This window comes from Gordonia hirsuta DSM 44140 = NBRC 16056, from assembly GCF_000333015.1.
GTDB lineage: Bacteria > Actinomycetota > Actinomycetes > Mycobacteriales > Mycobacteriaceae > Gordonia > Gordonia hirsuta.
In genome coordinates, this window is the sequence record NZ_BANT01000029.1 from 1 (window position 1) to 57,671 (window position 57,671).

Below are 57,671 nucleotides of genomic sequence, written 5' to 3' on the forward strand. Positions count from 1 at the left end.
CGGGGTCCGCGCGAGCCGGCGGCGGTTCCACGAGCAGCGCTTCCGCTGCCCGAACGCGAGCCGCGGCCGCCCGAAGCGCCACCGCGACCACCCTGCCCGCCGCGACCGGAGCGGGCCTGCCCACCGCCGGAACGCTTACGCGGGGCCTGCTGCTGCGGGGCCGGAGCCGGGGCCGGCTCACGGTACGGGGCACGCTCGCCGACCAGGGCGTCAACGGCCGGCGAACCGGCGGTCACCTGCTGCGGGGTCACCTTGATGGCGGCCTTCTGCAGCATCTTGCGCAGATCGGCGCGCTGCTCGGGCAGGCAGACGGTCACCACGTCACCGTCGCTGCCGGCGCGGGCGGTACGGCCCGAACGATGCAGGAAGGCTTTGTGCTCGGCCGGCGGATCGACGTGGACCACCAGCTCGACATCGTCGACGTGCACACCGCGCGCGGCCACATCGGTGGCCACCAGCACGCGCGCGCCGTCGTCGGCGGCGAAGGAGGCCAGGTTGCGGTCACGTTGGTTCTGCGACAGGTTGCCGTGCAGATCCACCGCGGGGATCCCGGCGGCGGTCAGCTTCTTGGCCAGCTTCTTGGCCTGATGCTTGGTCCGCATAAAGAGGATGCGCCGCCCCGACCCGGAAGCCAGTTCCTGCACCAGATCGTTCTTCTCGGCCGCCGAACGAACCTCGAAAACGTGGTGGGTCATCTTCTCCACCGGGCTGGTGGCCTCTTCCAGCGAGTGGGTCACCGGGTCGGTGAGGAACCGCTTGACCAGCTTGTCGACGCCGTTGTCCAGGGTCGCCGAGAACAGCATGCGCTGCCCTCCCTTGGGAGTGGCGTTCAGAATGCGGGTGACGCCGGGGAGGAACCCCAGATCTGCCATATGGTCGGCCTCGTCGAGCACGGTGATCTTCACCTCGTCGAGGGAGACGATGCGCTGGGACATCAGATCTTCCAGGCGGCCCGGGCAGGCGACGACGATGTCGACGCCACCGCGCAGGGCCCGCTCCTGACCGGTCTGCTTCACCCCACCGAAGATGGTGGTGACGCGCAGGCCCATCGCGCGGGCCATCGGTTCCATCGCCGTGGCGATCTGGGTGGCCAGTTCGCGGGTCGGCGCCAGCACCAGCCCGGTGGGACGGCCCGGCTTGCGGGTCACCCCGAGTGCGGCGAGCCGGGTCACCATCGGGATGGAGAAGGCCAGGGTCTTGCCCGAGCCGGTCTTACCGCGGCCGAGGACGTCTCGGCCGGTCAAGCTGTCGGGCAGGGTGTGCTGCTGAATCGGGAAGGGCGCCGTCTTTCCGTCGGCGGCCAGGGCCTCGACGATCGGTGCGGGAACACCGAGGGAGGCGAAGGTGGGGGTATCGGTCATTGCTCAAGCCTTTTCGGCTAAGGACGTCCCGGCACGAAGCGCGCATGCCGCAATCGGCATGCACCTTTCGGCACCGTAAGGAGTCAGGTGGCGAACACGCAGGTGTGCGTATTCGTTCGCCGCAGGAAGGTCTTCGAATCGGCGGCGAGATGATCTGCGGCCGGCTTCGGGGGCGTTCTACGACGCGCGGTGTGGAACACCGATGTCCCGACCCTACGCGGTCACCGCGGGCTTCGGCGATTTAGGAGACGAGCGTCACCAGATGCCGCACGGCGAATTCGTAGCCGCGGATCCCGAATCCCGCGATCACCCCGGCCGCCAGCGGGGAGACGTATGAGTGGTGCCGGAAACTCTCCCGCGCATGCACATTGCTGATGTGCACCTCCACGATCGGCACCTCCGGCAGCACCAGCGCATCGATCAGCGCGACCGAGGTGTGCGTCCACGCAGCCGGATTGATGACGATGCCGCTGATCCCTCCGCGCGCGGCGGCCAGGGCGTCGAGCATCTCACCCTCGTGGTTGGTCTGCAGCGCCTCGACCGGGTAGCCGAACTCACCGGCCGTGGTGCGCACCAGCTCGACCACATCGTCGAGGGTGGCCGAACCGTACACCTGCGGCTGCCGCACGCCGAGCATGTTCAGATTCGGCCCGTTGAGCAGCAGAATCGGCAGCGGTTGTCCCGCTTCGCGGGCTGGGATCGACATGCGGTGAAGTCTACGCGGCGAACCGGTCACAGAAACCCCAACAGTCTCGTATGTCCCTTTGTTCGGCACCTGTGCATGGTAAGCAGCAGATATGACTACCAACCCGAACGATCCCGGCATCGTCTCCACCGACCCCAACCGCAACAATCCATGGGCCGTGGGCACCGCTTGGGCGGCCGCCGCCCTGCTGCTGGTGGCCTCGGTCCTGGCCTTCTTCCAGGGCATCGCCGCCGTCGCCAACGACGAGACCCTCGTGCTGGTCGACACCGAATACATCTACGCCTTCAACCTGACCACGTGGGGCTGGATCCACATCGTGCTGGGCATCATCGGTGCCGCCATCGCGATCGGTGTCTTCGGTGGCGCCCTGTGGGCCCGGGCCTGCGCGATCGTGATCGCCGCCCTGTCGATCGTCGCCAACTTCCTGTGGCTGCCCTACACCCCGTGGTGGTCGATCCTGATCATCGCGATCGACATCCTGGTGATCTGGGCTATGGCCAACTGGACCGGCGACAACTGATCCCACGCAGGGGTGGCGCCGCACCGGCGCCTCACCTGCAACCCCGGCACAGGGGCATCGCTACGATGCCCCTGTGCCTTTCACTTCTGTCCGGCGGGCCCAACTCACCGCCATCATCGCGGGCCTGACCGGTTTCCTTCTGGCACTGCTGACTCCGCTGCTCCCGGTGGAGCAGACCACGGCCGAAATCTCCTGGCCGCAGCACGACACCGTCGAATCGGTGACCGCGCCGCTGATCTCGTATGCACCGATCGATCTGCAGGCCACCATCCCGTGCATCGCCGCCGACCGGCTGCCGGCCGACCAGACGATCCTGCTCTCGACCACCTCGCCGTCGTCGCCCAAGGCCGCCGAACGCGGGCTGTCGGTGCGGGTCTCCCCGGCCGCGGCGTCGGTCGACGGTACGGCCGGACGCACCGTCGAGGTGATCAACCGGAACATTCCGATCCTGGCTGCACCGCTGGACCGGGTGCTGTCGACCGACTGCACCCGGCTCGAGATCTCCGCCGACGCCGATCAGGTGACGGCCACCTTCGTCGGTCTGCGCGGCGACGACGGCGAACCGCTGAGCGGCTCGAGCCCCTACTCGGGCGATCAGCGCCCACAACTGACGGGGCTGTTCACCGGCCTGTCCGGTCCGGCGCAGGATCTGCCCGGTCTGTCCGCGCAGGTGGAGATCGACTCGCGCTACAGCACCGTCCCGACGGTGCTCAAGTGGCTGGCCATCATCCTCGGCGTCCTCATGACGATCGTGTCGCTGGCGGCGCTGGCCAGGCTCGACGCCACCGACGGACGCCGGCACCGACGCTTCTTCCCCGCCCGCTGGTGGCGGCTGAACTCGCGCGATTACACCGTGATCGGCCTGCTGCTGCTGTGGCACTTCGTCGGACCCAACACCTCCGACGACGGCTATCTGATGACGATGTCGCGGGTGGCCCAGGAGAGCGATTACACGGCGAACTACTTCCGCTGGTTCGGCGCCCCCGAGTCGCCCTTCGGCTGGTATTACCAGGTCTTCGGCCTACTCAGCCAGGTCACCGTCGCCAGTCCGTGGATGCGGATCCCGGCGCTGGCCTGCGGAATCGCGAGCTGGCTGATCATCAGCCACGAGGTGCTGCCCCGGCTGGGCCGGACCGCTTCGGTGGGGCGGGCCCCGGCCTGGACCGCGGCCGTGATCTTCCTGGCCTACTGGTTCCCGTTCAACAACGGTCTGCGGCCCGAGCCGATCATCTGCCTGGGTGCACTGCTGACCTGGGTCTCGGTGGAACGCTCGATCGCCACCGGCCGACTCCTGCCGGCCGCGGTCGCCTGTCTGATCGCCGCCTTCTCCATCGCCGCCGGACCCACGGGGGTCCTGGCCGTCGCCGCCCTGGTCGCCGGGGCCCGGCCGATGCTGCTGGCCCTGGTGCGACGGGCCGGCGCCGTGGCCGAGGCGACCGGGAGTTCGCGCACCCGCGCCTACCTGAGTCTGATCGCCCCGATCCTGGCCGCGGCCACCTTCGTGTTGTTCGTCGTCTTCACCAACCTGACACTGGCCGCCTTCACCCAGAGCTCGGCGATGAAGACCGATGTCGGCCCGTCGGCCAACTGGTACAACGAGATCAGCCGTTACTCGTCGCTGTTCGCTTTCTCCGCCGACGGCTCGGTGATGCGCCGCTTCGCCGTGCTGGCGATGGTGCTGTCGCTGGTGGTGGCCGGCGCAGTCCTGATCCGCAAGGGCCGGATCCCCGGTACCGCAGCCGGACCGGCCCAACGCATCGTCGGCATCATCTTCGCCTCGCTGCTGTTCCTGATCTTCACCCCGACCAAGTGGACGCATCACTTCGGCGTCTTCGCCGGACTGGCCGCGGCCCTGGCGGCGCTGGCCACGATCGCCGCCAGCGCAGAAGCCACCCATTCCCGACGCAACCGCACCCTGTTCGCGGCCCTGGTCGTCTTCATCACCGGCCTGGCCCTGACCGGCCCGAACTCCTACTACTATTCCTCGGCGTGGGGCATGCCGTGGGGCGTGTGGCAGGTGACCATCGCCGGTGCGATGGTCGGGCAGGTCCTGCTGTACCTGACGCTGCTGCTGCTGGCCGTGGCCCTGTGGTTCCACCTGCGGGAGCCGTTCGCCGGAACCGACCCCGGCCACGACGACCCCGCCCACACCCGGCCGAGCCGGACACGCCGCATCCTGACCCTCCCCGCCCGCGCACCGATGGGCTTCGCCGGCGGCGCCCTGGTGGCCTTCGCGGTGATCACCGCGATCGTCGCCGGTATCAACCAGAGCAACTCGTACTCGGTGCCGCGCAGCAACTTCGAGGCGCTGCTGGGCCGGCCGTGCAGCATGGCCGACAAGATCTGGGTGGAAGAAGATCCCAGCGACTACCTGCTGACCCCGGTCGACGGCACCCTGCGCGATCCGCTCGCCGGGCCGTCGTCCCAACCGGCCGGCAGCGACCGCCCGGCTACCATCTCCTTCACCGCCAACGGCGTGCCCGAGGACGTGAAGGTGCAGGCCTCGTCCGGAAGCCTGGGTGTACTGGCCGGAGCGGCGCACGCCGACCCGGATCTGCTGATCGCCAACAGCGGCGGCACCGGCGGCGGCACCCTGGCCTCCCCGGGCGTCAACGGCAGCCTGGCCGCGCTGCCCTTCGGTCTGGATCCGGCACGCACCGCCGTCCTGGGCAGCTACTCCGACGGCGCCCAGACCCTGGCGGACCTGACCTCCGGCTGGTATCGGCTGCCCGCCGACTACGCCGACTACCCGCTGATCACCTTCTCGGTGGCCGGCAACTTCTCGCGTGGCGAACTGCAGCTGGAGTACACCGACCAGCCGGTCGGCGCCGACACCCTTGACGGGCAGCTGTCCCCCACCGGTGCGATCGATATGATCGATCCGGGTCCCACCACCGCCTGGCGTAACGTCCGGATCGACACCGCGGGCCTGCCCAACGACCTGACGGCGATCCGCATCGTCGCCGACGACCACAGCCTGGCGCCGGACCATTACATGGTGGTCACGCCACCGCGGCTACCGCAGATGAGCACCATGCAAGACACGGTCGGCTCCACCGATCCGGTGCACGTGGACTGGACTTCCGGTCTGGTGGTGCCCTGCCAGCGTCCGTTCAACTTCCACGCCGGTGTCGCCGAGATGCCCCAGTGGCGGATCAAGCCCGGCGCCGATCTGGCGGCCGCGGTCGGCGCCTGGCAGAGCGCCCAGGGCGGCGGCCCCCTCGGCTGGCTGGAGGTGACGCAGCGGCCGGACACCGTCGCGACCTACTTGCAGGGCGACATCGGCCGGGATTGGGGCGCGCTGGAACGCTATACCCCGTACGACGATGCCCGCCCCGCGGTGATCGACTACGCCACCCGCGTGCGCAGCGGTCTGTGGAGTCCGGCACCGATCCGGCACTGAGCCCACCCGGGAGTCCCGGGTCGACCCATGAGCCTGGGCCCACACTGTGAGTCTGGGACAACCCGGTCCTGGTGTGGGATGCATCGGCCGGGTTCGACTAACCTGAGTGATCGTGCCTGCCCCGACGACTGAGCCCGCCGAACCCGAGCGTCCCACGCCCTCGGCGCCCCTGTCCGCCCCGCAGGCCCGGCTGCTGGCCGCGGTCGCCGGACTGGTCGGCGTCCTCGCCGCGATTCTGGTGCCGTTCCTGCCGGTGTCGACCACCGCGGCCGCCATCACCTGGCCGCAGGGACAAGAACTCAACGCCGACGATCCGTCGATCGTGGCGCCACTGATCGCGCAGACCCCGCAGGCACTGGACATCGTGATCCCGTGCGCACCGCTGGCCCGGGCCGCCGCCGATCAGGACGGCACCTTGCTGGCCACCATGCCGCCGGGCGCCAACCGTCTGGCCAACAGCGCCCTGCAGGTCACCAGCCGCGGCGATCAGGTGACCGTGCTGTTCCGCGCCAATGCGGCCGCCGGCGCCTCGATCGAGCAGCTGAACTCCCCCGACTGCCGGCATCTGCACATCTTCTCCACCCCGACCGGCACCGGCGCCCAGTTCGTCGGCGTCGGACCCCAGAAGCTGCTTCCCCCGCAGACCCGGCCGCAGGTCGACGGCCTGTTCACCTCGCTGACCACCCAGCAGGTGAAGGCGATGGCCGACGCCGGGCTGCGGGCCGACATCACCGTCGACAATCGCTACGAGTCGACTCCGTCGATCCTGAAGATCATCGTCATGGTGATCGCCGTGGTCGCCACCGCGCTGGCCCTGTTCGCGCTGTTCTGCCTCGACGGTCTGGGCGGCTACCGGGTTCGCCGCGCCTCGGCGCGGCTGACGACCTGGGTCCGCTCGTTCCGGCCGCGCGCCAGCGACCTCATCGTCACCGCGATCCTGCTGGTGTGGCTGTTCCTGGGCGCCGGCGCCCAAGACGACGGCTACATCCTCAACATGGGCCGGGTCTCCCACGACGCCGGCTATCTGCCGAACTACTACCGGTACTTCGGTATCACCGAGGCCCCGTTCGACTGGTACTACAGCTTCCTGGCGGTGTGGTCGTCGATCTCCACGGCGCTGGTGTGGCTGCACCTGCCTGCCCTGATCGCCGGGCTGGCGTCCTGGTTCCTGGTCAGCCGCGTGGTGCTGCCCCGGCTCGGCGAGACCGTCGTGCGCAGCCGGTGGGCCACCGGCACCGCGGCCGCGGTCTTCCTCACCTTCTGGATGCCGTTCTGCTCGGGCATGCGCACCGAAGGCATCATCGTTCTGGGTTCCCTGCTGACCTGGTGGGCCGCCGAGAAGGCGATCACCACCCGGCAGCTGTTCCCGGCGGCCCTGGCGGCCCTGCTGGCGGCGCTGACCCTGACCCTGGCGCCGCAGGGCGTGATCGGGCTGGCCGTGCTGCTGGTCTGCGCCCGCGCGCTGGTGCAGGTCCTGGCGGCGCGCCGCAGCAGCGACGGCCTGGTGGCACTGGTGGCCCCCATCGTCGCCTCCGGTGCGGTGGTGCTGGTCGTCGTCTTCCGCGATCAGACGCTGATGACGGTGCTCGAAGCCATCAAGGTCCGCTACACGGTCGGGCCGACGATCCCCTGGTTCCAGGAGTTCGTCCGGTACTACTTCCTGTCGGTCACCACCCCCGACGGCGCGGTGGCCCGCCGGATCCCGGTGTTCCTGCTGCTTCTGGCACTGCTGGCCACCGCCGCGATTCTGCTGCGCCGCGGCAAGATCGACGGCGTCGTATCCGGTCCGGCCTGGCGCCTGGTCGGCACCATCGGACTGACCCTGCTCCTGTGGTTCTTCATCCCGGTCAAGTGGACCGTCCACTTCGGGATCTTCGCCGGCGTCGGCGCAGCCGTGGCGGCACTGGCCGTCTTGGCGGTGGCCCAGAGCGCGGCCCGCTCGACACGCAATCTGACCGTCTTCGTCACCGCCCTGCTGTTCGCGATGGCGGTGGTCTCGGTCGGCTACAACTCCTGGCCGTACGTCTACGACTACGGCATCGCCTGGTTCGACCGTCCGCCGTCACTGGCAGGCATCGAGGTCGCCACCATCCTGCTGGTGCTGTCGGCGATCGCCGCCGCTCTGGCCATGTGGCAGACGCTGCGACTGGACTACGTGACCAACAAGGGCATGGCCCACCACCGCCAGGGACAGCCCGACAGTGCCGGCGACCGGCGCCGCCTGGCGGTGTCCAGCGCGCCGATCGCGGTGATCGCGGTGGGCACGGTACTGGTGACGCTGGCGTTCTTCGCCAAGGCCGTCGTCGACCGCTCCCCGGCGATGACCGCGCTGACCACCAATGTGAAGTCGCTGAGCGGGTCCTCCTGCGCGATGGCCGACCAGGTGCTCGCCGAACCCGATCCCAATGCGAATCTGCTGACCCCGGTCGGCGGGGCGACGGCGACGCAGGCCCTGACCGGCACCGGCAGCGTCGGCTTCAGTCCCGAGGGCGTGCCGGACAGTCTGCTCACCGACAAGGTGACCTCGCGTCCGGGCCGGATGCACATCGGCGCCAAACCGTGGACCAACTTCGCCACCGAAGGCACCCTCGGCGCCGGCACCGCCGGCGGGACCGGACCGCAGACCGTCAACGGCTCCCGCGCAGCCCTGCCGTTCGGGCTGGATCCGGCGACCACCCCGGTGCTGGGCAGCTACCGGTATCCGGCCAACGCCCACCTGCGCACCGGCTGGTATCAGCTGCCCGAACGCGACGCCTCACCGCTGTTGGTCTTCGCCACCGCCGGCGCCGTCGCCTCCATCGACGCCCAGGGCGTCCGCGTGCCCGGCCAGTCCATCGTCGTGCAGTTCGGCCGCCAGGGCGGCGACGGGCGCTTCGAACAGCTCGGCGCCGATGTGCTGCCCATCGATCCGGGGCCGGTGGTCGCCAACCGGCCGTGGCGCAATCTGCGCGTCCCGATGTCGGCGGCACCGGAGCAGGCCACCGCGATGCGCCTGGTGCTCGACGACACCAACCTGGGTCCGATGCAGTTCCTGGCGATCACCCCGCCGCGGGCACCGAAGCTGCAGACCCTGCAGGACCTGGTCGGTTCGGACGATCCGACCCTGATCGACGTCGGCGTGGGCGCCTTCTTCCCGTGCCAGCAGCCGATGACGATCCGGCACGGTATCGCCGATGTTCCCCGCTGGCGGATCCTGCCCGACTTCGTCGGCATGAACCTGTACTCGAAGAACTGGATGGCCGCCAGCAGCGGCGGACTGCTCTCGATCAGCGAGGCGACCACCCGCGCGGAGACCGTCCCGACCTATCTACGCGATGACTGGCACCGCGATTGGGGTTCGTTGGAACGACTGACCCCGCTGGCACCCGACGCCGTCGTCGCACGCCCGACGATCGGTGAGGACACCCGCTGGGGCCTGTCACGCACCGGCAGCATCCGACTGGAGGGCAAATGACCGATAGGCCCGACCACTCCCCCGGCGGATCGGCTCCGGCCGACGCCCCGGCGACAGCGCCAGCGACGCCGGTATCGTCGTCCCGCTGGGCGTTTGCCACCCGGGACGGCTACCGCGTCACCAAACTGGCCGCGACCGTCTTCGGTCTGCTGGGTCTGCTCCTGGCCCTGGCGACCCCGCTGTTGCCGGTCGAACAGCGCAGCGCCACCCTGAACTGGCCGCAGAACGACGTCATCTCCGATGTGACCGCGCCGCTGGTCGCCTTCGTGCCGACCTCGATGGAGATGACCGTCCCCTGCAGCCTGGCCGCCGAGCTGCCGGCCACCGGCGGCGTGCTCGTCTCGACGATCCCGCAGACCGGTAAACAAGCCGGTGCCCGCGGCATGTTCGTGCGCGCCACCGAGTCCGACCTGGCGGTGACCGTTCGCGATGTGGTGCTGCTGAGCGTCCCGCGCGCCGCCGCCCAGTCCGATCCGGACTGCATGATCGAGTTGCGCGGCGACGGCGAGGGTGTCTCGGCTGCTGTCGTCGGGGCCGGTGCGGACGGGACCGGCCCGAACCCGACGAACGGGGACGAAACCCGCTACAGCAGCGACGACCCCGATATGCGGCCCCAGATCGTCGGTGTCTTCTCCGATCTGCCCGCCCAGACCGATCGCGCCGGCCTGTACCTGACCGCCGACATCGATACGCGCTTCGTCAACCGGCCCAGCCCCCTCAAGCGCGCCCTGATCATCATCGGCATCGTCTCCACCCTGCTGTCGCTGATCGCCCTGGCCGTCCTGGACAGTCGCGACGGTCGTGTCCACAAACGATTCCTGCCGCGCGGCTGGTTCACCATCCGCGGCCCCGACGTCGTCGTCTTCGCCGTGCTGGCCCTGTGGTGGCTGATCGGCGGTAACACCTCCGACGACGGCTACAACATCACCGTCGCACGCATCACCGAGGAAGCCGGCTACGCCGACAACTACTTCCGCTACTTCGGGGTGCCGCAGGATCCGTTCGGCTGGCCCTATCAGGTGCTGTCGTGGATGACGAGCATCAGCGTGGCCACGCCGTGGCTGCGGCTGCCGGCATTCCTGCTCGGCCTGCTCGGCTGGTGGATCCTCTCCCGCGAAGTGATCCCGCGGCTGGGGCGCAGCGTCCGCAACAGTTCGGCAGCCGTCTGGTCCGGCGCCCTGGTCTTCCTGGCCATCTGGCTGCCGTACAACAACGGCATCCGCTTCGAGCCGGTCGAGGCGATCGGCGCCCTGCTGACCTGGTGTGCGGTGGAACGAGCGATCGCCACCCGACGGCTGTTGCCGTATGCGGTCGCCGCGGTCTTCGGCGCCTTCACCTTCGCGGTGGCGCCCGGCGGACTGATGGCTGTGGCTGCGCTGCTGGCCGGTCTGCGGCCGGTGGTCCGCGGAATCGTCTCCCGCCGGAGCCGTGACGGCCTGCTGCCGATGATCGCGCCGGTCCTGGCGGCCGGCACCTCGGTGCTGTTCCTGATCTTCTACTCCCATCCGCTGCGCCCGCTGATCGAGGGCAGCGGAGTGGCCAGCGATGTGGGCCCCACCAACGAATGGTGGCAGGAGCCGCAGCGCTACTACTTCCTGATCCTGCAGACCGGCGACGGGACCTTCTCGCGCCGCTTCGGGATCCTGATCATGTTCACCGCCCTGGTGATCGCGATCTTCCGGCTGCTGGCCAAGCACAGTCCGGCCGGGGTCGCGCGGGCACCGCTGTGGCGCCTGATCGCGGTGATGCTGGGCACGATGTTCTTCATCTCCTTCACTCCCACCAAATGGACCCATCACCTGGGCATCTACGCCGGGATCGGGGCCGCGATCGTCGCGGCGACGGCCGCGATGATGTCCCCGGCGCTGCTGCGCGCCCGCAGCAACCGTGCCTTCTTCGCCGCGATCATCCTGATGGTGACCGCCGCGGCGGCCTCGGGAACCAACATGTGGTGGTACGTCGGCAGCTACGGCGTGCCGTGGTGGGACGCCCCGGTCTCCCTCGGCGGCATCAAACTGGCGTGGGTGCTGCTGGCCCTGGCGGTGATCACCGCCCTGTACGGCTTCTGGTGCTATCTGCGCAGCGACGACGTCGACCCGCCGCCGGGCACCGGCTACACCCGGACCGGCCTGGCCCGGTTCACCTTCTCCCCGCTGCCGGTGATCTCGGCGTTCGTGGTGGCGTTCATGCTGTTCTCGTTCGTGTTCGGCGCCTACAAGCAGCGCGACAGCTGGTCGTGGGCCAAATCGAACCTGCGCGCCTTGACCGGCAACGAGTGTGCGCTGGCCAACGATGTCCTCGTCGAAGACGATATCGCGGCATCGTTCCTGGATCCGGCCGCCGTCGACGGACGGCCGGCACCGACCCCGCGCGCGGCGCTGGGAGCCCAGAACGACGGCTTCGTCGCCGACGGCATCCCCTCGACGACGCTGATCGACCCGGTGGACCGTCGTACCGGGAACACCACCGACGAGGACAGCGTGCAGACCTCGGTCCCCAGCGGCGAACTCCCCGTGGAAGACACCGAGTCCGAAGACGAGACCACGGTCGACGAGACCGCCGAGGACCAGACCGCACCGGCCGCCGATGCGGGCAGCGTGCGACTGCCCTACGGCCTCGACCCGGCCACCACCCCGGTGCTGGGCAGTTACGGCACCGCGGGCAACACCTCGGTGACCACCGCCTGGTACGACCTGGGCTTCCCGGCCGGCCAGGCACCCGAGGACGCGCCACTGCTCACGGTCGCCGCCGCCGGATCGATCGCCGCGGTCGACCGCAACAACCTGGTGACCGACGGACGACGGCTGGTCGCCCAGTTCGCCCGTCTCGACGGCGACACCGTGGTCCCGGTCGGTGAGCCGATGCTCGGCATCGACGCCATGGACAGCAAGTCCGAGTGGCGTACGCTGCGGTTCCCGCTCAGCCAGGCCCCACCGCGCGCCACCCTGGTGCGGCTGCACGCGGTCGACGACGCCGCCGCCACCGCCGAATGGCTGGCCTTCACCGCACCGCGGGTACCGCACCTGCGGACGCTCGAAGAGGTCGTCGGACGCACCGATCCGGTGCTCATCGACTGGCTGCCCGGCCTGGTGTTCCCGTGCCAGCGTCCGGTCGCGGTGCGCAACGGCGTGCTCGAGCTGCCGGACTGGCGGATCATGCCCGACGCCGAGGCCGTCCGGGTCAACAGTCAGACCTGGCAGGCCGGCATCCACGGCGGTCCGCTGGGTATCACCGATGCCCTGCTGGTCAGCACTCTGGTGCCCAGTTACCTGCGCAACAACTGGTCGCGCGATTGGGGCTCCCTGCAGCGGTACACCCCGCTGGTTCCGCAGGCCAAGCCCGCGGAGCTGGAGCTGGGCTACCGGACGGTCAGCGGGCTGCAGAGCCGGGCACCGATGCGCTCGGCCGGCTACTGAGCCCTGGACCGGTAGCCGCTTGACCGCTGCCGGGCCGGCGTACTCGCCTCGCCAGGCCCCGTGCGGGGGTCTGCGAGGCAGGTGATCCGGTAACCCTCACGCGCCTCGGAGGTCGCCGTCATCCCGGCAACGACCTCCGAGGCGCGTGACCGTCCGGTGGTCACAGGGCGCGGACAACGGGTCGCGCCTGCGCGCACGGCGAATACGCTCGCGCGCAGGGACACATCCCGAGCCCAGTCAGATGGGCATCAGGAAGTGCTTGCGCGGTGCGCGCAGAACCTTCTTGTCCCGCAGCTGAGCCAGGGCCTTGCGCAGCTGGAGCCGCGTCTGTGCCGGCTCGATCACCGCATCGATGTAGCCCTTCTCCGCAGCGAGATAGGGGTTGGCCATCATCACGTTGTAGAAGTCGATGAAGTCCCGGCGCACCTTGTCGGCCGCGGCGGCCGACAAGCCCTCGGTCTGCTTACGGGTCAGCAGCACCGCCGCCGACTCGGCACCCATCACCGCGATCTTGGCCGTCGGCCAGGCGAAGTTGATATCGGCACCGAGCTGCTTGCAGCCCATCACCGCATAGGCGCCGCCGTAAGCCTTGCGCAGCACCACGGTGATCTTCGGGACATCGGCTTCCACGTAGGCGTACAGGAACTTGCCGGACCGCCGGATCGTGCCCTTCTCCTCCTCGACGAGCCCCGGGAGGATACCGGGGGTGTCGACCAGGAAGATCAGCGGAATGTTGAACGCATTGCAGATGCGGACGAAACGCGTCGCCTTCTCCGAGGCGTCGGTGTCCAGGGTGCCGGCCATGACGCTGGGCTGGTTGGCCACCACACCCACGCTGTGGCCGTCCACGCGGGCGAAACCGGTCAGGATGTTCGGCGCGAACAGCTCGCCGATCTCGTGGAAGGCGCCGTCGTCGAACAGCTTGACCAGGATGTCGCGCATATCGTAGCCGGCGTTGTCGCTGTCGGGCATGAAGGTATTGAGCTCGCGGTCACTGTCGGTGACCTCGGGTTCCAGACCCGGATTGATCACCGGCGGCGTCTCCCAGCAGCTCGACGGCATGTACTGCAGGTATTCTCGCACCCACTCGAAGGCGGCCTTCTCGTCGGCGGCGACATGGTGGATGTTGCCCCAGCGGGCCTGGTTGTGGGCACTGCCCAGATCCTCGGCCGAGATGTCCTCGCCGTTGACGGCTTTGAGGATCTCCGGGCCGGTGACGAACATGTAGCTCTTGTCCTCGACGCCGACCAGGATGTCGGTGTTGGCCGGGGTGTACACGGCACCGCCGGCGCACTTACCCAGGATGATCGAGACCTGCGGCGCCAGCCCCGACAGCAGATCGTTGCGCCGGCCCATCTCGGCGTACCAGGCCAGGGAGGTGACCGCGTCCTGGATGCGCGCACCGGCGGAGTCATTGATGCCCACCATCGGGCAGCCGAGTTTGCCGGCCCACTCCATCAGCGTCGAGACCTTGCGGCCGAACATCTCGCCGACGCTGCCGCCCATCACGGTCTGGTCGTGGCTGAAGGCGGCCACCGGGCGGCCGAAGACCAGGCCGTGACCGGTCACGACACCGTCGCCGTAGCCGGCTTCGGAAGCCCCCGGCGCCTTGACCAGCCCGCCGACCTCGACGAAGGTCCCCGGGTCGAACAGCATCTCCAGCCGTGCGCGCGGCGAGCAGATACCCTTAGCGGCACGCTTGGCGATCGCCTGCTCCCCACCGGGCTCCTTGGCCATCTCCAGCTTGGCCCGCAGATCGGCGAGTTTGCCTGCGGTCGTGTGCTCAGGGGCGATGTCGGCAGTCACGCGGGGGCCTCTTTCTTTCGTTGACTCGGGCTGGTTCACTCGGGCTGGTTCACTCGGGCTGGTTCAGTTCGGCTGATTCAGATCAGCGATGCGCCGGGTCAGGTCGGCACCGACCTTGGCGACATACGGTTCGTCGACGATGGACAGGTGGTCGCCGCCGATCTGAATGATCTCCAGATCGTCGACCACCTCACCCCAGCGCCCATCGGGGTCGATGTTCGCCCACTGCGGCTCCAGTTCGATGGCTCCGTCGTGCATCTTGTCGGCCCGGTACAGGACCACCTTGCCGTCGTACGGGGTCGGCGAGATGTTGCTCAGCGCCCGGTTGTCCAGGAACGACGTCCGCTGGTGTTCGATGATGCCGCCGGGAATCTTGGTGCCCGACATCGAGATCATCTCCATGATGATCGCGAACTGCTCGTCGTCGTCGGCTTCGACCAAACGGTCCATCGGGATCGGGATGTCCGCGTCCAAGTCGTAGGTCTTGACCGCGAAGTCGCGCCAGCGTTCCAGCCGGGCACGTTTGGTTTCCGGGGTCTCGACCAGATCCTCGCTGGGCCGGACGACGTCGATCAGCCCGACGAAGGCCACCTGCTCGCCCTGCTCGGTGAGCAACTGAGCGGCGCCGTAGGCCAGTGCACCGCCGAGCGACCAGCCCACCAGCACATATGGGCCGTGCGGCTGCACCTCGCGCAGCTTCGGCAGATACTGGCGCACCCGCTCCTCGATGGTGCCCTCGACACGGTCGAATCCGATCACCGGCTGATCCTCGGGCAGCCGCTTGAGCAGCGCCTCGTACGCCGAGGTGTTACCGCCTGCCGGATGGAAGACGAGCATCGGCACCGGATCGCCGGCGGTGGTATCGAAGACGTGCTGGCGGGCGCCGTTCTTCTCCGGAACCCGCAGGAAGCGGACGAAACCGTCGACGTCGGCCGCGGCCTCCATGTGCTTGCGCACGTGGTCGCTGAGCTCCTCGATGGTCTCGGCCGCCAGCACGTCCTCGAGGTCGATGTCACCGCCGGTGCGGTCGTTGAGCCGATCGGTCAGCTTGCGGGCCGACTCCTCGTCCAGCACCTCCAGCTTGTTGAAGACGCCGCCGGCAGATTTGCCGGTCACCACCGCGTAGGCACCGAAGGTGAGGCGCTCGGCCGCATCGCGCGGCGGCACATCGGCACCGGCCGCGGCCGCGACCTGCGACTGATCGGTCAGATCGGCCTTCTCCGCCGGGGGCGCGTCGGCGGCGGGCTGAGCTACAGGCGTCTGGGCAGCGGGTGCCGCGGTCTCGGCGGGAACAGCCGGTTCGGCGGGAGCGGCCGGTTCGGCGCTCTTGCGCGCATTGGCCTGGTCGATCAGCGCCGACAGGGCGGCGGTATCGAGTTCCTGGCCGTCGGCGGCGCCCTGGGCGAGCAGGTCCACCTGGTCCCGGTTCTCCACGGCGAAGGTGACGAACTTGGTGACGTCGTTGAGGTTGGCCTGGCGCATGGCCTGCAACTGCAGCTGCGGGATGTCGAACTCGTACTCGACACGGTTCTTGATCCGGACGGCCATCAGCGAGTCCAGCCCCAGCTCGATCAGCGCGATCTCGCGGGGCAGATCGTCGGGATCGTACCCCATGGACTCGCCGACGATCGTGGCCAGTCGCTGTTCGACGGTCTCCCCCGATCCGGCCTCCCACTTGCTGCCGATATCGTCGACCACCTCGTCCTCGACGACGACGGGGCCGCCGGCGAACGATTCGGCCGCCGAGGGTTCCGGTGCGGCCGCCGGGGCCGCCGCGATGGTCGGGGCGGGCCGGTCGGGGGCGACGCCGGTGACGGCGGCCTCGAGCACCAGGGCGTGACCGTGGGCCGCATCGGCGAACACCGAGATCGCCCCGCCGCCGGGATGGCGGGTGTAGACGGTGGTCAGCGTGCCCGCTGCGGGCAGCCGGTTCACCGCTTCGGCGGCGACCACGACGGCGTCGTCGAGCACCTGCCGCGCCGCAGCCAGCGCCAGCTCACGCGGATCGGTGACCGCCGAGATGGCCACCTCCCAGGCGTGCCGGCCGTCGGGCAGGGCCACGTGCGCACCCGGCGCGCTGGCCGGACCGGTGCCGCTGCCGACGGCGGCGGTGAGCCAGTACGGTTTGCGGTCGAAGGCGGTCCGCGGGACGTCGGCGTACGGCAGATCCTGCCCGGTACCGAACAGGGCCCCCACATTCAGGGGATGGCCGTGCACCCAGAGCTTCATCATCGCGGTCAGCAGACCGGTGGGCTCGTCCTCCTTGCGGCGCAGCGTCTCGATCAGTTCGGCGTTGTGCACACCGGCGCCGAAGGTCGTTGCGGCCACCGAGATCAGCACGGCCGGATTCGGTGCCAGCTCCAGGAAGGTGCGGTGGCCGGTCTCGACCGCCTTGGCGATCGCCTGGGCGAACCAGACGCTGTGCCGCAGTCCCTTGGTGAAGTACTCGATGGTGTGCACCGGCTCGGCACCCGGCCGGTAGAACACCTCGCGGTCGACCGAGCTGTAGAAGCCGACGGTCGGGCGCAGCGGCGCGATACCGGTGAGCTCGTAGGCCAGCTCGCCCAGCAGCGGATCCATCTGGGAGGTGTGGCTGGCGCCCTTGGTCTGCAGTTTGCGGGCCAGCTTCCCTTCGGCCTCGGCGTGCGCGACGATCGCGTCGACCTGCGGTTCGGGACCGCCGATGACGGTGTGCGTGGGCGCGGCGTAGACGCAGATCTCCAGGTCGGGGTAGTCGACCAGGACGTCGTTGATGTCCTCGGCGCTGTATTCGACCAGGGCCATCAGCCGGATGTCGTCGCCGACGAGCATCGATTCGCCCTCGCCCATCAGGCGTGAGCGCTGGCAGATCACCCGGGTCGCGTCCGCCAGGGACAGACCGCCGCTGATGTAGGCGGCCGAGGCCTCACCCATCGAATGCGGCACCAGCACCCCCGGCTGGGCCCCGAAGTGGCGCAGGGTGTCGGCCAGGGCGACCTGGATCGTGTAGATCCCGACCTGGCTGGTCTCGATGCCGTAGGTCTGCGCATCGTCGAGGAACATCTCGGTGATCGAGTAGCCCAGCTCGTTCTGGACGTACTCGTCGACGCGGTCGACGTTCGCGGCGAAGACCGGATTCTCCAGATACAGCTGCTTGGCCATCTTGCGGTGCTGCGAGCCGAAGCCCGACAGCAGCCAGACCGCCGAGGCCGCATCGGGGGCGTCGGCGGTGAAGACGAACGGCAGCGCCTTCCCCTCGGCCACGGCCCGGGCGCCCTTGAGCGCCTCCTCGTGGTTGCGGGCCATGATCACCGACCGGGTGCGGCCGTGGTTGCGGCGGGCCAGGGTGCGGCCGATCTCGACCAGGTCGGTGGCCCGGCCCTGCTCGGTGTCGAGCCAATCGGCCAGGTCGGCGGCGGCACGACGACGTCGCGACGGCAGGAACCCGGACAGCACCAGCGGCACCACCGAACCCGGTGCGGCCGCCGGGGCGAAACCCTCGGTGGGATCGGTTTCGACCGCCGCGGTCACGGCCTCCACCGGGGCGGACTGAGCCGCCAGGACGGCGCGCTCGGCTTCGGTGAGGTAGTCGTCCTCGTCGTGGTAGTCGTCGACGGCCGCGGCGGTCACGGCCGCGGCGGCCTGGGCCGGCTGGTCGACGGTCTCGACCAGATCGGTGGGCAGCACCTCACGCACGACGATGTGCGCATTGGTGCCGCCGAAACCGAATCCGGACAGCCCGGCGACCGCGTGCCCGGAGTAGCGCGGCCAGGCTGTGTTCTCGGCGGCCACGCGCAGATTGGTCGCGTCGAACTGGATGTAGGGGTTGGGGCCGACGTAGTTGAGCGAGGCCGGGATCTGGTCGTGCTGCAGGGACAGCACCACCTTGGCCAGCGCACCGGCGCCGGCGGCGGCCTCCATGTGCCCGTAGTTGGTCTTGGCGGAACCGAGCAGCGCCGGGGCCTCAGGGTTCCGGCCGCGGCCGACCACGCGGCCGAGGGCGTCGGCCTCGATCGGGTCGCCGAGCACCGTGCCGGTGCCGTGGGCCTCGATGTAGTCGACCGTGCGCGGATCGATCGCCGCATCGGTGTAGGCATCGCGCAGGACATCGACCTGGGCGTCGGGATTGGGCGCGAAGATGCCGTTGGAGCGGCCGTCGGAGTTGACCGCGCTGCCGGCGATCACCGCGAGCACCTGGTCGCCGTCGGCCCGCGCATCGGCGAGCCGCTTGAGGACGAAGACGCCGCCGCCTTCGGCGCGGATCATGCCGTCGGCATCGGAAGAGAAGGCCTTGATCTTCCCGTCGGGGGCCTGGGCGCCGATGCTGTCGAAGCCCAGGGTCACCGCGGGGGTGACGATCATGTTGACGCCGCCGGCCAGGGCCACATCGCTCTCGCCCGAACGCAGGCTGCGGACCGCCTGGTGCACGGCCACCAGCGACGACGAACACGCGGTGTCCACGGCGATCGAGGGGCCGCGGAAGTCGAAGAAGTAGGAGACCCGGTTGGCCACGATCGAGGTCGCGGTGCCGGTGAGCGCGTAGGCCGCGGTCTCGCTGGCGCCCTCGCCCAGACCCAGAGTGGCCAGCATCTGATAGTCGTTGGTCGAGGTGCCCATGAACACACCGACGGCCTCGCCGCGCAGATCACTGGCCGGCAGATGCGCGTTCTCCAGCGCCTCCCACGACAGTTCCAGCGCCAGCCGCTGCTGCGGATCGACCATCTCGACCTCGCGCGGGCTCATCTGGAAGAAGTCGGCGTCGAAGCCGCGCACATCGTCGAGGTAGCCGCCGTGCACATTGGCCTGCGCGATCACCTCGGCCAGGCGCGGATCGGAGGTGAACTCGGTCCAGCGGTCCTCCGGCAGATCGGTGATCCCGTCGACGCCGGTGATCAGCGCCTCCCAGGTGGATTCGGGTGTCGCCCCGGCCTTGGGGAAGCGGGTGGCCAGGCCGATGATCGCGATATCGTCGTCGGCGCTGCGCTCGCGTTCCCAGAAGCGGTCGGCATCGGGGTCCAGATCCTCGTCCGGGTCGCCCTCGATGATGCGCTTGGCCAGCATCGCGATGGTCGGATGGTTGTAGGCCGCGGTCGCGGTCAGGATCACACCGGTACGGTCCTCGACGTCGGCGGCCAGGGCCACCGCATCGCGCGAGGACAACCCGAACTCCTCCATCGGACGGTCGTCGGAGATCTGGTCGACCGGCAGCCCGGTGGTGGCCGAGACCCATGCGCGAAGCCAGTCGCGCAGCTCCTCGACCGTCAGGCCGCCCGCGGTCTCGCCGTCGGTCTCGATCGGGTTACCGGTGTTCTCAATGTCAGACATCGCCTACAGCCTACTGAGTTCGAAGTGTCGGTATGTACACGTCAGGCCCGGTATGTCGGTGACATACCGGGCCGTACGCATGGGATTTCACGAGCGGCTCAGTCGCCGGCGTCCGGGAAGGCCGTCTGCTGGTAGCCGCCGCGCAGCGTGCCGTCGACATAGGCGGACTTGGTCGCCAGGCGGGCGATCTTGCCGCTGGAGGTGCGCGGGATGGATCCGGCGGGCACCAGCAGCAGGTCGCGGACCATGACGCCGTGCCGGCCGGCCACGGCGGCGCGCACCGCATCGGCGATCTCCTGCGGATCGGCCTTGCGTCCCGGTCCACGCTCGGCGACGATCACCAGCTGCTCGGAGGCATCCTGCGGATCGAAGGTGAGCCCGGAGAAGCCGCCGTCGAAGACCTCCTTGGGCAGCTGGTTGGCCGGCACCGCGAAGGCGGCGACGAAGCCCGGGCGCAGATTGGGGCTGGCCTCCTGGGCACTGAACTCCAGGTCCTGCGGATAGTGGTTCCGGCCGTCCACGATCACCAGGTCCTTGACCCGGCCGGTGATGTAGAGCTCACCGTCGTAGATGACCCCGTAGTCACCGGTGCGCATCCAGTCGGCGTCTTCGGAGACGCCCGCGGAGTGGCTGCCCTCGGGCAGCGGGTGGACGAGCTTGTTGTGGAAGGTCTCGCGGGTCTCGTCCTCCTTGTTCCAGTAGCCCTTGCCGATGTTGAGGCCGTGCAGCCAGATCTCGCCGACACGGCCGTCGGGCACCTCGGTGGCGGTCTCCGAATCGACGATGCAGGCCCACTGGCTCAGGGCGACCTGTCCACAGGAGACCTGCGCGATCGCGTTCTCGTGGTCCTCCGGCACCGGTACGAACTCGCCGGCGTTCAGCTTCTCTCTGTCGACATAGCTGATCAGCGCTTCATTATCACGCTGAGTCGCCGAGACGAACAGGGTCGCCTCGGCCATGCCGTAGCAGGGCTTGATCGCCTTGGGCGACAGGCCGTACGGCTCGAAGGCCTCGTTGAACTTGCGCATGGAGGAGACGGTGACCGGCTCGGAGCCGTTGATCAGACCGATCACATTCGACAGGTCCAGTTCTTCGCCTTCGGCGGGCAGTCCGCGGGCGGCGGCGTGCTCGTAGGCGAAGTTCGGCGCGGCGGCGTAGGTGGGCGCACGGTCCTCGGCGGCGGCCAGTTCGCGGATCCACCGGCCGGGACGGCGCACGAAGGCCGCCGGACTCATGATGGTGATGTACTTGCCGCCCAGCGCGGGCAGAATCACCGTCAGCAGGCCCATATCGTGGAACATCGGCAGCCACGTGACACCGCGAGAGTTGCGGTCCAACTCGATGGTGTCGTAGATCTGCAGGCAGTTCGCCGCGACGGCCTCGTAGGTGATCTCGACGCCGGCCGGTACGCGGGTCGAACCGGAGGTGTACTGCAGGTAGGCGACGGTGTCGCGGTTGTGGTCCTTGCCGGCCACCGGGGCCACCCAGGACGAGCCCACCGAATCGGGGACGGCGTCGACGGCGATCACGCGGGGGCGTTCTTTGGCCGGACGGTCGGCGAAGAAGTCGCGGACGGCTTCGGCGGATTTGGTGGAGGTCAGGATCGCGGTCGGCCGGCAGTCGGCGAGTACCGCGGTGAGACGGTCGGTGTGGCCGGGTTCGTCCGGACTGAACAGCGGGACGGCGATGTTGCTGGCGTAGAGCGCGGCGAAGAAGCCGATCACGTACTCCAGGGACTGGGGGGCGAGGATCGCCACGCGGTCGCCGGGCTGGGTCACCTGCTGCAGGCGCGCGGCCACGGCGCGCAGGCGCTTACCGAACTGAGCCCAGGTCAGATCCTGCGCTTCGCCGTCGCGCTCCCGGCTGTAGTCGATGAACCGGTAGGCCAGCGTGTCGGCTTCCTCCCGGACATTGCGCTCGACGTAATCGACGAGGGTGGCTTCCTCGGTGAACCGGAGGTTGCCGCTCTCGTCGAGAAACTGCTCGAACTCGGTATTCAGCATTTCCAAACTCCTGTGCCGCGGTCGCGGCGTCTTCTCGTCTCGCACTCTCGGCGCCGTGCGGCCCGCCCCCCACGGATCCGGCGCCCCTGCCTGTGCCTGGCGCGCGACGGGTCTCGCCGGTCCGTGGCACACAAAACCTAATTGATTCTACTCCTCCTGCAATAGCGGGATCACCGGTGCAAAGGTATCGGTCTGTCCCGGGAAGATTCCGACGTAACTCATGGTGGTTCTGCGGCGGATCTCGCGGATCTGTTCGGCGATCTGCGCAGCGCTCCCGAAAGCCAGGTACGGCGACTCCAGCAGGTCGTCGACAGTCAAGTCCACATCGCGGGCGATCGTCGGCGGATAGCCGCTGTCGAGCGCCTGCAATGCGGTTTCAGCGGCCCGGACCCGGTCGTCGGTGAGAACCACCGCCGCGATCGTCCAGTTCAGCTCGATGTGGTCGAACCGGTCACCGGCGGCCTGGCGGATCCGGTCGATCCGCTCGAGCGTCTTGTCCATCGTCATATCCGAGAGCCGCATCCGCCCGTCGGGGGTCGAACCGGTGGCCACCGAGATGATGTCGGCGTGTTTGGCCGCCAGGGCCAGCATGCGCGGGCCACCGGCACCCACCGCGATCGGCGGGCGGGGACCCTGCCGCGGACGCGGACTGCCCTCCAGGCCCCGAACGTGGTAGAACTCACCCTCGAAATCTACGGTCTCCCCGCGCAGGAGCCCGTCGAGGATGGTCAGCGTCTCGTCCAGGCGCCGCACCCGCTGGCCGGGGGTGCCGAAGTCGATGCCGGCGGCGTCGAACTCGGACTTGAGCCAGCCGGCACCGACGCCCAGTTCCAGCCGGCCCTTGGACAGCACATCGATGGTGGTCGCCTCTTTGGCCAGGACCGCCGGGTGCCGGAAGCCGTTGGCCAGCACCGACGTGGCCAGGCGGATGGACGACGTCGCCTGGGACAGCGCACCCAGTGCGGCCAGCGGTCCGACCTGGTCGCCGAGATGGTCCGGGACGGCGAAGGTGTCGTAGCCGTACTCCTCGGCGGTCTGCGCGAGCCGGACGAAGCGCCGCGCACCGCCTTCAGCCTTGTTGCCCTCACCACCGGCTCCGAAACGGAACCGGCGCAGGCCCGCGGGGGTCCGGAGAGCCCGATTCGTGGTCACCGGCCGCTGCCCTCCTCCGTCGTCGATTCTTCCAAGCCCAGCAGATCCTGTAGGCCCGTCGGGTCCCACGACTTCCCGTCAGGTCACGAAAAGGTTAACGCAGCAGGTGAACCGACCCCAAAGCGTCAGTCGTGTTTCGGGTGCGGCGCCTCGGTGATCAGCCGTTTCGCCCAGGCGAACATCCACTGCGTGGCGGTGGCCCCGTTCTGCGCCCAGTAGCGGCTGGTGGCGTATTTGGCGTGCACCGGATTGTTGGCCGCATTGGCCAGTTTGCCGATCGCCGAGAACGGATCGCTCACCCGGGGAGAGTCACAGATCAGGTCCCCGGCGGCGCAGATGGAGTAGGTGCGCTCGGTCAGCGTGCCGAAGCCGCCGCGGCGGGCCCCGGTCATCTCGATGCCCGGCACCAGTCCGCCGAAGCTGCCCAGCGCCACCTCAGCGCCGACACCGTCGGGGCTCGGGCCCACATCGTTCTGCTGCCCGGCCTGCCGCCGCCCGTCGGCGATCAGCCCGACGCCCAGCACCAGATCCTGGTCCTGCACGGGGATCGGACCGTGGCCGTTGCCGATGTCACCGGCGATGTCCCCGGCGATCACCGCTCCCTGGGAGAAGCCCATCAGGAGATACCCGGTCAGCGGGCAGTGGTCATAGGTCCGGGTGATCTTGTCGACCGCCCGGCGCTTACCTTGCGCACGCGAGACGTTGTAGTCCTGCTGCTTATCGGTCAGTACCGTCGGATTGCGGAACTGCGCCACGTACGGAACGGTGTACACCTCGGCGCGCGAGGACGGGAAGTTCGCCTGCAGGGCCTTGGTGACGCGCAGCATCAGGGAATGGCGGTTGGCGGTGGGTCGGTAAGGGTCGTCGTTGGCCTTGGATTCCCACGTGCCCGGGATCGACACCACCAGGACGTCCGGGCAGTCGGCGGGCTGGCTGTCGGCACGCGGCGGTGCCGAGGGCGTAGGCGGAACACCCGGCGGGGGAGGCGTGGGCCGCAGAAACTGGAAGATCAGGACGATCACCAGGATGATGGCGACGAGCGCCAGGAATCCGAAGCCGAACGCCACCTTACGGAAGCGGCGTTTCACGGGTCAGCAGAGATTCTTCTCGGCGGCGGCGATCAGTTTGTCGGCCTGGACGCCGGCTTCCTGCTCGCTCTTGGTCATCGGGCCGACGCCGGCACGGACGTAGACCCGAATCACCGTCGGATCGGTCTTCTTCTTCCGTTCCTGACACACGTAGTGACCCCAGGTGAGTGCGACGTTCTTATCGTCGTCGCCCATGAAGGAGACCTTGTCGCGCTCCAGCGCGGCCAGATACTTCTTCTCCTTATCGGTCAGGTCACTGCGCCCGCCCTCGGGATTGCCCGGTGCCGACGAGGACGCTTCGGGTTTGGTGGCCGGCAGTTCGGTCGAGGCCCTGGACGCTGCGGCGTGGGCGCTGCTGGAGGCTGCAGCCGCAGAGGAGGCGGCCGACTGCTCTGCCGAACCGGCCGAGGCCGCGGGCGAGTGGCCAGGCATCGTGGCGATGGTCGCATCCTGAGTGAGCGGTGCCGTTGCGGTCGAGGAGTCGCCGCAGGCGCTGATGCCGACTGCTGTCGCAACGAGTGCGGCGCACAACACGAGGCCGCGAGAGAACTTGCCAGTCATGCCGTCGAGGCTACCTTCCGTTCGACCCGAGTCTGTCCCTGGCAGGGTATTCACCTGCATAAACATGGTGAATACTCAGACGATTATCAACCTGGGAGCCGCAGTCACCTCACGGCTTGGCTTCCACACGGGCGCCCCGGCTCGGCGTCCAGGTGATCTTCCCGCGCTCAAAGGTGTTGAACTTGACCTTGCCGTCCCGGCTGGTCTGTTCATCGCTGGTGGGCAGGCCCAACCGGTCGAAGGCCGGGACGTAGGCACCGCCGATGGCACCGGTGACCACCTTGGGCCCCTTGGGCCCGGTGAACAGCCGTCCGTTGCGGAAGTCCTGCGCCTTGCCGCCGGGCACCGCGTACTCGGGAGTGAGGCAACCGCCCAGGCTGCGCAGCTGCTTGGCCTTCTTGAAGGCGTCGCCGACCTTGCAGGCCACCCGGTCGCCGGACAGTCCCAGCGCGCTGGCCGCCTGCGGCCAGGCCTGCTTCATCTCGAACTCCCAGTACGGCCAGGTGTGCGTGCCCGAGGGCCGGTAGACGGCCTGCGCCGGGATACCCAGGGAATTGAGTTTGCTGGCGAACTGCTGGCTGGTGGTACGGGAGAGCACTTCCAGGCCGACACCGGAGTAGTTGGTCGCCAGTAGCGGAATATCGCTGGGCTTATCGTGTTCGCCCACCATGCCGTTGCCCGAGGACACATAGAGGCTGGTCCCGCGCAGCTGGTCGGCCAGCAGATACGGGTCATGCTCGGCCCAGGCCGGATCGCTCGGCGGACCGAACATCTTCATCGAGTCGTAGCCGCCGCCGTCGCGCAGGGCGAACTGAATGGCCTGCGGCATGCCGTAGGAGGTCAACTGCAGGATGCCCGAGTACGACGCGGCGTATTTGAAGAAGCCCGGGTTGCGCGCGGCCAGCATCATCGCCGCCGAGCCGCCCATCGACAGACCCTGCACGCCACGCACATCGGTCGAGCGCCACTGGTCCTGCAGGATCGGCGGCAGCTCGTGGATCAGGAAGGTCTCCCACTGGTAGTTCTTGCCGCGATCGGGCTGCTTCCAGTCGGTGTAGAAACTGGACTCACCGCCCACCGGCAGCACGACGTTGACGTTCTTGTCCTGATAGAAGCGGGCGATGTCGGTGTTGATGATCCAGCCGTTCTGGTCATCCTGCGCACGCAGACCGTCCAGGGTGTACATCTGCGGGAACTTCGCATCGAGCTTGTACCACCAGTCGCGGGCCAGCAGCAGCTGCACCTGGATCTCCTGCTTCATCGCCGGGGAGAAGATCCACAGGGCGACCCGGTTGGCGTCATACCAGACGGTCCGGGTGACGCGTGCGGCCGGCGCGGCCGGCGGCGGCGCCGGAGCGGCCGACGGGGCGGGGCGCTCGGGGGCCGGTGCCGGATCTGCGGCAGCCTGGCCGGCGAGGGGGAACACCAGCGCCACCGTCGCGGCAGCGACGGCAGCCGCTCGCGCCCTCTTGAGATTCCACACCGTCACGTCCGTGCTCCTTCACTACTGCCCTGGACTCGGCTTCCCCGACCGAGTTATTCACTCTCACCGGCGGCCCCGCATCCGGAGATGCGAGACGCCTCACGTGTGTTTCTACACGTGAGGCGTCTCGATGTCCCCGCGCCACGCTGTGGCGCATGTGAATTTTGTGACTAATGTTTCGTAGTCACGGAGCTAGGTCAGCGGAAGAAGCCGCGTCGCTGTGCGTCCCAGACCATGTCCTGCCAGTAGCCCCAGGCGTGGGTGCCGTTGGCGTAGTAGGTCAGCGGGTTCAGGCCCTGGGCCCGGGCAGCCGCGTCGAAGGCGACGGTCTGCGTCAGTGCCAGCATCTCCAGCGGGGTGCCCTTGAACAGGTCGTCGCCGATGTTCTGCGGGTAGTTGTACTTGCCGAAGAAGCCGTTACCCGAGCCGATGTACAGCTTCAGGCCGTGCATCCGGTTGATCAGCATGAACGGATCGTTCTGCGGCCAGCGCGGGCTCCACGGCGGGCCCCACATGGAATCGATGTTCCACGGCTGCGGGTCGACGTCGAGCATCGCCAGGCGCAGCAGGGTGCGCATACCGGGGGCGGTCAGGTAGTTGTAGCCCGACAGCGAACCGGCGGCGTGGTACAGATCGCGACGCTGCGCGGCATGGGTCAGCGCGGCGTTACCGCCGGACGACAGGCCCATGATGGCGTACTTGCCGCCCTTGCCCTTGAAGCCGCGCTGCTTGAGCGCAGGCACCAGGCGCTTGTCGATGACGCAGCCCCACTTGTAGGCGCGCTTCTGGTTGTTGAAGTTCGACGGTGCATCCCAGTCGGTGTAGAAGCTGGCCGGGCCGCCGATCGGCTCGACCACGTTGACGCCGTGGTTCACCAGTTTCTGAACGTTGGTGTTGATCTCCCAGCCGCTGAAGTCGTACTGGGCGCGCATCCCGTCGAGCAGGATGACCGTGCGCTGGTTGCCCGGCTTGAACCAGGAGCGGACCTTGACCTTGCCCGGCTTCATGGACTTATTGCCGAAGGCGCCGTTGGTCGGCATCCCGCAGGCGTCGATCCAGAACTCCTTGACACCCGGGTGCGGCACCCGAGCAGAGGCCTGGCCGGCGCCGATCGCGGTGCCGAGAAGGCCCATCGCGGTCAGCAGGGCGACCAGAACCGCCGTCAGCCGGCGACCGGCCTGCGGCTTATTCTTCGCTACGCGCATTACTGCTCTCTTCCTAACTTTCACCGGCTGTCAGCGCCTTCTCAGGTTCTGCACAGCTCTCGTCTCTTGCGTCGGGTCTCGCGACTAGACACACGCCACATCCGTAACTGGATTGACGGAAGCCTATCGGCCTGGCCCACCACGCCCCAATACTGTGACGTTCCTCACAGTGTCGGTTCTGGTTTTCGCGCGGATCCCGTCCAGTGCCTGGAAGAGGCCCGGTCGGTCACCACCCATACCATCGTTGGGTCATCGCAGGACGTTACCGTTTCGAGATAAAGATTGCTACTTCCGAGTCGGGACCGACTCTGTTCCCGGCCCGGTTCACCGCGGATGCTCCGCCGGAGGCGTCAGACCGCAGCGCAGAATCTCGTACTCGGGCTGGCGCACGATCCGGTAACTGTTGAATTCAAAGGCCTGTCTCAGGTTGTGCCGGAAGCGCGTGAACGACCAGGTGTCCTTGTAGGAGGCGAACCGTGCCTGCGTCTGCGGGCAGGTCAGTGCCACGTTGGCACGCCGCACCTCCAACGCCGGAATGTACCCGGGCAGACCCGGTCCACCGGCCACGCCGCCGCTCTCGGCCACCACCCACGGCGTCGGCAGATTCTTGTCGTGCCCGATCCGCCCGTCGGTGAGCCTCTCGGTGTGCGCGGCCAACGGATAGGCCAGACCCATCTGATCGACCACCCGCACGTCCAGCGGAGCGTTCATCCCGGTCATTCCCAGATTCAGGAAATACAGCGTGGTGCGCTGCTGCTGGTGCGGCAGCAGATCATCGCGCAACGGCACCACGTACCACTCGTCGTAATTGCCTGACGGCAGGATCAGCCCGCCGGTGTCTTTGAGCTCGTCGATGCGTTCCATCATCGCGCGCATGCGCGGGTAGTCCAGATAGTCCTCGGCGGTGACCGGGTTCTCATTGGCCATATTGGCTACGTAGAAGCGCCGTTCGTCGACGATCCCGTCCCGGCTGATGTCCATACCGGCGGCGGAGATCACCTCCTGGGAGACCGCCGCCCCCCACCAGATGGTCCCGCCCACGGCCAGGATGATGAACGACGCTGCGGCCAGGCGCCAGCGGGCGATGGCGGTGCGGGCCGTCGCCGGGATGGTGGCCGGGACCACCATCACCGGCAACAGGATGATGAAGAACGGTGCCAGCAGCACCCGTCCGTGCATGAAGTCGCCACCCTGGCGGGTCCAGTAGAGGGTCAGCAGCACCCCGGCCAGCACCACCGTCACAACGACCGTCGACGGCCGTTGCAGCCGGCGCTGAAAATCGGTCCAGCCCCGCGCCAGGCGTTCACTGGCGGTCACCGGCGCCGCAGCACCGGCGTCTTCGTCCGTTTCGTCGGCCGCGGTGCTCGCGGCCGACGCACCCGCGCGCACCCGGGTCGCCACGACGACGCCGGCGACCAGCAACGCCATGATCACCGGCAGCAGCAGAATGTACGGGCCGAACAGGTTCTCCAGGTAGAGCCAGCCCTGGCCCCACTTGGCGCCGCTGGCGTCCTTGGCGATGGCCGGATTCGGCACGAGCACCGCGTAGTAGCCCATCCGGAAGATCTGATAGGCCACCGGTACGGCGGCGGCCATAACGATTACGCCGAGGCGCAGTCGCCAGCCGAGCGGTGCGGCGACCAGCACCAGCAGCACCAGTCCGCCCAGAACCGCCATCTCCGGACGGATCAGCGGTGCCAGTCCGGCCACGAACGCCAGGAACAGCAGGGCCGCATTCGAGCCTCGAGTGCGCGGCGCCGCGCCGTCGCGGCGTGCCCACGCTAGGAACAGGCACCACAGGCAGGCGATCCAGAAGATCACCAGACCGTTCTCCAGACCGCTGGTGGCGAAGTCCCGGGCCGGGGGCAGCGCGATGTAGATCACCGAACCCAGCGGCAGCAGCAGCGTGACACCACGGGCGGCACCCGGGGCGCTCAGGTAACGGCGTCCGTACAGGCGTGCGGTGCCGTACATCGCGATAGGAATGGCCGCCACCGACAGGATCAGGGCGGTCCACAGGACGACGTACTCCAGCTGAGCGCCGGTGACCCAGGCCCAGAAGGTCAGCAGATAGGTCCAGGCCGTGGAGGTGTTGGCCTCCACGCGTTCACCGGCGTTGAACACCGGTCCGTTACCGGCCAGCAGGTTCCGCAGGGTCCGCAGCACGATGAGGCCGTCGTCGGCGATCCAGCGCCGCTGCCAGGCGCCGATCGCGAAGAACACGGTCACCCCGACGGTGGCGATCAACCAGCTGAGCCCGGGAACCAGCAGACGGCGGTCGGTCAGCACCGCCTTCAACCGGTTCGGTGCGGCAGCGGAGTTCGAGTCAGCCGAGTTCGAGTCAGCGGCATTCGAGGCAGCGGGGGTGTCGGCGGCGGCGGGCGAGCGGTCCGCCGTCGGCTCCGGGTCAGGACGGGACATAGACGGCAACCGCCACGAGCACCACCCAGGCCACCGCCAGCAACTGCAGGATGCGGTCGCCCAGCGCAATCTCTTCGGGTTCGCCGGCCACACCGCCGTCGACGTCGACCGCATATCGCAGGATCGCCACGGTGAACGGCACCATCGACAGCGCGTACCAGACGTTGTCCTCGTGGATGTTGTCGAACGCCCACAGGCCGTAGCAGAGGACGACGGCGGTGGCCGACAGCGTCCACACGAAACGCAGGTAGGTGCTGGTGTAGTACTCCAGCGACTTGCGGATCTTGGCGCCGGTCCGCTCGGCCAGCTGCAACTCGGCGTAGCGCTTGCCGGCCGCCATGAACAGCGAGCCGAAGGCCATCACCAGCAGGAACCACTTGGACAGGTCGATGCCGGCGGCCACACCACCGGCGATCGCCCGCAGCAGGAAGCCCGAGGAGACGATGCAGATGTCGATGACGGCCTGGTGCTTGAGACCGAAGCAGTAGCCCAGCTGGACCACCAGGTACACCGCGATGGTGACGGTGGTCTGCCAGTTCGCCAGGAAGGCGATGCCCAACGCGGCGGCCATGAAGACCACCGCCAGCGCATAGGCCAGATTCCGCGGCACCACCCCGGCAGCGATCGGCCGGAATCGCTTGGTCGGATGTGCCCGGTCGGCTTCGACGTCGAGGGCGTCGTTCACCAGGTAGATCGCCGACGCCGCCAGACAGAAGGCGATGAAGGCGATGCCGACCTTGCCCATCCGGGAGGCGTCGGTCAGCGCATCGGTGCCCGCGGCCATCGGTGCCGCCAGCACCAGGACGTTCTTGACCCACTGGCGCGGACGGATCGCCTTGACCAGACCGGTCGCCAGGTTCTTCGGCGGTCCGGCGACCTTACCCTCGGTCTCGCTCATCGGTTGTTCCTCACTTGTCGAGCATGTCGGCCGCGATGACCGCACCGGCACTGGCGGCGCCGAGCAATGCTCCAGCTGCCACATCGGAAGGGTAATGGACGCCGAGCACCAAGCGGGACGCCAGCATCGGCGGAACGATGAGGGCGGGCACCGCGACCGGGGCCAGCCGGCGAAGGCGGGAGCGCTCGGCGCCGGTGCCGGCGGCCGCCGCGCGGCCGAGAAGAATCGCCGCGGCGGTGGTGGAGGTGGCGTGACTAGACGGGAAGCTCAGCTTGCTGGGGGTGCCCACGCCGATCGCGATGTCCGGGTGGTGCGGTCGCTTGCGGCGGACGATGCGCTTGAGCACCACCGAGGCCGCGTGCGCCCCGAAGGCGCCCACACCCGCTTCGAGGTAGCGTCGGCAGCGTTCGGGTTCACCGGTGGCGGTGGCCACCAGGGCGCCGGCCGCAGCCAGGCCCATCCAGCCCAGCGCGTGCTCGCCCAGGTGACTCAGCCCGCGGGCGGCCGGAAGCACACCCGGCCGGCCGGCCAGCGCCGACTGCACCCCGATCAGGATCTTCTCTTCCCCGCGCGGAGCCTGCCGCGCCGTCGCATCAGTCGATTCCGTAGACATGCGCCCAGCTCTCCTTGCTCGCCAGTTCCTTGTGTGCCGCACGGTATTCGATGCGCATCTCGTCGAAGCGCTCGCGCAGCTCCTTCTGCAGGCGGGCCGATTCGCGGGCCAGCTCGAGCATCTTGTCCCGGTCGCGCTGCCGGTACACCACTCCCCGGCCGTCGGCCGTGGTCACCGTGACCCCGTCGACGCGGCCCAGGGAGAACCAGCGGGCCTCGATCGGCGGATAGTTGGCCTGCGGCACCTGGTGGTGACGCGGATCGGCCGGGCGCGCATTGTTCACCACGGCCCCCAGCAGCGCCTTGGCCTTGGCGATCGGCCCGGCGGGCTCGTTGACCCCCAGATGGGTGGCCTCCCCGGAGGTGCGCGGCAACTCCTCAGCTGAGTCCAGCACCACCGCATCGGGGTAGCCCTTGCGGATCTGTGCGACCTTGCCCAGCGCGGTCGGCAGGATCTCCCGGATGTGCATCGGGCCCGCTAGGAAGTCGCGCATCGCCTCGTTCTGGATCGCCACGGTCGAATACTCCAGGCACAGCAGATGTTTCGCGGTCGCCTTGGCGTGCGAGGTCAGAATGCCCTTGATCGGCCCGTCGGTGTAGAGGGAAGCCACCACCAGCCGGTTGCGCAGATGGAAGTAGGCTTGCCAGTCGATGGCGTCGTCCTTATCGCTCCAGGCCATGTGCCAGATCGCGATGCCCGGCACGGTCGCCGTGGGGTAGCCCGCCCGGCCGGCGCGCAGCGCATACTCCCAGTCGTCCCACTTGATGAACAGCGGCAGGGGCAGACCGATCTCCTCAGCCGCCACCCGCGGGATCATGCACATCCACCAGCCGTTGCCTTCGACGTCGATACGCCGATGCAGGTTCTTGGAATTGTCGCGATCGCTGAGCGGGTACTTGGCGAAATCGTGGTCGTATTCGACGAACGGCGCGGCGGTCCACATGAACTTGTGATGGTCGATCACCTCGCCCATGCAGTGCAGATGGCTGCGGTCCTGCAGGTTGAGCATCTGACCGCCGACCAGCATCGGCTTCTTGGCGTACCGGGACATGGCCAGGGCGCGCAGAATCGAGTCCGGCTCGATCATGATGTCGTCGTCCATGTACAGCACGTACGGGCTGTCGGTCAGCCGCAGCGCCTCGAACATGATGCGCGAATAGCCGCCGGAGCCGCCCAGGTTGCCCTGGTCGAAGATGTGCAGGCGCTCGCCCAGTGCGGCGGCGGCCTCGGTGTAGCCGGGCTCGTCGACCACCTTCCGGGTGCCCTGATCGGGCATCATCACCGCGTCGATCACCGAGTCGACCAGCGGGTCGGAGGTCAGCGCGGCCAGTGCCGCGACCGCATCGGTGGGCCGGTTGAAGGTCGGGATGCCCACGGTGATCCGCTTGTCGGGGGTCCCGGCGGGCACCTCCTGCGGGGCGTACCAGCCGGCGGCGACGATCTCGGTGGCCGTATCGGTGGTGACGTCGAACCAGATCCAGCCGCCGTCCTCGAACGGCCCCAGATCGGTCTGGAACTCGAAGACCCCGCGGCCGGTCTCGTCGACCTCGACCAGGGCGCCGCCGATGGCGATGCGCGAGCCGTCGATCTTGGAGCGGTACAGGTCCACCCGGGCGCTGCCGACGATCTCCACCCGCAGCACGACGGACTTCAGGATGGTCCAGCGCCGCCAGTAGGACGCGGCGAAGGCGTTGAAGTAGGTCGCGAAGCTCACTTCCGATTCGGCGCCCAGGCGCACGCTGGTGCGGTCAGGAGCGTGGGCGCGCGCCTCGTTGCGGTCGGATTCGACCAGGTACAGCGAGCGCACATCGAGCGGCTCACCCGGCCGCGGAAGAATCACCCGCTGCAGCAGCGAGACCGCCGTGGTGTCAGTAGAAGTCATCTCGTCGATTCGATTCGTCGGTTACGCCTGGGCCCGCTCGGCCAGCGGTACGCCGTCGGCCAGGTGCGGTCCCAGCGTGTTGTCGAACATGGTCAGGGCACTGGCGATGGCCATGTGCATGTCCAGGTACTGGTAGGTGCCCAGCCGGCCGCCGAAGAGCACGCCGCGCTCGGCGGTCTCGGCCTTGGCCAATTCGCGGTAGGCGGCCAGGCGCTCGCGGTCCTGGGGGGTGTTGATCGGATAGTAGGGTTCGTCGTCCGCCCCGGCGAAACGGCTGAACTCGCGCATGATGACCGTCTTGTCGGATGGGTACTCGGTGCGCTCGGGGTGGAAGTGCCGGAACTCGTGGATACGGGTGAACGGCACGTCGGCGTCGTTGTAGTTCATCACCGAGGTGCCCTGGAAGTCACCGACCGGGAGCACCTCCAGTTCGAAGTCCAGAGTGCGCCATCCCAGCTCACCGGCCGCATAGTCGAAGTAGCGGTCCAGCGGCCCGGTGTAGACCACCGGCGCCTCGGGGCTGGCCACCCGCAGCTCGTCGCGCACATCGAACCAGTCCGTGTTCAGACGCACCTCGATGCGCTCGTGCGCGGCCATGTTCTCCAGCCACGCGGTGTAACCGTCGACCGGCAGACCCTCGTAGGTGTCACTGAAGTAGCGGTTGTCGAAGTTGTAGCGCACCGGCAACCGGGTGATGTTGCCCGCCGGCAGGTTCTTCGGATCGGTCTGCCACTGCTTGGCGGTGTAGTGCTTGATGAAAGCCTCGTAGAGCGGACGCCCGATCAGGCTGATCGCCTTCTCTTCCAGGTTCTGCGCATCGGCGGTGTCGATCTCGCTGGCCTGCTCGGCGATCAGTGCCCGCGCCTCGTCCGGGCTGAAGTAGCGGCCGAAGAACTGCGAGACCAGACCCAGACCCATCGGGAACTGATACGCCTGCCCGTCGTGCATGCAGAACACGCGATGCTGGTAGCCGGTGAAGTCGGTGAACTGGTTGACGTACTCCCACACCCGCTCGTTGGAGGTGTGGAACAGGTGCGCACCGTACTTGTGAACCTCGATACCGGTGGTCGGCTCGGCTTCGGAGTAGGCGTTGCCACCCAGGTGGTCACGACGTTCGACGACGAGGACACGCTTGCCCAACTGGGTCGCGGCGCGTTCGGCCACGGTCAGACCGTAGAAGCCGGAACCGACCACGATCAGGTCGTATGCACTGGCGCTGTTTTCCGTCACAACTGTTCAGGCTATCGGACCGAACCTGAGTGTTGACCAAGGCGCGGCGACCGCCGGATGAAGATCACCCCGTCAGTCCAGCGCGTCGGCCTTCGGGAACCCCAGGACCTCCAGGCCGCCGCCGTTGAGGAAATCGGTCAGCGCCTGCCCGAACAGCGCCTGCGCGCCGGTCGCCGGGCTGTAGTAGATGATGCCGTTGGCCAGCACCTGCACCAGCCCGTGCATACCCTGACCGTCGGTCACCAGCTCCGGTTTGGCGACCGTGCCGGTCGAGCCCTGCGAATTGTCGCCGCGCGTGAGATTACGATCGACGGTGCCGGTGGACCCGTTGGCGTTGTCACTGCGCTCCCGGCTCACCGTTCCGGTCGACCCCTGCCAGTTGTCACTGCGAGCGAGAGCGACCTGCTTGGCCGACAGGGCGCCGGTGCCCACGGCGATCATCTGCTCGATGATCGGGGTCAGCTGGCCGGTCACCGCCGACAGGTCGCTGAGTCCCAGGGCCGACAGGTCCGGGACCGACCCCGACAGCAGTGCGGTCAGCGGACTCAGGTCCAGGAAGTCACCGAGGCCACCGCCCGGTGCGGCCGGGCCCATCGGCGGTTTGACGATCTTGGGCATCGACTTCTGGCCCGCAATGGAGAACCAGCCGGACTTGAGCTGCAGCTTGCCGCGCACCTCTTCGCCGGTGGCCTCGACCGTACGGTTGGAACCGACGATCCTGGCCTTGACCACGCGGCCGCTGCCGGCACCGAGTCCGTTGGCCTCGATCACCTCGAAGCTCCGGAAGGCGCCGACACCGAACGCCGAGGCGACGCTGGCGGGGCTGACCGTGGCGGTCCAGGTGTGCGTCGGAGACACCTTGTCTCCGTCGTCGATCACCGCCGGGAACTCGCCGCCGGCCGTGTAACCGCCCGTCGACGCCGAGAACTCGGTCAGCGCCGGCTTGCCGTTGCGCAGCCGGACCTGGCCGGCCGTGGCGTCGGCGGCCCGGTTGGTGCGCGGATCCTCCCCGGAGGCTCCGTGATAGACCTGCGACTGCTGGGTGTTGTTCATCTTGCGGCCCGAGGCCAGCCCGGCCAGCACATACGAGCGTGCGGCCACGGCCTGGGCCTTGAGGGCCTCGAAACCGCCGGAGTCGGCCCAGCCGGGCACCGATTCCTTGGGGATGACCCCCTTGACGTAATCGTCGACGTGCAGCTTATTGGAGACGCCATCGCCGGTCAGACCGAGTGCGCCACGGTACTTGTCACCGCCGCCGCAGAAGGTCAGCAGCTCGTCCACCGGCCGATTGGGGGCGGGGTTGACCGGCTCGACCCACTGGGCCGACACCGTCTTCACCATGGCGCCGCCGCAGCCCTGCGTGATGGTGGCGTTGCCCCCGGACAGGCTGACCGCCTGTCCGGGAGCCACCGTCTGGCCACCCACTTTGGCACCGGCGTCCGCGCGGACACTCACCGACTGCTTCTCGCTGAGCGAGACGGTGACGTCGGGGTTGTCCACCTTCCCCGCGGTCGTGTTGCCGTAGTAGTGGCGCAGGATCTTGTCGGCCTTCCAGCCCTGTTTGGCGTAGCCGTAGGCCCCCCACTGACCCATCCCGCGGCCGTGCCCGTGTCCGTGTCCGGTCAGCGTCAACGGCGCATCCGCGCGCAACGAGATGCCGGTGCTCTGGATCCACCCGGTGCCGCCGACGGCCACGCCGCCGGCCAGCAGCACAGGTGCCAGCCCGAGGGCGGCGAAGGTCAGGGTGCGCTTCTTAGCTCGGCCGGGTCGGGTTCTGGGCACTGCATTACCTCAGTTCGCGCGGGACCCCAGCTGCAGCCTGTGGCCCGTGTGATTAATGGGACTAATGTGACAGTAGTGATGGCGGGGGTGGCTGCACAAGCCGGGCGGGTCACAACAGGGTCACGCTTATCGAACACCTATCGAACATGCCGCGAACGCGGCAGCAGGCATGGCGCGGGCGACCGGAACGGTCGCTGCGGGAGCCGATCAGCGCGGGATCAGAACCAGCGTTCGAGGACCTGGGCCAGACCGTCCTCGTAGTTGGGCGGGGCCACCTCGTCGGCGGCCGCCAGCGCCGCGGCATCGCCGTGGCCCATGGCCACACCGCGCGCCGCCCAGCGCAGCATCTCGATGTCGTTGGGCATATCCCCGAAGGCGATCGGCGCCCCGCCGGGCAGTTCGGTGTTGGCCATCAGCCACTGCAGCCCGCTGGCCTTGTGCACATCGGGCACCGACAGTTCGATCAGGCCGGTACCGATGGAATAGGTGACCTCGGCCAGGTCGCCGACGGCCGGACGCACCAGATGCGCCATCTCCCGCGAACTCATTCCGGGAACGCGGGCCAGCAGCTTCACCGCCGGCAGCGCGAACAGGTGCTCATCGCTGACCTGGACGTGATCGGGATTGAGCCAGGCGTGCTCGTAGCCGGCCGTGGCCACGAACGGCGCGGTGGCCGCGTCACCGGCACCGGCCTGTGCGACGGTCCCGGGCCGCTCGGCCGCCAAGCCGACGTGCGGCAGCCGCTCGGCGATGCGCTGCGCCAGCACCCGCAGAACCGCCGGTTCCAGCGCCTGCACATGCAGGATCCGGTCCTCGACGACGTCGTAGACGATGGCACCGTTGGCGCAGACCGCATAGCGGACCGCGGCGGGCGAATCGGCCAGCTGATCGGCGATCTGCGGAATCCAGCGCGGGGGGCGTCCGGTCGCCAGCACCAGTTCCACTCCGGCCGCCCGGGCCCGTTCCAGGGTCGCTCGCGTGCGCGGGGTGAGCTGCTCGTCGTCGTCGAGCAGTGTTCCGTCCACATCCGAGGCGATCACCGACGGCGGGCCCCAGACCGCGGTCACCGCTGCTGCTCCCGGTCACCGGCGGACCGCTGGGCGCGGCGCCGGGCCTTCTCGACGGCTTCTTCTTCCTCGACCACCAGGGCCTCCTCGGGTGTGGGGGCGCCGCCGCCGAGCCGCGCGGGCAGCCAGTCCGCGCCGGCGGGCGCCTCGGGATAGTCGTCCTGTACCTGCCGCAGCAACTGTTCGATCGCCGCGTACAGCCGTTCGATGGCGTCGTGGACGTCCACATCCGACTCGAACCTGATCGGTTCGCCGAACCGGACATGGACGGGGATGCGGGCGAAGCCCATCCGCCGCCGGGTGCCCTTGCTCCATTGCCGCTGCGCACCCCATTGCGCGGCCGGCACCACCGGGACATCGGCTTCGACGGCCATCCGGACCGCCCCGGTCTTGAACTGCTTGAGCTCGAAACTGCGGCTGATCGTGGTCTCCGGATAGACCACGACCGCTTCACCGTCCCGCAGCGCCCGCACCGCCACCCGGAAGGCCTCGGCACCGGCCGAGCGGTCCACCGTCACCGCCCGGGTGTGTTTGACGATGAACCGCATGATCGCCACGTCCATCACCTCGGACTTGATCATGAACCGGGCACGACGGCCCCGCCGGTACAGGCCCAGCGCCGGCGGCAGGAAGTCGGTGTAGCCGTTGTGATTGAGCGCCAGCACAAAGCCGCCCGACGACGGGATGTTGTCCAGTCCGTCGTAGCGCCGACGCATCCCCTGCGCGCGCACCAGTGCGCCCGCGGTGATCTCCAGGGTCCGGAAAACAGGTTCCATATCAGTCCTGTGCGGCACCGTCGCCGTCGTCGGTGCGCCCCTGCGCCGCCCGCCGGGCCGCCTTGGCCTCGGCATCGGCGGCATCCATCGCGTTGGCCTCGGCCAGCGTGGGCGCTCCCCCACCGAGCCGGGCCGGAACCCAGAACTCGCCGGCCGGGTAGGGGCCGTTCCACTGCGCATACACGTCCTGCAGTTCCAGCAGTTTCGCCGACATCGACTCGTGCAGCCGCTGGGTGATCTCGGCGGCGGTGCCGTTGGGCAGGATCGGCTCGGCCACACCGATGGCGATCTTGAAATTGTGACGGCCCATCGCCTTCGGGTGGCCCTTGGTCCAGATGCGCTGGGCGCCCCAGATCACCGTCGGGATGATCGGGGCCCCCGAATCCAGTGCCATGCGGGCGGCCCCGGACTTGAAGTCCTTGATCTCGAAGCTGCGGCTGATGGTGGCCTCGGGGTAGACGCCGACCAACTCGCCGCTGCGCAGATAGTCCACGGCCATGTCGTAGCTGGCCGCACCGTTGCCGCGGTCGACCGGGATGTGCTTGAGCGCACGCATGATCGGCCCGCCGACCTTGTTGTCGAAGACCTCCTGCTTGGCCATGAACCGGACCTTCCGTTTGCCCTGCAGGAAGGCGGGGATACCGGCCAGGGTGAAGTCGAGGTAGCCGGTGTGATTGATCGCGACCACCCCCGGCCCGGTGACCGGGACGTTCTCGACGCCGGAGATCTTGAATTTGAGGCCTTGCGCGAGCCACAGCGTCCGAGCCATGCCGATCACGGTGTCGTAGACGGGTTCCATACTCGTCGACACTAGTCGGGTCCGCCGACAGCGGGGCGGCACCGGTGCGGGTTCGCCGCCGGCCTCAGGTCAGTGGGAGCGTCGCGACCGGCTCACCGATCCGCTGCTCCGGTGTGGCCGCATCCCCGACGGTGAACGACACCGCTGTGGCCCCCCGCATGCCCTCGATGACGGCGGTGGTCGAGGATCCGATATCGGCGTCGGTCATGGTCCCGGCCAGCCGCGGTCCGCCCGGTCCGTCCAGCCACATCTGATAGATGGTGCCCGGCGCCGGTTTGGGCACCTGATTCATCACCAGAACGCCCTCGCCGGTCGACGGCGAATAGGTGACGGTGGCACGACCACCGGCGACCTCGCCGCTGGTGGTCTGCACATCCGGTGCCGCGAAGATCTCCTCGACGCTCGACTGGCGGCCCGGCGCATCGCGGTCGCCGATCGCGTACCCGATCGCCACCCCGCCGACACCGACCACGACCGCCGCAGCCGCCGCAGCGGCCAGCATCCAGCCCGGCCGGCGGCGCCGGGAAGGTGCACTCGCCACCGGCTCATCGTCGATCTGCGCCAGCAGCCGGCCGCGCAGCGCCGCCGGGGGTTCGGCCGCCGTGGCACGGCTGAGTCCGGCCAGCGCCTCACGCACCTCGGCGACCTCGGCGTCGAACTCTTCGCGCCGGGCCGGCGGGGCCTGGGCCACCGTCCTGAGCAGCCGCGCACGCTCGACGTCGTCGAGAGCGTCGAGGGCGAACAGCGCCGCAGCTGCGGTCAGGTCCTCGTCGTCGTCAATCACGTTCGAGGCACCCCCTCAGTCTCTTGAGTCCGTCCCTGATCCGAGTCTTGATCGTCGGCAGCGCCACCGTCAAACGTTGTGCGACCTCCCGATAGGTGAGGCCCTCGTAATAGGCGAGCGTCACCGCCTGTACCTGCAGATCGGTCAGCGTATCGAGGCATTCACGGGTCCGTCGGGCCTCGGCCCGGGCGACGACATCGTCTTCCAGATCGTCGGTCGCCTCGGCGAAGTAGACCCGGCCGAAGCGTTCCTCCCGTTCGGCGGCCGAGGATTCCGACCGGACCCGGTCGACCGCCCGGCGGTGACCGATGGTCAGCAGCCACGACAGCGCACTGCCCTTGGCGGCATCGAACTTCCCGGCGTCGCGCCAGACCTGCAGATAGACCTCTTGGGTCACCTCTTCGCTGTATCCCTGATCGCGCAGCACCCGCAGCACCATGCCGTAGAGGCGCGAGCTGGTCAGATCGTAGAACCGGACGAAGGCATCGCGGCGACCGTCGGCCACCTGCACCAGGAGCTGGTCAAGGAGCACACCGTCCGCGGTCACGCGCCACTCGCTCTCAGATCGACACTTCGCATCGGAGAACACTCTAACCGGCGCCACCGCCACGGACATGCGAGCCGCCCCTATCCCGCGTTCACGGTTTGTCCAGACGCAACTGATAGACGTCCAGATAGCCCGCACCGAAACCGGCCTCGGAATAGGCCAGATAGAAGGTCCACATCCGCCGGAAGACGGCATCGAAGCCGAGTCCGTCGATCTGTTCTGTCCGGCCCTCGAAACGTTCGCGCCACAGCCGCAAGGTGCGGGCATAGTGGCGGCCCATCGCCAGTTCGTCGGTCACCTGCAGTCCGGTCCGCTCGCCCACCACCTCCCGGATCGCCTCGATCGACGGCAGCTGACCGCCGGGGAAGATGTACTTGTGCACCCAGGTGTACGTACCGGCGGAGGCCAGCATGCGGGCGTGCGGCATCGTGATCACCTGGATCGCGGCCCGGCCGCCGGGGGCCAGGACCCGTTCGACGGTCTGAAAGTACTCCGGCCAGAACTCCCGGCCCACCGCCTCGAGCATCTCCACCGAGACCACCGCGTCGTACTCACCGTCGGCAAGGCGGTAGTCGAGCAGATCGATCTGCACACGGTCGCCGAGCCCGGCCGCGGCGACCCGGGCGCGCGCCAGCTCCCGTTGCCGGCTCGACAACGTCAGGGAGCGCACCTGTGCTCCGCGTTCGGCCGCCCGCACGCACAGCTCGCCCCAGCCGGTCCCGATCTCCAGCAGCCGGGTGCCCGGACCGACCGCGGCCAGATCCAGCAGCCGGTCGATCTTGGCTCGCTGCGCCGGCGCCAGATCCGACCAGGTCGCCTCGGCGGCGGCGTCGTCGGACCCGAAGTAGGCGCTGGAGTAGCTCAGGGTCTCGTCGAGGAAGGCGGCGAAGAGGTCGTTGGACAGGTCGTAGTGCCGGGCGATGTTCGACCGGGTGTTGTCGATGCTGTTGCGCTCGTCGGCCGGGTGCCCCGGCAGCACCAGCGGGCGCAGCCGTTGCAGCGGAGCCGGAACCAGTTCGGCCATCCGTTCGGCCAGCGGCGTGAGCACGCCGACCAGATCATCGGTGGTCCAGTCCTGCGCCATGAAGGCTTCACCGAAGCCGATCAGACCGGTCGACCCCAGGCGCCGGTACAGCGCCTGCGGATTGCGGATCAGCATTCTGGCGGCCGGCGCCCCGGCGTGCGACGGCGCTCCGCCGGGGCCGTCGGCGAATTCGACGGTGACCGGAACCTTCCGCAGGGCCGCGGCGAACAGGCGGCCCGCGGCAGCCCCCCGGATCGGTGAGCGGGGCACACGGGCCACATCGGGCCACCGGTCCGGGTCGATCCGGTCCTCGACTACGGTGCATTCCTCGTTGATCGTCATCGGCGCAGGCCTCGTTTCCAGCTCGTTCGGGGTTTCTCGGTGGTTCGGGGTTTCTCGGTGGTTCGGGGCTCGTCGCCAGCCCCGGGGTCTTCCCCCGCACGGGGAAACAGCGGCAGCCCGCGCGCCCACAGCACGATGCCGTGCATCCTGATCCGGATGCTGACCACCAGGGGTGCCAGCGGAGTCCGCAGCTGAGTCCGGAGCACCGAAGCGATGGTCACCGGGCGCAGCCGGCCGGTCAGGGTCGCGGTGAACGGCGCCAGACCGGGGCGCTGCAGGGTGATCGCCAGTCGCACCCGGCCCGCCGGATCCGGCTCGGGCAGCACCAGGCGATAGCGCCCGGAGACGTCGTTGAACGGCGACACGTAGAAGGTCTTATCGATCTGAGCACGCCCGGCGTGATCGGTGCGCACCAGGTAGCAGTGCCGCTGGCCGTAGGTGTTGTGCACCTCTGCCACGACGTAGCGCAGCGCGCCGGCGCGGTCGTGGCACCAGAAGACCGACAGGGGGTTGAACACATAGCCGGCCACGCGCGGGGAGAGCAGCGCCGTCACCGTGCCTCCGGCGATCTCGTCGGCCTCGTGCCCCAGGTAGTGGTCCAACCGCGTCCGGAGGGTGTCCCCGGGGCGCACCGGCTGCGGGAAATGGTCCCCGGCCCGAAAGCGCGCGGCCCAGCGCAGGCCGCGCGGCAGCACCGGCAGCTGATCGATGTCGATCAGCCAGCTCAGGCTGGAGTGGGTGAAACGGTAGTCGATCGGATCCCGCCGGGTATGGGCGATCCGGGTGGGGACCAGCGCCGAGGTCTGCGCACCGGGGATCGCGACGCCGCTCCTCATCGTGACACCGCCCCGGTCTCCCCGGGCCAGGTGCCACCGAAGACCCGGGCCGCCCGCGCGCCCGAGGCGGCACCGTCCTCGTGGAATCCCCACCCGTGATAGGCGCCGGCGAATGCGATCGCCGCCGTCTCGATCTCGGGCAGGCGCCGCTGAGCGGCCACCGACTGCAGGTCGTAGACCGGGTGCTCGTAGGTCATCTCGGCCAGGATCGCGTCCGGATCCACCAGATCGGTCCGTCCCATGGTCACCAGATAGCGCGGGGCCGGTCCGGCAGCGGTCTCGGGCCGCAGCCGCATGAGCCGCGTCATGTCGTAGGTCACCGCGACCTGCGAGCCGTCGGCACGGATCTGGTAGTTCCACGAAGCCCGTGCCCGCGGCGCCGCCGGCAGCAGGCTGGTGTCGGTGTGCAGCACCGCCGGTTTGGCCAGATAGCCGATAGCACCGAGCACATCGGTCTGCGCCGGGCTGGGTGCGCTCAGCAACGACAGCGCCTGATGCGGATGGGTGGCCACCACTGCCGCGGCGAAACGCTCCCGCGACGACCGCGCGGTGATCTCGACGCCCTCGCCGGTCTCGGCGAGCCCGGTCACCGGCGAATCGAGGCGGATCGTTCCCCCGCGGCCGACGACGTGGTCGGCCACCGCCGCGACATAGGTGGCCGAGCCGCCCGCGACGGTGCGCCACTGCGGTGAATCGAACACCGTGAGCATGCCGTGGTGATCAAGGAAGGAGAACAGGTATCGCGCCGGATACCTGGCGGCGGTGCCCGCATCGCACGACCACACCGCAGCGACCAGCGGCAGCAGAAAGTTCTCCTGAAAATATGTCGACAGCCCGCTGCGGACGACGAATTCGTCGAGCGGTTCGTCGGCGGCGGGATCGTCCAGGAGCCGGCGCGCCAGGGTATGGAACCGCCTGATCTCCACCAGCATCTTCAGGTAACGCCCCCGGGTGAGCGTGCGCCAGGTCGGGAAGAGACCGGGCAGGCCGAGCGCCCCGGCGTATTCCAGGCCGGTGCGCTGCGACGACACCGACATCGACATATCGGTATCGACGGTGACCACACCCAGCTGGTCGAACAGCCGGAGCAGGGTCGGGTAGGTCCGGTCGTTGTGGACGATGAAGCCGGTGTCCACCGCCGTGCGCACACCGCCCCGGCCGTGGATCACGTGCGTATGGGCGTGCCCGCCCAGTCTGCTGTCGGCCTCGTACAGCGTTACGCGGTGCCGCTGCGCGAGCAGGTAGGCGGCCGTCAGCCCGGCCACCCCGCTGCCGATCACCGCGACGGCACTGTCGGCCGGGAGTTCTCTGATTCCAGTCACATCAGGGATTCGGATCCGCTCCGCGGGCGGATGGGTCGACCACGCACACTGGTGAGATGGACGACTCCCCCGCTCTGGTCTGGTTCCGTCGCGATCTGCGGCTGTCGGATCTGCCCACGCTGCTGGCGGCGCGGGATCGCACCGATGCCGCGCTGGCCGTATTCGTGCTCGACGAGACCCTGCTGGCGCCCTCGGGTCGGCGGCGCACCGCCTTCCTCGCCGGGTGCCTGCGTGCCCTCGACGCCGATCTGGGTGGACGGCTGCTGATCGTCGCCGGGCGCCCGGCGCAGGTGATTCCGCGAGTGGCGGCCGGAATCGGCGCCGGGTCGGTGCACGTCAGCGCCGATTTCGGTCCGTATGGCAGCACCCGCGATGCGCAGACCGAACAGGCCCTGGCGGCCGCGGCGCGCCCGGTGCCGCTGGTGCGCACCGGTTCGTCGTACGCGGTCTCCCCGGACCGGCTGCGCACCCAGGCCGGCCGCCCGTACAAGGTCTTCACTCCCTATCGGCGGGCTTGGCTCGAGCACGGGTGGCCCCGGCCGGCCGATACCGGACCGGACAGCCTCGCCTGGCTCGACCCGGCCGGGTTCGATGGGCGGCTCGAGCTGGACCTGGCCGCCGAGATGCTCGGTGAGTCCACCGTGGACATCCCCGTGCCGCCGGCCGGGGAAGCGGCGGCCCGCGCCCGCTGGTCGGTCTTCCGCGACGACGACCTGCTCGGCTATCACGACGACCGCGACCGGCCGGATCTGGACCGGACCTCCCGGCTGTCGCCGTATCTGAAGTTCGGGTGCCTGCATCCGCGGACCGTGCTGGCGGATCTGCGCGGGCGCACCGATCCGGGTGCCGAAAGCTGGCGCAGCGAACTGGCCTGGCGGGACTTCTACGCCGACGTCCTGCATCACCGGCCGGAGACGGCGCGTGGCAATGCCGACACGAAGTTCGACGCCCTGGAATACGACACCGGTCCGGCCGCCGACGAGGCGTTCGCGGCCTGGTGTTCCGGCCGCACGGGCTACCCCATCGTCGACGCCGGCATGCGGCAGCTTCGGGCGCAGGGCTGGATGCACAACCGCGTCCGGATGATCACCGCCTCGTTCCTTACCAAAGATCTACACCTGCCGTGGTGGCGCGGCGCACGATATTTCATGACCCAGTTGGTCGACGGCGATCTGCCGTCCAACCAGCACGGCTGGCAGTGGACCGCCGGCAGCGGCACCGACGCGGCGCCCTACTTCCGGGTGTTCAACCCGACCGCCCAGGGTGAACGATTCGACCCCGAGGGCGATTACATCCGCCGCTGGATCCCGGAGTTGCGCCATCTGCCGGGTAAGCAGATCCATCGCCCGTGGCGGCTGCCGGGAGCCGGGCAGCCGGCCCTCGGCGACGACTCCGGCGCCTATCCGCAGCCGATCGTCGATCACGCCGACGAACGCCGCATCGCGCTGGAGCGCTACCGGCGGCTGTGAAGGCAGCGCGACGCCGCTCCGGTCACCGTCCGGCGGTGCACAGGGGAACCACTTCGGAGTATCCGCCGGTGGTCGGGGAGGTCAGGTACAGGCAGTCGGACTGGCCGGCGGCGGCGATGGCCGACCGCACGGCCGCCCAGTCTCCGCGGGCCAGCGAGGGGGTCCGGGACAGCACGAAGCCCGAGGTTCGGGCGGGATTGGTGACGACCGCCCACCGGTAGTCCGGATCCAGACCGACGATCAGATAGTTGGGCAGATCCCGGGGGCCACCCTTGCCGGGCACCCCGGGAAAGCGCACCCGCAGTTGCGCTCCGGTCTGCTCGTCGAGCACGGTGGCCCGGCCGTTGATCGCGTTGGGGGTGTTCGCCCAGGTGGTGCAGGTATTGCGTACCCGCACATCACCGTTGTCGTACAGGGCGTAGGCGGCCCGGGTATCGCGTGCGCAGACCAGGTTGAACGGCTGCGGTACCGCCGCGAGCTGATACCAGGTGCCCAGATAGCGGTTTAGGTCGACCGCGGCCACCGGTTCGGGCGCCCCGGGCGGGGCCGCGGCCACCGGTCCGGTACCGAGGGTCGACAGTGCGCAGAGGGCGGCCGCACCGGCGATGAGCAGGCCGGTCACGATCTGCCGAAAGTGCCCGGGAAAGCGCGCCCGGAGTGAGTACGGCATCGTCGTTCCTTCGTTTCAGGGGGTGACGGTGCGCCGCCTGTGCCGGCGGCGCACCGTCTCAGGTGCGCGAGCATGCGGGGGTACGCACACTCGGCGCGGTCACTTGTCGTCGGCCGGGGGCATCAGGACGTCGTCGATCAGGTAGACAGTGGCGTTCTCGGTCACGATGCCGCCGCAGATCACCCCGGCGCCGTTGACCTTCAGATCGTCGCCGCTGCCGGTGACCTTCAGCGTGGCGCCCTCCACCGTGGTGTGCTCGCCGGTGACCTTGTCGGGTGCGGCCTGCCCGGAGACGACGTGGTAGGTCAGCAGGGAGGTCAGCGCCGGGGCGTCGGTCTTGAGTGCGTCGATCGTGGCCGGGTCGACCTTGGCGAAGGCCGCGTCCACCGGCGCGAAGACGGTGAATTCTCCGTCGTTGAGCGTGTCGACGAGGTTCACCTCGGGGTTGAGCCCCCCGGACACCGCAGCCGCCAGCGTGGTGAGCTCGGGGTTGTTGGACACCGCCACCGCCAGCTTCTCGGTCGCCATCTGGGTCAGCGAACCGGGGCCGGTCGGCACGGCCTCGGCGTAGGCCGCACATCCGGTTCCCACCAGGCCGGCGGCCGGATCTGCGGTCGAACCGCCGGCGGAGGCCGACATCGCCGAGGCGGACATGCTGGTGGCCGGAGCCGCGGTCGAATCGTCGTCGCTCGAGCAGGCGCTCATCGTGGCGGCGATGGCCAGCGAGAAGCCGATCGCCGCAATCTTGGCCGTGGTCGTCTTGGTTCCCATGTCTAGCTCCCTCATTGTGTGAGTGCCGGCGGACGCCGGTCTCGTCAGCAGTGACATAGGTGATTCGGGCCTGTTCCAGAAGCGGATGGGTCTGGACGGGAAATATTTTTCGCACGCCCCCGGCGGGCCGAACTCGTGCAGCCGGGTTCGTTCAGCCCGGTTCGTTCAGCCCAGTTCGTTCAAGGCCGTGCGCAGTCCCTCTGCTCCCTCGCGCAGCAGCCTGCGCACCGCGATCGTCAGCAGCGGCTCGAGTACGCGGAAGAAACCGTGGAAGTCGAATTCCACGGCATAGGTCACCTCGGTGCCGGCGGGCGTGCTGGTCACGGTGATGGTGTCGACCGCGGTGACCGCCTTCTTCTCCCCGCGCAACCGGATCAGCGTCGGCGACTCCAGGTCGGTCAGTCGGTACACCAGTTCGGTCTGCGCACCGGCGAACTTGCTGACGACCTCGTACTCCGAGCCCACCTGACCGTCACCGGCGATCCGGGTGACCCGGATCGCGCTCGGATCCCAGTGCTGGGCGGTGGTGAAATCCGCCAGGTACTCGAAGACCGCTCGCGCCGGCGTCGCGGTCTGCACGGTGCGCTGCAAGCTGATCATCGTTCCTCCATTTCCGCCGCGGCGCGGACCTCACGCCAGACGGCACGTCGTTCGGTCTCACTGAACTCGGTTCGTTTCCGGTAGTGCAGCCGTCGGCTGCGCCGGTCGTGCCAGAATTCTCCGGTCGCCGGTGCCGGGCGGGTCGCGAGCAACCACACGGCGGTATCGGCGCCCTGGTCGGCGCTGCGCAACAGCGGTCGCGTCAGCCGGGCGAAACGCGGCAGCGAGTCGCTCACCCCGGGGGTGTCGACCCAGCCCGGATGCATAGCCGCGACCATCACATCCGCCGGACCCCACCGCTCGGCCAGCAGCGGCAGCAGCGCGGTCTGCACGCGTTTGCTCCGGGCGTAGGCGCGTGCCCCGCGGTAGTCGCCGGACCGGTACTGCAGATCGTCGACGGGCAGTCCGGTGGTGTACATCCCGCCCGACGACATGAAGATCACCCGCGGATCGGGACTCTGCGCCAACCGTGGGAGCAGCAGGTCGGTCAGCAGCAGCGGTCCCAGCACGTGCGTGGCCAGCGACAGTTCGTGGCCATCGACGGAGTCGGTGCGTTCGGGCGGCATCACCCCGGCGTTGTGCACGATCGCGTCGACGGGCCCCTGTTCCAGGCGTCCGGCGAGCCGGCGAACCTGACCGAGGTCGGAGACGTCGGCGAGTTCGATGCTCACCTCGGCCGCGGGATTGCGGCGCACGATCTGTTCCCGCACCGCCCCTGCCCGCTGCCGGTGGCGGCCGATCAGCACCGCATGCCCGCCCAAATCGGTCACACGGCCGGCGATCGCCGCACCGATCCCGGAGGTGGCCCCGGTGACCAGGACGGTACGCCCGATCAGCGCTCCCGGCGCGGGATCGTCGTCGGGCCACTCGGCGGCACGAACGCGGAAACCGATCTTCGAATAGCCGGGTACCACGGTCCTCTCCAGCGCCGCATCGACCAGATCCATGGGCCGTTCTCCTCACCTCGAGTCGCACGCCGATGGCGCTGATCACCAACGTACCCTCGCCGCGGCCGGTCCCGATAAGCTGGACGAACAGCCCTTGCTCTACCCGAAAGGTCTCAGCCCCGTGCAGATCACCTCCATCGGCCATGCCGGTTTCCACATCCAGACCGCGGCCGGCTCGATCCTCTGCGACCCGTGGGTCAACCCCGCCTACTTCGCCTCGTGGATTCCGTTCCCCGACAACACCGAGCTGGACTGGAAGGCCCTGGGCGACTGCGACTACCTGTACGTCTCGCACCTGCACCGGGATCATTACGACGAGCAGAACCTGATCGAGAACGTCAACAAGGACGCCACGGTGCTGCTGCCGGACTATCCGGTGCCCGACCTCAAGCGCGACCTCGAGCGCCTGGGCTTCCACAAGTTCGTCGAGACCACCGACTCGGTCAAGCACCACGTCTCCGGCCCCAAGGGCGACCTGGACGTGATGATCATCGCGCTGCGCGCACCGGCCGATGGGCCGATCGGTGACTCGGGCATCCTGATCGACGACGGCGAGACCGTCGTTTTCAACATGAACGATGCCCGCCCGATCGATCTGGATGTGGTGAAGAAGGAGTTCGGGCACGTCGACGTGCATCTGCTGCAGTACTCCGGTGCCATCTGGTACCCAATGGTCTACGACATCCCCCGCAAGTCGAAAGCCAACTTCGCCAAGCAGAAGCGTCAGCGCGGAATGGACCGGGCGCGCAGCTACATCGAGCAGGTCGGCGCCACCTGGGTGGTGCCCTCGGCCGGTCCCCCGATGTTCCTCGACGACGAGCTGTACGGCGTCAACGACTTCAACACCGGCAGCGAGGCGGATCAGGCCTCGATCTTCCCCGACCAGGCCGAGTTCCTGGAGCAGATGAAGACCCACGGCACCGACGACGGCGAACACCATCGCGGTCTGATGATGGTGTCGGGGTCCACGGCCGAGTTCCGCGGCAGTGATCTGCTCGAGATCGAGCACCCGTATCCGCCCGAGCAGGTCTTCGGCGAGAACAAGAAGCCGTATCTGGACCGGATGAAGGAGAAGTTCGCGCCGATCATCGCCGCGGAGAAGGCCACCTGGGCACCGGCCGACGGCGAGCCGCTGCTGCCGCAGCTCAAGGCCCTGTTCGAGCCGATCATGGCCGAGTCGGATCTGATCTGCGACGGCATCGGCTATCCGGTCGGCCTGGTGATCGGCGACGAGACCTTCGTGATCGACTTCCCGCAGCGGAGCGTCCGGATGCGCGAAGAGGGCGACGGCAAGTACCGCTACGGCTTCCGGATCGCCCCCGAACTGGTGCGCACCGTGCTGCGCGACGACGAACCGGACTGGGTCAACACGATCTTCCTGTCGACCCGGTTCACCACCTGGCGGATCGGCGGATACAACGAGTACCTGTACACCTTCTTCAAGTGCCTGACCCCCGAGCGGATCCAGTACGCCGACGGCTGGTTCTCCGAGGCGCACGACGACGATGCCTCCATCGAGCTGGACGGCTGGACCATTCAGCGGCGCTGCCCGCACCTGAAGGCCGATCTGAGCAAGTTCGGCGTGATCGAGGGCGACAAGCTGACCTGCAACCTGCACGGCTGGCAGTGGGATCTGAAGTCGGGGCGCTGCCTGACCTCCAGCGGTCACGAGATCCGCGCCGAACGCACCGATGAGGTGCAGACCGCCGACGAGAAGGTCGGCAGCTGACGCCCAGCCCTCACCCGCTCGACGGCTACACCGTCGTCGCCGTCGAGCAGGCGGTGGCCGCGCCGCTGGCCACCCGTCAGCTCGCCGATCTGGGTGCGCGGGTGATCAAGGTGGAACGTCCCGGCGGTGGCGATCTGGCCCGCGGGTACGACCACGTGGTCGAGGGCACCGGCGCCCATTTCGTCTGGCTCAACCGCGGCAAGGAGTCCCTTGCGGTGGACCTCAAGTCCGCCGCCGGCCGGACGCTGGTCCAACGGCTGATCGCCTCGGCCGACGTCTTTGTGCAGAATCTGGCGCCCGGGGCCGCGCAGCGGCTGGGCCTGGGTGCCGAGCAGCTGCGCGCCGACCATCCCGAACTGGTGACGGTCGCCCTGTCGGGGTTCGGTCCCGGCGGCCCGTACTCGCAGCGCAAGTCCTACGACATGCTGATCCAGGCCGAGGCCGGCCTGATCTCGATCACCGGCACCCCCGAGTCGGCCGCGAAGACGGGGATCCCCACCGCCGACATCGCCGCGGGCATGTATGCGGCCCAGTCCGTTCTGGCCGCCCTGCTGCGCCGGTCCCGCACCGGCGAGGGGGCCACCATCGACGTCTCGATGCTCGAGGCCACCATCGAATGGATGGGGTATCCGATGTACGCGCGGATGTACTCGGGCGTCGAACCCGAACGGATGGGTGTCGGCCACACCGCGATCGCTCCCTACAACACCTATCCGGCCGCCGACGGCGAGGTGCTGATCGGGGTGCAGAGCGACAACGGCTGGCGCGATCTGATGACCGAAGTATTCGACCGGCCGGACCTGGTCGCCGATCCCCGTTTCGTCACCAATATCGCCCGGGTGGAGAATCGCGCCGCCTGCGATGCCCTCGTCGCCGAGCTCAGCGCCCGGTTCAGCGTCGCCGAACTGACCGCCCGCCTGGCGGCCGCCGGGGTACCGGCAGCGCAACTCAACGGTGTCGGCGGTGCGGTGGAGCATCCGCAGTTGCAGGCCCGGGACCGCTGGCGCGAGGTCGGCACCGAACACAGTCGGGTACCGGCGCTGCTGCCACCGGCCACCTTCGCCGACCACGAGCCCCCGATGGGCGACGTCCCCGCCCTCGGCGAGCACACCGTCGCGATTCTGGCGGAACTGGGAATGCCTGAAGCCGACATCTCCGCAGTCCTGGCCGCGGGCATCGCCGCTACCGTCAGGCGCGGTTGAATACGTACTCCGTTTCCGACCTGGGAGGTCGGAAACGGAACATAGGCTTGTTCGCTCCGCTCGGGCGGTATCGCGCGGTCGACGATTCCGTTCGCCGACCGCGTCTGCGCGCTGTGGGCCGGTCAGCGCGCGATATCGAGGACCACCCGGGTCGGTGACGTCAGCGCACTGACCGTGACGGCGGGCCGGACCGCAGCAGTGCCGACGAATGCCAGCACCTCGCCCTCGAACGGGCCGCCGACCTGCACTCGCGTGATCTCCCCGGCGCCGGGGACGGTCCCGGTGAACGGGGTGCGGCCGGTGTCGAAGGGGTAGCCGACGCCGGTCAGGGCCACCGAGATCACTCCGGAACCGGGCAACTCGACCGGGTGCCCGCTCCCGGCCTCGGCCGGCCGGTCGGTGTAGTCGATCCGCCACCCCGGGGTCCCGCGACCGGCGAACTCGAAGACCACTCGATCGAAGCCCTCATGTGCACCGGTGCGGACCTCCGTCACGGTCAGCTGCGCCCCCGTCGAGGGCGCGTGGCTGGTCGGCAGGGTTCCGGTGGGCACCGATGCCGCCGGCGGCGATGTCATGGCCTCGGGCGACGACGGCTCGTCCGAGCCCGGTGCGGTGACGGTGTCGGTGACCTGATCGGTGACGGTCACCGTCGGCCCATCGGTCGGCGATCCGGGGTCGGTCTGGGTGCAGCCGGTCAACAGCAGTGCCGTCGCGGCCACGACGGGGACGAGTCGCGGATACCTCATCTCTCCGGTCTACTCCGCTTTGTCCCCGGCTACACGATTTCGGCCAGGTGCGCGCCGATCATGAACTCCTCCATGAAATCGGCATACCAGGGCCGCCGACCGTCGGCTTTGAAGACCACGCCGTGTCCGACCAGCTCGGCGGCTCCGGCATCCGGCCACATCTGTCGCAGTTCCCGAATCCGCTTCTCCCGTGCCTCGAGGGCGTCGGCGTGGACGGCCAGCTCGGCCAGGTAGCGGTCCCGGTCGGTGTACGGCCCCTTGTGATGGAAGGTGGTGTAGACAGCGGCCTCGATCTGCGCGCAGCGCTCCAGTGAGGCCCGCACGTCCGCCAGCTCCGAACCCTCATCGCAGTAGACCGGCCCGAACGAGGACAGGTCGACGTCCGCGAGAAAGAAGACCCCGTCCGGTTCAACGTAAAACCCGCTGTGTCCGGCGGTGTGCCCCGGCAACGCCACCACCGAGATGCGCACGCCACCGCCGACATCGATCACCGTGCCGTCGTCGAAGGCGGTCACATCCGGCCGCGGATCCAGACGGTACTGTTCGCGCACGCCGTCGGCGATCTGACCGGCAGGCAGGTGCGTGACGCGGCAGAACTCCTCCCACGAGGCCACCGCCGGCGCGTCAGCACGGTGCGCCATGACCGGGGCGGCGGTCGCTCCCAGCCCGACCAGGTGATCTTCGTGGGCGTGACTGAGCAGCACCAGGTCCACGCCGTCGGCGGGATGGTCGACCGAGGAGTCCACCTGCACCACTGTGTCGCCGCCGTGAATGCGGAGCGGATTCCCCTTCGGATAGGCGCCGCCGCCGGTGCCGCGGAGCACGGTGACGTGTTCGGTGAGCCGGACGTGTTCCATGCCCGTCGACCCTAGTCGCCCCCTCGGCGGCGCGCCTCAGCCCTGTAGCCGCGAACCGGTCTCAGGCTAACCCGGCAGCCAGCTCAGGTGCGGCGCCAGCGCCGCGTAGCCGACGAACGCCACGATATCGATCACGGCATGGGCGATCACCAGCGGCCACAGGCGCGCGGTCGCCTGATACCAGCGCGCGAAGATCAGCCCCATCACGACATTCCCCAGCCCGGCGCCGAAGCCCTGGTACAGGTGATAACCACCGCGCAGCAGCGCCGAACCGGCCAGCGCCGCCGACTGGCTGACCCCGAGCTGGCGGAGCCGCACCAGGAAGTAGGCCACGACGATCACCTCCTCGGCCACCGCATTGCCGATCGCGATCAGCACCAGCGTCCCGTACCTCCACCACGGGGTGTCCCCCGGGGCGGCCACCAGGTCCGCATTCAGACCGAGCACCCCGGAAACCACCACCAGCCCCAGCCCGGGCAGGCCGATCAGCGCGGCCAGCGCCAACGCCGGGGGGACGTCGCGGCGCCGCGGACGGCCCAGTCCGACATCCGGGAGCCGGGTCCCGCTGCGCCACAGCAGATAGACCCCAAGCGCACCGATCGCCAGCAGTCGAGCCGCCGACATCAGCTGCTGCACCGCGTCGATCCCGGCGACCTTCGACCGGACCGGATTCAGCGCAACCGTCGTCGAACCGATGCCCCCGGTCAGCTGCGCTTCCAGCAGTGCCAGGGCGGCGCCGACGGCCGAGAACCCGAAGGTCAGCACCCCGACGATCACCAGTTCGATGATCAGCGCGCGCCGTTCGGCTCGGCCGTGCACCTGCGCCACCCGCGGCTCGGGGGCGTGGCGCAGCCGATTCCAGAACGTCACACCGGTCAGCCTAATCAGTCTGGTCGCGCCCCGAATCCGCCGCCGGCCGAGGACACCGTTGCACCGCGGTCACCCGGTGACGGCGGTGCAACGCGTGCCCGTCACGTCAGCTGCGGCGCAGCTCGTTCGCGACGAAGGCGACTCCGCGAAAGTACGGACGCGGCGGGGAGAATCCGGCCGCCTCGCCCAACCGTTGGAGTCGCTGGTCACTCACCGGATAGAAGTCCTCGGCCATGCGCTGCCGGAGCGCGGACAGCGACTGCGGGTCGACATACCGCGCGCGGGCGTATTCGGCCATCACGTCCAGGTCGTCGTCATCGTGTTCGGTGAGATCGCAGAGCAGCAGCGGCGCGCCCGGGCGCAGCCGGTCCGCGATCTGCGCCAGGTACCCGCTCTTGGCCTGGTCACCGGCCAGGAAGTGCATCACCAGCAGACTCAGTGCCGCATCGAAGGGCATCGGATCGGCCAGTCCGGACACATAACCCTCGACGAAACGCGCATTGGGCAGGTCGGCGAGCGCAGCTCGCCGCCGGGCGACGGCGAGCATATCGGCCGACGGGTCCACCCCGACGACCTCCCACGCGGGGTTGGCCTGGGCCAGCGCCAGGGTCTCGGTACCGGTGCCGGCACCGGCCACCAGAATGCGCGCCGAGACCGGCAGGCGCGCGGCCAGCACGGCGGCACTGATCTCGTGCAGTTCTGCATAACCGGGCACCAGGTGACCGATCCGGGCGTCGTAACCGAGCGCATTGCCGGCGGCGAAACGACGACCGGGCGCCGCGGTCCGGTCCACGGTGCGCGTCATGCGTGGGCGACCAGATCGTGCAGCGCCGCCGACAGGTCGCCCACCCCGGTGCAGGGCCGGTCGAAGCTCAGGCGCACATCGTTGTCGGCGGTCGGCGTCTCCACGCGAAAGGTGATGCCGAACCGGTCCAGCCCGAGCGGTCGCACCCGCCCGTCGCGCAGATGATCGGGGAACAGCAGGGTCAGCCGGTCCACCAGGTCGCGATGGTCGGCCTCCAGGTGCGAAAGCCACTGCCCCTCGTACTCCCAGAACGGATCGGGTTCGGCGCCGGAGAGGGTGTGGGCGTCGACCGAGGCCGCCCCAGTCGCGGAGGCGATCACCGCGTTGTCTACGTGCAGGCGCAGCAGACAGTGCCCGTGTCCGACGTCGAGCAGGCGCGCATCGGGGTGGTCGCCGGTGATCTCCACTGCCAGTTCGCGCTCGAGCGCCGCCGGCACAGAATGCACCCGCCCGGACAGCCAGATCAGCGAGCGCACCCGCTCCCGCAGACTGATCGGCGCGCAGTCGGCCAGCTCCAGCATCGCCGGTATACCGTCCAGCTCCTGTCCGGCCGGTTCCCGCACCGACGCATCGTCGGGCACGACCATGAACGCCTCGGATTCGAAGAGGTGCACCATCGCCACCGCCGCCGGGCCGCAGCCGTCCACCGAGAGCGTTCCTTCGTGGACGCGGCGGCAAGCGGTCTGGATCCGTTCGGCATCGCACGGCACCGGTCGGACCGATCCGGCGGTGTCCCGAGCGATGTACCCGCTGCGATCGATAGCGGTCATGTGAACCTCCCACGCCCCACAGAATGGAGCAGACCTAGGTGAGCCCTACTTAGGGTCCCCTAACCTAAACGCCGGCGTCGTGCCCGTCAACACCTTTGCCACGATCAGCGACCGACTACGCTGGACACGTGCCCGTTTTCGCCTACTTCGGCCCCGCCGGAACCTTCACCGAGATGGCGCTGAAGCGACTCCTGCATCGCGGCGCGGTCGCCGTCGACGGAAGCATCCGCACCGTGCCGGCCGATTCACCCGCCGCCGCGATCGCCCAGCTCCGCCGGGGCGAGGCCGATTACGCCTGTGTTCCGATCGAGAGCTCGCTGGAGGGGTCGGTGCCGGCGACCATGGACGCGCTGGTTCCCGCCCCCGGAGAACGCCGCGTGCAGGCGTACGCCGAGGTGAGCCTGGACATCGCCTTCACCATCGCCGCCCGCCAGCGGATAGACCCCGCGCAGGTCCGCACCATCGCGGCCTATCCGGTGGCCTCGGCACAGGTGCGCGACAGCGTCCAGACGCTTTTCCCGAATGCGCAGTTCGTCGTCGCCTCATCCAACGCCGGCGCGGCCCAGGACGTCGTCCACGGCCGGGCCGATGCGGCGGTGACCACCGCGGTGGCCGCCGAGCTGCACCAGTTGACTCCGCTGGCCGAAGGGGTCGCCGATTCCGCCGATGCCCGCACACGGTTCCTGCTCCTGGGCCCGGCGGGTCCGCCGCCGGAACGCACGGGCAGCGACCGCACCTCGGTGATCCTGGATCTGGTCAACCGGCCCGGTGCGCTGGTCACCGCGATGACCGAGTTCGCCGACCGGGGAGTGGATCTGACCCGGATCGAGTCCCGTCCCCGACGCGGCGAGGTGCCCGGCCAGTACCGATTCTTCCTGGATGCGGCCGGTCATCTCGACGACGACGCCGTCGGCGAAGCGCTCCGGGCGCTGTATCGTTCCGCCGAGCGCGTGGTCTTCCTGGGCTCGTGGCCGGTCGACCGCACCATCGGCGCCACCGCGCCGCCCGATCACGGCGACAGCCTGCGCTGGTTCGCCGAACTGAAAGACGGAGGAGATTGAGATGGCCCGCCTGGTTCTGGTTCGCCACGGTGAGACCACCGCGAACATCCGCCAGCAACTCGACACCGCCCTGCCCGGTGCGCACCTGACCGACTTCGGTGCCAGCCAAGGCATCCGGTTCGGACTGAACAATCCGCTGTCGGCACCGGCGGTGCTGCTCAGCTCCCATGCCCACCGGGCCCGGCAGACCGCCGAGCTGATCGCCTCGGCCTGGGATGTGGACACCGCCGCCATCGACGACGTCCACGAGGTGCAGGCCGGCGATCTGGAGGGCCGCAGCGATCGCGAGGCGCACGAGCTCTTCCGCAACGTGGTCGAAGCCTGGTACCGCGGCGACCAGGACACCCGTCTGCCCGGCGGTGAATCACTGGAGATGCTGCGCGACCGCTACCTGCCGGTGATCAACGACCTCGCCGACCGGCACCTGCTATCCGCCGATCCCCGCGATGTGTACGTCGTCTCCCACGGGGCCGCCATCCGGCTGGTCGCCGCGCACCTGGCCGGCGTCGAGTCGGACTTCGCGTTCAAGAATCATCTGCGCAACACCGACAGCGTCGAACTGGAACTGACGCCGCAGGGATGGGAACTGCGGCGCTGGGGTTCGGTGACCGAGTTCGTCACCGACGACGACGAGCCGCTCGGCTGAGCCACCGGCAGCCGACCCCCTGGTCAGCAGCGCGGGATAGGGTAACGGACATATCGGATACTGGATCCCGGAGCAGTCGGTGGACCAGCAGAAAGGCATGAGGTAAGTTGGCGAGTCATCTGAACCGGCAGCGCGTCAACCAGATCGCCGTCGGCGTGGCCGCGACCGTCGTGACCACGGTGATCATCTGGCTCGATGTGGCCTCGGCGATCTGGCAGGAAGTAGTCATCCTCTCCGGTCTGGCCGCCGGTTTCGTCACCTTCCTCCTGACCGTCTTCGTCCTCGACAAGGTGCTGGCCCGCTCGACGGCCCGACGCTGGGCACCGGTCAACCGGCTGGCCTTCACCGAGTTCCTGCACGCCCTGGCCGACGACGACGCCAGCGAGATCTCGCGCGGGCAGGTGATCACCCGCAGCCTGACCCCACCGGCCTACCAGATCGATCCCCAGCGGTACGACGACGAGCTCGAGCAGCTGCGCGATCTCGTCCTGCGCGAGCGGGCACTGCTGTCGGACCTCCTCAGCCGCTGGGCGCCCTTCCTGGCCTCCAGCGGCGATAACGAGGCCGTCTTGCAGCACATCGCCGATATCGCCCTGTCGTTCGACCGCATCCGGGATGCGGCGCTGGAGGCCGAATCGGACCACGATCCCGCGCTGCACGCCAGAGTCTCCGACGAGGTCCGCGAATGCAACAGCCGGCTGCTCATGCTGACCGACGAACTGCGCCGGCGGCTGACCACCACG

At 68.9% G+C, this 57,671-nt stretch carries 43 protein-coding genes (1 of these 43 running past the window's edge); 10 read left to right on the forward strand and 33 right to left on the reverse strand.

Annotated elements, in window-relative coordinates:
- A partial coding sequence (locus GOHSU_RS11005; RefSeq protein WP_005941311.1) for a DEAD/DEAH box helicase occupies positions 1–1,361 on the reverse strand: 1,361 nt, incomplete at its 3' end.
- Positions 1,362–1,602: 241 nt separating this feature from the next.
- Positions 1,603–2,067 (reverse strand): type II 3-dehydroquinate dehydratase, encoded by a 465-nt coding sequence (gene aroQ / locus GOHSU_RS11010; RefSeq protein WP_005941313.1) that lies wholly within the window; start codon positions 2,065–2,067, stop codon positions 1,603–1,605.
- Between the two features lie 91 nt (positions 2,068–2,158).
- Here aroQ and GOHSU_RS11015 point away from each other — a divergent pair, with 91 nt between their 5' ends.
- From GOHSU_RS11015 to GOHSU_RS11030, 4 genes are all read left to right on the forward strand, one after another.
- Positions 2,159–2,587 carry a DUF7144 family membrane protein gene (locus tag GOHSU_RS11015; protein ID WP_005941315.1) on the forward strand — a complete coding sequence of 143 codons (429 nt, stop codon included), beginning with the start codon at positions 2,159–2,161 and terminating at the stop codon, positions 2,585–2,587.
- A 73-nt stretch (positions 2,588–2,660) separates the two neighbouring features.
- A complete protein-coding gene (locus tag GOHSU_RS11020; RefSeq protein WP_005941317.1) occupies positions 2,661–5,990 on the forward strand; it encodes an arabinosyltransferase domain-containing protein in 3,330 nt (1,109 codons plus the stop codon).
- A gap of 106 nt (positions 5,991–6,096) precedes the next feature.
- Complete coding sequence (locus tag GOHSU_RS11025) at positions 6,097–9,444, forward strand: arabinosyltransferase domain-containing protein (RefSeq protein ID WP_005941319.1); 3,348 nt, start codon at positions 6,097–6,099, stop codon at positions 9,442–9,444.
- Entirely contained in the window at positions 9,441–12,860 is a 3,420-nt protein-coding gene (locus tag GOHSU_RS11030; RefSeq protein ID WP_005941321.1) for an arabinosyltransferase domain-containing protein, read from the forward strand. The genes GOHSU_RS11025 and GOHSU_RS11030 overlap by 4 nt, the downstream gene beginning before the upstream one ends.
- Positions 12,861–13,097: 237 nt before the next feature.
- Here the strand turns inward: GOHSU_RS11030 and GOHSU_RS11035 are convergent, their stop codons facing one another.
- The 22 genes from GOHSU_RS11035 to GOHSU_RS11140 form a co-directional block, all read right to left on the reverse strand.
- Positions 13,098–14,597 (reverse strand): acyl-CoA carboxylase subunit beta, encoded by a 1,500-nt coding sequence (locus tag GOHSU_RS11035; protein ID WP_051139466.1) that lies wholly within the window; start codon positions 14,595–14,597, stop codon positions 13,098–13,100.
- Between the two features lie 132 nt (positions 14,598–14,729).
- Positions 14,730–19,970 carry a polyketide synthase Pks13 gene (gene pks13 / locus GOHSU_RS11040; protein WP_005941326.1) on the reverse strand — a complete coding sequence of 1,747 codons (5,241 nt, stop codon included), beginning with the start codon at positions 19,968–19,970 and terminating at the stop codon, positions 14,730–14,732.
- 98 nt (positions 19,971–20,068) lie between these two features.
- Positions 20,069–21,973, reverse strand: coding sequence for a long-chain-fatty-acid--AMP ligase FadD32 (gene fadD32 / locus GOHSU_RS11045; protein ID WP_005941329.1), 1,905 nt, complete (start codon positions 21,971–21,973; stop codon positions 20,069–20,071).
- Positions 21,974–22,120: 147 nt separating this feature from the next.
- The gene (locus GOHSU_RS11050; protein ID WP_005941331.1) at positions 22,121–23,125 is read right to left on the reverse strand and encodes a TIGR03621 family F420-dependent LLM class oxidoreductase; all 1,005 of its coding nucleotides are present in this window, start codon (positions 23,123–23,125) and stop codon (positions 22,121–22,123) included.
- A 125-nt stretch (positions 23,126–23,250) separates the two neighbouring features.
- On the reverse strand, positions 23,251–24,213 hold the full coding sequence (locus GOHSU_RS11055; protein WP_005941333.1) for a cutinase family protein: 963 nt from the start codon (positions 24,211–24,213) through the stop codon (positions 23,251–23,253).
- Between the two features lie 3 nt (positions 24,214–24,216).
- A complete protein-coding gene (locus GOHSU_RS11060) occupies positions 24,217–24,774 on the reverse strand; it encodes a DUF732 domain-containing protein (protein WP_005941336.1) in 558 nt (185 codons plus the stop codon).
- Between the two features lie 109 nt (positions 24,775–24,883).
- Positions 24,884–26,263 carry an alpha/beta hydrolase-fold protein gene (locus tag GOHSU_RS11065; protein ID WP_005941338.1) on the reverse strand — a complete coding sequence of 460 codons (1,380 nt, stop codon included), beginning with the start codon at positions 26,261–26,263 and terminating at the stop codon, positions 24,884–24,886.
- 191 nt (positions 26,264–26,454) lie between these two features.
- Complete coding sequence (locus tag GOHSU_RS11070; protein ID WP_005941340.1) at positions 26,455–27,462, reverse strand: alpha/beta hydrolase; 1,008 nt, start codon at positions 27,460–27,462, stop codon at positions 26,455–26,457.
- 324 nt (positions 27,463–27,786) lie between these two features.
- Positions 27,787–29,883 (reverse strand): arabinofuranosyltransferase AftB family protein, encoded by a 2,097-nt coding sequence (locus GOHSU_RS11075; protein WP_024332568.1) that lies wholly within the window; start codon positions 29,881–29,883, stop codon positions 27,787–27,789.
- Positions 29,870–30,781: a decaprenyl-phosphate phosphoribosyltransferase gene (locus GOHSU_RS11080; protein WP_005941346.1), complete on the reverse strand. Its 912-nt coding sequence runs from the start codon at positions 30,779–30,781 to the stop codon at positions 29,870–29,872. The genes GOHSU_RS11075 and GOHSU_RS11080 overlap by 14 nt, the downstream gene beginning before the upstream one ends.
- Positions 30,782–30,791: 10 nt before the next feature.
- Positions 30,792–31,394, reverse strand: a complete 603-nt coding sequence (locus tag GOHSU_RS11085; RefSeq protein ID WP_005941348.1) for a phosphatase PAP2 family protein — start codon at positions 31,392–31,394, stop codon at positions 30,792–30,794.
- Complete coding sequence (locus GOHSU_RS11090) at positions 31,375–33,276, reverse strand: glycosyltransferase (RefSeq protein ID WP_005941350.1); 1,902 nt, start codon at positions 33,274–33,276, stop codon at positions 31,375–31,377. Before GOHSU_RS11090 ends, GOHSU_RS11085 begins: the two co-directional genes overlap by 20 nt.
- Positions 33,277–33,297: 21 nt before the next feature.
- On the reverse strand, positions 33,298–34,506 hold the full coding sequence (glf, locus tag GOHSU_RS11095) for a UDP-galactopyranose mutase (protein WP_005941352.1): 1,209 nt from the start codon (positions 34,504–34,506) through the stop codon (positions 33,298–33,300).
- Positions 34,507–34,578: 72 nt separating this feature from the next.
- Complete coding sequence (locus GOHSU_RS11100) at positions 34,579–36,288, reverse strand: SpoIID/LytB domain-containing protein (protein ID WP_005941354.1); 1,710 nt, start codon at positions 36,286–36,288, stop codon at positions 34,579–34,581.
- A 218-nt stretch (positions 36,289–36,506) separates the two neighbouring features.
- Positions 36,507–37,355 (reverse strand): HAD family hydrolase, encoded by an 849-nt coding sequence (locus GOHSU_RS11105; RefSeq protein ID WP_005941356.1) that lies wholly within the window; start codon positions 37,353–37,355, stop codon positions 36,507–36,509.
- The gene (locus tag GOHSU_RS11110; RefSeq protein WP_005941358.1) at positions 37,352–38,131 is read right to left on the reverse strand and encodes a lysophospholipid acyltransferase family protein; all 780 of its coding nucleotides are present in this window, start codon (positions 38,129–38,131) and stop codon (positions 37,352–37,354) included. Before GOHSU_RS11110 ends, GOHSU_RS11105 begins: the two co-directional genes overlap by 4 nt.
- Before the next feature lies 1 nt (position 38,132).
- Positions 38,133–38,930 (reverse strand): lysophospholipid acyltransferase family protein, encoded by a 798-nt coding sequence (locus tag GOHSU_RS11115; protein ID WP_005941360.1) that lies wholly within the window; start codon positions 38,928–38,930, stop codon positions 38,133–38,135.
- A gap of 64 nt (positions 38,931–38,994) precedes the next feature.
- Positions 38,995–39,714, reverse strand: coding sequence for an anti-sigma factor (locus GOHSU_RS11120; RefSeq protein WP_005941363.1), 720 nt, complete (start codon positions 39,712–39,714; stop codon positions 38,995–38,997).
- Positions 39,707–40,261: an ECF RNA polymerase sigma factor SigK gene (sigK, locus tag GOHSU_RS11125; protein WP_024332569.1), complete on the reverse strand. Its 555-nt coding sequence runs from the start codon at positions 40,259–40,261 to the stop codon at positions 39,707–39,709. Before sigK ends, GOHSU_RS11120 begins: the two co-directional genes overlap by 8 nt.
- Positions 40,262–40,352: 91 nt before the next feature.
- A complete protein-coding gene (locus tag GOHSU_RS11130) occupies positions 40,353–41,627 on the reverse strand; it encodes a class I SAM-dependent methyltransferase (RefSeq protein WP_005941367.1) in 1,275 nt (424 codons plus the stop codon).
- Positions 41,624–42,463: a DUF1365 domain-containing protein gene (locus GOHSU_RS11135; protein WP_005941369.1), complete on the reverse strand. Its 840-nt coding sequence runs from the start codon at positions 42,461–42,463 to the stop codon at positions 41,624–41,626. The genes GOHSU_RS11130 and GOHSU_RS11135 overlap by 4 nt, the downstream gene beginning before the upstream one ends.
- Positions 42,460–43,743 carry an NAD(P)/FAD-dependent oxidoreductase gene (locus tag GOHSU_RS11140; RefSeq protein ID WP_005941371.1) on the reverse strand — a complete coding sequence of 428 codons (1,284 nt, stop codon included), beginning with the start codon at positions 43,741–43,743 and terminating at the stop codon, positions 42,460–42,462. The genes GOHSU_RS11135 and GOHSU_RS11140 overlap by 4 nt, the downstream gene beginning before the upstream one ends.
- A 98-nt stretch (positions 43,744–43,841) precedes the next feature.
- Between GOHSU_RS11140 and GOHSU_RS11145 the strand changes: the two genes are divergently transcribed.
- Positions 43,842–45,254, forward strand: a complete 1,413-nt coding sequence (locus GOHSU_RS11145) for a cryptochrome/photolyase family protein (RefSeq protein ID WP_005941373.1) — start codon at positions 43,842–43,844, stop codon at positions 45,252–45,254.
- A 22-nt stretch (positions 45,255–45,276) separates the two neighbouring features.
- Here the strand turns inward: GOHSU_RS11145 and GOHSU_RS11150 are convergent, their stop codons facing one another.
- From GOHSU_RS11150 to GOHSU_RS11165, 4 genes are all read right to left on the reverse strand, one after another.
- Positions 45,277–45,924, reverse strand: a complete 648-nt coding sequence (locus GOHSU_RS11150; RefSeq protein ID WP_005941375.1) for a lipocalin family protein — start codon at positions 45,922–45,924, stop codon at positions 45,277–45,279.
- Positions 45,925–46,023: 99 nt separating this feature from the next.
- The gene (locus GOHSU_RS11155; RefSeq protein ID WP_005941377.1) at positions 46,024–46,695 is read right to left on the reverse strand and encodes a fasciclin domain-containing protein; all 672 of its coding nucleotides are present in this window, start codon (positions 46,693–46,695) and stop codon (positions 46,024–46,026) included.
- A gap of 165 nt (positions 46,696–46,860) precedes the next feature.
- A complete protein-coding gene (locus tag GOHSU_RS11160) occupies positions 46,861–47,295 on the reverse strand; it encodes an SRPBCC family protein (protein WP_005941379.1) in 435 nt (144 codons plus the stop codon).
- Positions 47,292–48,242 (reverse strand): SDR family NAD(P)-dependent oxidoreductase, encoded by a 951-nt coding sequence (locus GOHSU_RS11165; protein WP_005941381.1) that lies wholly within the window; start codon positions 48,240–48,242, stop codon positions 47,292–47,294. Before GOHSU_RS11165 ends, GOHSU_RS11160 begins: the two co-directional genes overlap by 4 nt.
- Before the next feature lie 121 nt (positions 48,243–48,363).
- Here GOHSU_RS11165 and GOHSU_RS11170 point away from each other — a divergent pair, with 121 nt between their 5' ends.
- Together GOHSU_RS11170 and GOHSU_RS11175 are read left to right on the forward strand one after the other, a co-directional pair.
- Positions 48,364–49,971, forward strand: a complete 1,608-nt coding sequence (locus GOHSU_RS11170; protein WP_005941385.1) for a Rieske 2Fe-2S domain-containing protein — start codon at positions 48,364–48,366, stop codon at positions 49,969–49,971.
- Positions 49,968–51,173, forward strand: coding sequence for a CaiB/BaiF CoA transferase family protein (locus GOHSU_RS11175; RefSeq protein WP_029759797.1), 1,206 nt, complete (start codon positions 49,968–49,970; stop codon positions 51,171–51,173). The genes GOHSU_RS11170 and GOHSU_RS11175 overlap by 4 nt, the downstream gene beginning before the upstream one ends.
- A 122-nt stretch (positions 51,174–51,295) precedes the next feature.
- Here the strand turns inward: GOHSU_RS11175 and GOHSU_RS11180 are convergent, their stop codons facing one another.
- The 5 genes from GOHSU_RS11180 to GOHSU_RS11200 all read right to left on the reverse strand — a co-directional run bounded on the left by GOHSU_RS11180 (position 51,296) and on the right by GOHSU_RS11200 (position 55,221).
- On the reverse strand, positions 51,296–51,919 hold the full coding sequence (locus GOHSU_RS11180) for an AMIN-like domain-containing (lipo)protein (RefSeq protein ID WP_005941391.1): 624 nt from the start codon (positions 51,917–51,919) through the stop codon (positions 51,296–51,298).
- A 29-nt stretch (positions 51,920–51,948) separates the two neighbouring features.
- Entirely contained in the window at positions 51,949–52,776 is an 828-nt protein-coding gene (locus GOHSU_RS11185; RefSeq protein ID WP_005941394.1) for an MBL fold metallo-hydrolase, read from the reverse strand.
- A gap of 66 nt (positions 52,777–52,842) precedes the next feature.
- Positions 52,843–53,646, reverse strand: a complete 804-nt coding sequence (locus GOHSU_RS11190) for a CPBP family intramembrane glutamic endopeptidase (RefSeq protein ID WP_005941397.1) — start codon at positions 53,644–53,646, stop codon at positions 52,843–52,845.
- A 106-nt stretch (positions 53,647–53,752) separates the two neighbouring features.
- Positions 53,753–54,451, reverse strand: a complete 699-nt coding sequence (locus GOHSU_RS11195) for a class I SAM-dependent methyltransferase (protein WP_005941400.1) — start codon at positions 54,449–54,451, stop codon at positions 53,753–53,755.
- Positions 54,448–55,221: a DUF2470 domain-containing protein gene (locus tag GOHSU_RS11200; protein WP_005941403.1), complete on the reverse strand. Its 774-nt coding sequence runs from the start codon at positions 55,219–55,221 to the stop codon at positions 54,448–54,450. The genes GOHSU_RS11195 and GOHSU_RS11200 overlap by 4 nt, the downstream gene beginning before the upstream one ends.
- A 128-nt stretch (positions 55,222–55,349) precedes the next feature.
- On the opposite strand from GOHSU_RS11200, the gene pheA reads away from it, so the two are divergent.
- From pheA to GOHSU_RS11215, 3 genes are all read left to right on the forward strand, one after another.
- A complete protein-coding gene (gene pheA / locus GOHSU_RS11205; protein ID WP_005941407.1) occupies positions 55,350–56,282 on the forward strand; it encodes a prephenate dehydratase in 933 nt (310 codons plus the stop codon).
- Position 56,283: 1 nt separating this feature from the next.
- Positions 56,284–56,928 carry a histidine phosphatase family protein gene (locus GOHSU_RS11210; protein WP_005941409.1) on the forward strand — a complete coding sequence of 215 codons (645 nt, stop codon included), beginning with the start codon at positions 56,284–56,286 and terminating at the stop codon, positions 56,926–56,928.
- Positions 56,929–57,035: 107 nt separating this feature from the next.
- On the forward strand, positions 57,036–57,671 hold the 5' portion of the coding sequence (locus GOHSU_RS11215) for a hypothetical protein (protein ID WP_005941412.1). The gene runs 9 nt beyond the window's last position; 636 of the gene's 645 nt are visible here — the first part of the coding sequence; it begins with the start codon at positions 57,036–57,038; its stop codon lies off the right edge, out of view.

Bases quoted from the DNA above. Each gene is read 5' to 3' on its own strand.
- aroQ (WP_005941313.1), bottom strand. From the start codon at position 2,067: ATGTCGATCCCAGCCCGCGAAGCGGGACAACCGCTGCCGATTCTGCTG.
- GOHSU_RS11015 (WP_005941315.1), top strand. From the start codon at position 2,159: ATGACTACCAACCCGAACGATCCCGGCATCGTCTCCACCGACCCCAAC.
- GOHSU_RS11030 (WP_005941321.1), top strand. From the start codon at position 9,441: ATGACCGATAGGCCCGACCACTCCCCCGGCGGATCGGCTCCGGCCGAC.
- GOHSU_RS11035 (WP_051139466.1), bottom strand. From the start codon at position 14,597: ATGGCCAAGGAGCCCGGTGGGGAGCAGGCGATCGCCAAGCGTGCCGCT.
- pks13 (WP_005941326.1), bottom strand. From the start codon at position 19,970: ATGTCTGACATTGAGAACACCGGTAACCCGATCGAGACCGACGGCGAG.
- fadD32 (WP_005941329.1), bottom strand. From the start codon at position 21,973: ATGCTGAATACCGAGTTCGAGCAGTTTCTCGACGAGAGCGGCAACCTC.
- GOHSU_RS11060 (WP_005941336.1), bottom strand. From the start codon at position 24,774: ATGACTGGCAAGTTCTCTCGCGGCCTCGTGTTGTGCGCCGCACTCGTT.
- GOHSU_RS11070 (WP_005941340.1), bottom strand. From the start codon at position 27,462: ATGCGCGTAGCGAAGAATAAGCCGCAGGCCGGTCGCCGGCTGACGGCG.
- GOHSU_RS11075 (WP_024332568.1), bottom strand. From the start codon at position 29,883: ATGTCCCGTCCTGACCCGGAGCCGACGGCGGACCGCTCGCCCGCCGCC.
- GOHSU_RS11080 (WP_005941346.1), bottom strand. From the start codon at position 30,781: ATGAGCGAGACCGAGGGTAAGGTCGCCGGACCGCCGAAGAACCTGGCG.
- GOHSU_RS11085 (WP_005941348.1), bottom strand. From the start codon at position 31,394: ATGTCTACGGAATCGACTGATGCGACGGCGCGGCAGGCTCCGCGCGGG.
- GOHSU_RS11090 (WP_005941350.1), bottom strand. From the start codon at position 33,276: ATGACTTCTACTGACACCACGGCGGTCTCGCTGCTGCAGCGGGTGATT.
- GOHSU_RS11110 (WP_005941358.1), bottom strand. From the start codon at position 38,131: ATGGAACCTGTTTTCCGGACCCTGGAGATCACCGCGGGCGCACTGGTG.
- GOHSU_RS11115 (WP_005941360.1), bottom strand. From the start codon at position 38,930: ATGGAACCCGTCTACGACACCGTGATCGGCATGGCTCGGACGCTGTGG.
- GOHSU_RS11130 (WP_005941367.1), bottom strand. From the start codon at position 41,627: ATGACGATCAACGAGGAATGCACCGTAGTCGAGGACCGGATCGACCCG.
- GOHSU_RS11135 (WP_005941369.1), bottom strand. From the start codon at position 42,463: ATGAGGAGCGGCGTCGCGATCCCCGGTGCGCAGACCTCGGCGCTGGTC.
- GOHSU_RS11145 (WP_005941373.1), top strand. From the start codon at position 43,842: ATGGACGACTCCCCCGCTCTGGTCTGGTTCCGTCGCGATCTGCGGCTG.
- GOHSU_RS11150 (WP_005941375.1), bottom strand. From the start codon at position 45,924: ATGCCGTACTCACTCCGGGCGCGCTTTCCCGGGCACTTTCGGCAGATC.
- GOHSU_RS11155 (WP_005941377.1), bottom strand. From the start codon at position 46,695: ATGGGAACCAAGACGACCACGGCCAAGATTGCGGCGATCGGCTTCTCG.
- GOHSU_RS11160 (WP_005941379.1), bottom strand. From the start codon at position 47,295: ATGATCAGCTTGCAGCGCACCGTGCAGACCGCGACGCCGGCGCGAGCG.
- GOHSU_RS11165 (WP_005941381.1), bottom strand. From the start codon at position 48,242: ATGGATCTGGTCGATGCGGCGCTGGAGAGGACCGTGGTACCCGGCTAT.
- GOHSU_RS11180 (WP_005941391.1), bottom strand. From the start codon at position 51,919: ATGAGGTATCCGCGACTCGTCCCCGTCGTGGCCGCGACGGCACTGCTG.
- GOHSU_RS11185 (WP_005941394.1), bottom strand. From the start codon at position 52,776: ATGGAACACGTCCGGCTCACCGAACACGTCACCGTGCTCCGCGGCACC.
- GOHSU_RS11195 (WP_005941400.1), bottom strand. From the start codon at position 54,451: ATGACGCGCACCGTGGACCGGACCGCGGCGCCCGGTCGTCGTTTCGCC.
- GOHSU_RS11200 (WP_005941403.1), bottom strand. From the start codon at position 55,221: ATGACCGCTATCGATCGCAGCGGGTACATCGCTCGGGACACCGCCGGA.
- GOHSU_RS11210 (WP_005941409.1), top strand. From the start codon at position 56,284: ATGGCCCGCCTGGTTCTGGTTCGCCACGGTGAGACCACCGCGAACATC.